Origin of the sequence: Stenotrophomonas sp. CCNWLW162, from assembly GCF_037203745.1 — a bacterium.
GTDB classification, from domain to species: Bacteria; Pseudomonadota; Gammaproteobacteria; order Xanthomonadales; family Xanthomonadaceae; genus Stenotrophomonas; species Stenotrophomonas maltophilia_AQ.
Window position 1 is genome coordinate 1 of the sequence record NZ_JBBCBL010000010.1, and the last position, 57,671, is coordinate 57,671.

Annotated in this window: 47 protein-coding genes (1 of these 47 running past the window's edge); 13 read left to right on the forward strand and 34 right to left on the reverse strand. The window is 63.7% G+C overall.

The window, feature by feature from the left end; translation table 11 throughout:
- The first annotated feature begins 304 nt into the window (after window positions 1–304).
- On the forward strand, window positions 305–538 hold the full coding sequence (locus V9K93_RS19200) for a hypothetical protein (RefSeq protein ID WP_136639446.1): 234 nt from the start codon (window positions 305–307) through the stop codon (window positions 536–538).
- 49 nt (window positions 539–587) lie between these two features.
- On the opposite strand, the gene V9K93_RS19205 is transcribed toward V9K93_RS19200, so the two are convergent.
- Window positions 588–1,325: a hypothetical protein gene (locus tag V9K93_RS19205; RefSeq protein ID WP_337303045.1), complete on the reverse strand. Its 738-nt coding sequence runs from the start codon at window positions 1,323–1,325 to the stop codon at window positions 588–590.
- 98 nt (window positions 1,326–1,423) lie between these two features.
- On the reverse strand, window positions 1,424–2,263 hold the full coding sequence (locus tag V9K93_RS19210) for a type 1 glutamine amidotransferase domain-containing protein (RefSeq protein WP_337303046.1): 840 nt from the start codon (window positions 2,261–2,263) through the stop codon (window positions 1,424–1,426).
- Between the two features lie 96 nt (window positions 2,264–2,359).
- Between V9K93_RS19210 and V9K93_RS19215 the strand changes: the two genes are divergently transcribed.
- Both V9K93_RS19215 and V9K93_RS19220 read left to right on the forward strand, forming a co-directional pair.
- The gene (locus V9K93_RS19215) at window positions 2,360–3,277 is read left to right on the forward strand and encodes a LysR family transcriptional regulator (RefSeq protein WP_337303047.1); all 918 of its coding nucleotides are present in this window, start codon (window positions 2,360–2,362) and stop codon (window positions 3,275–3,277) included.
- Between the two features lie 546 nt (window positions 3,278–3,823).
- Complete coding sequence (locus tag V9K93_RS19220) at window positions 3,824–4,180, forward strand: hypothetical protein (protein ID WP_337303048.1); 357 nt, start codon at window positions 3,824–3,826, stop codon at window positions 4,178–4,180.
- A gap of 171 nt (window positions 4,181–4,351) precedes the next feature.
- On the opposite strand, the gene dsr1 is transcribed toward V9K93_RS19220, so the two are convergent.
- From dsr1 to ndk, 21 genes are all read right to left on the reverse strand, one after another.
- A complete protein-coding gene (dsr1, locus tag V9K93_RS19225) occupies window positions 4,352–8,182 on the reverse strand; it encodes an anti-phage defense-associated sirtuin Dsr1 (RefSeq protein WP_337303049.1) in 3,831 nt (1,276 codons plus the stop codon).
- 425 nt (window positions 8,183–8,607) lie between these two features.
- Window positions 8,608–8,898 (reverse strand): hypothetical protein, encoded by a 291-nt coding sequence (locus V9K93_RS19230; RefSeq protein WP_337303050.1) that lies wholly within the window; start codon window positions 8,896–8,898, stop codon window positions 8,608–8,610.
- A 352-nt stretch (window positions 8,899–9,250) separates the two neighbouring features.
- Window positions 9,251–9,919, reverse strand: coding sequence for a hypothetical protein (locus tag V9K93_RS19235; protein ID WP_337303051.1), 669 nt, complete (start codon window positions 9,917–9,919; stop codon window positions 9,251–9,253).
- A 251-nt stretch (window positions 9,920–10,170) separates the two neighbouring features.
- Window positions 10,171–10,494 carry a hypothetical protein gene (locus V9K93_RS19240; RefSeq protein ID WP_337303052.1) on the reverse strand — a complete coding sequence of 108 codons (324 nt, stop codon included), beginning with the start codon at window positions 10,492–10,494 and terminating at the stop codon, window positions 10,171–10,173.
- A 74-nt stretch (window positions 10,495–10,568) separates the two neighbouring features.
- A complete protein-coding gene (locus tag V9K93_RS19245; RefSeq protein WP_337303053.1) occupies window positions 10,569–10,949 on the reverse strand; it encodes a hypothetical protein in 381 nt (126 codons plus the stop codon).
- Between the two features lie 700 nt (window positions 10,950–11,649).
- Complete coding sequence (guaA, locus tag V9K93_RS19250; protein WP_337303054.1) at window positions 11,650–13,215, reverse strand: glutamine-hydrolyzing GMP synthase; 1,566 nt, start codon at window positions 13,213–13,215, stop codon at window positions 11,650–11,652.
- Between the two features lie 108 nt (window positions 13,216–13,323).
- On the reverse strand, window positions 13,324–14,781 hold the full coding sequence (gene guaB / locus V9K93_RS19255) for an IMP dehydrogenase (RefSeq protein ID WP_337303055.1): 1,458 nt from the start codon (window positions 14,779–14,781) through the stop codon (window positions 13,324–13,326).
- 425 nt (window positions 14,782–15,206) lie between these two features.
- Window positions 15,207–16,085: a bifunctional methylenetetrahydrofolate dehydrogenase/methenyltetrahydrofolate cyclohydrolase FolD gene (gene folD / locus V9K93_RS19260; RefSeq protein ID WP_014036908.1), complete on the reverse strand. Its 879-nt coding sequence runs from the start codon at window positions 16,083–16,085 to the stop codon at window positions 15,207–15,209.
- 177 nt (window positions 16,086–16,262) lie between these two features.
- Window positions 16,263–18,095, reverse strand: a complete 1,833-nt coding sequence (locus V9K93_RS19265) for a monovalent cation:proton antiporter-2 (CPA2) family protein (RefSeq protein WP_337303056.1) — start codon at window positions 18,093–18,095, stop codon at window positions 16,263–16,265.
- A gap of 218 nt (window positions 18,096–18,313) precedes the next feature.
- Window positions 18,314–19,450, reverse strand: coding sequence for a molybdopterin-synthase adenylyltransferase MoeB (moeB, locus tag V9K93_RS19270; protein ID WP_337303057.1), 1,137 nt, complete (start codon window positions 19,448–19,450; stop codon window positions 18,314–18,316).
- A gap of 394 nt (window positions 19,451–19,844) precedes the next feature.
- Window positions 19,845–20,381, reverse strand: coding sequence for a hypothetical protein (locus tag V9K93_RS19275; protein ID WP_337303058.1), 537 nt, complete (start codon window positions 20,379–20,381; stop codon window positions 19,845–19,847).
- Between the two features lie 93 nt (window positions 20,382–20,474).
- Window positions 20,475–20,798 (reverse strand): hypothetical protein, encoded by a 324-nt coding sequence (locus V9K93_RS19280; RefSeq protein WP_337303059.1) that lies wholly within the window; start codon window positions 20,796–20,798, stop codon window positions 20,475–20,477.
- A 3-nt stretch (window positions 20,799–20,801) separates the two neighbouring features.
- The gene (locus tag V9K93_RS19285; protein WP_337303060.1) at window positions 20,802–21,791 is read right to left on the reverse strand and encodes an RHS repeat-associated core domain-containing protein; all 990 of its coding nucleotides are present in this window, start codon (window positions 21,789–21,791) and stop codon (window positions 20,802–20,804) included.
- Window positions 21,792–21,798: 7 nt separating this feature from the next.
- Window positions 21,799–27,186, reverse strand: a complete 5,388-nt coding sequence (locus V9K93_RS19290) for a hypothetical protein (protein ID WP_337303061.1) — start codon at window positions 27,184–27,186, stop codon at window positions 21,799–21,801.
- Between the two features lie 584 nt (window positions 27,187–27,770).
- Window positions 27,771–29,168, reverse strand: coding sequence for a ribosome biogenesis GTPase Der (gene der, locus V9K93_RS19295; protein WP_046986537.1), 1,398 nt, complete (start codon window positions 29,166–29,168; stop codon window positions 27,771–27,773).
- A 16-nt stretch (window positions 29,169–29,184) separates the two neighbouring features.
- Window positions 29,185–30,393, reverse strand: coding sequence for an outer membrane protein assembly factor BamB (gene bamB / locus V9K93_RS19300; protein WP_012510800.1), 1,209 nt, complete (start codon window positions 30,391–30,393; stop codon window positions 29,185–29,187).
- Window positions 30,393–31,031 carry a YfgM family protein gene (locus V9K93_RS19305; protein ID WP_046986536.1) on the reverse strand — a complete coding sequence of 213 codons (639 nt, stop codon included), beginning with the start codon at window positions 31,029–31,031 and terminating at the stop codon, window positions 30,393–30,395. Before V9K93_RS19305 ends, bamB begins: the two co-directional genes overlap by 1 nt.
- A gap of 65 nt (window positions 31,032–31,096) precedes the next feature.
- Window positions 31,097–31,966, reverse strand: coding sequence for a RodZ domain-containing protein (locus V9K93_RS19310; RefSeq protein WP_046986535.1), 870 nt, complete (start codon window positions 31,964–31,966; stop codon window positions 31,097–31,099).
- A gap of 18 nt (window positions 31,967–31,984) precedes the next feature.
- On the reverse strand, window positions 31,985–32,770 hold the full coding sequence (locus tag V9K93_RS19315; protein ID WP_337303062.1) for a tetratricopeptide repeat protein: 786 nt from the start codon (window positions 32,768–32,770) through the stop codon (window positions 31,985–31,987).
- Window positions 32,757–33,962 carry a dual-specificity RNA methyltransferase RlmN gene (gene rlmN / locus V9K93_RS19320; RefSeq protein WP_065723019.1) on the reverse strand — a complete coding sequence of 402 codons (1,206 nt, stop codon included), beginning with the start codon at window positions 33,960–33,962 and terminating at the stop codon, window positions 32,757–32,759. The genes V9K93_RS19315 and rlmN overlap by 14 nt, the downstream gene beginning before the upstream one ends.
- A 10-nt stretch (window positions 33,963–33,972) precedes the next feature.
- A complete protein-coding gene (gene ndk / locus V9K93_RS19325) occupies window positions 33,973–34,398 on the reverse strand; it encodes a nucleoside-diphosphate kinase (RefSeq protein WP_008265389.1) in 426 nt (141 codons plus the stop codon).
- Between the two features lie 345 nt (window positions 34,399–34,743).
- Here ndk and V9K93_RS19330 point away from each other — a divergent pair, with 345 nt between their 5' ends.
- From V9K93_RS19330 to V9K93_RS19340, 3 genes are all read left to right on the forward strand, one after another.
- Window positions 34,744–35,412: a TetR/AcrR family transcriptional regulator gene (locus V9K93_RS19330; RefSeq protein ID WP_046986532.1), complete on the forward strand. Its 669-nt coding sequence runs from the start codon at window positions 34,744–34,746 to the stop codon at window positions 35,410–35,412.
- A gap of 26 nt (window positions 35,413–35,438) precedes the next feature.
- Complete coding sequence (locus tag V9K93_RS19335; RefSeq protein ID WP_046986531.1) at window positions 35,439–37,811, forward strand: 3-hydroxyacyl-CoA dehydrogenase/enoyl-CoA hydratase family protein; 2,373 nt, start codon at window positions 35,439–35,441, stop codon at window positions 37,809–37,811.
- Between the two features lie 98 nt (window positions 37,812–37,909).
- On the forward strand, window positions 37,910–39,118 hold the full coding sequence (locus tag V9K93_RS19340) for an acetyl-CoA C-acyltransferase (RefSeq protein ID WP_089240530.1): 1,209 nt from the start codon (window positions 37,910–37,912) through the stop codon (window positions 39,116–39,118).
- A gap of 545 nt (window positions 39,119–39,663) precedes the next feature.
- Here V9K93_RS19340 and galU read toward each other — a convergent pair.
- The 8 genes from galU to cmk form a co-directional block, all read right to left on the reverse strand.
- Window positions 39,664–40,542, reverse strand: coding sequence for a UTP--glucose-1-phosphate uridylyltransferase GalU (gene galU, locus V9K93_RS19345; RefSeq protein ID WP_046983803.1), 879 nt, complete (start codon window positions 40,540–40,542; stop codon window positions 39,664–39,666).
- The gene (locus tag V9K93_RS19350) at window positions 40,539–42,452 is read right to left on the reverse strand and encodes a polysaccharide biosynthesis protein (RefSeq protein ID WP_046983804.1); all 1,914 of its coding nucleotides are present in this window, start codon (window positions 42,450–42,452) and stop codon (window positions 40,539–40,541) included. The genes galU and V9K93_RS19350 overlap by 4 nt, the downstream gene beginning before the upstream one ends.
- A gap of 3 nt (window positions 42,453–42,455) precedes the next feature.
- Window positions 42,456–43,445: an MraY family glycosyltransferase gene (locus V9K93_RS19355; RefSeq protein ID WP_046983805.1), complete on the reverse strand. Its 990-nt coding sequence runs from the start codon at window positions 43,443–43,445 to the stop codon at window positions 42,456–42,458.
- A gap of 3 nt (window positions 43,446–43,448) precedes the next feature.
- Entirely contained in the window at window positions 43,449–44,627 is a 1,179-nt protein-coding gene (gene lapB, locus V9K93_RS19360) for a lipopolysaccharide assembly protein LapB (RefSeq protein WP_337303063.1), read from the reverse strand.
- 6 nt (window positions 44,628–44,633) lie between these two features.
- The gene (locus V9K93_RS19365) at window positions 44,634–44,918 is read right to left on the reverse strand and encodes a LapA family protein (RefSeq protein WP_046983806.1); all 285 of its coding nucleotides are present in this window, start codon (window positions 44,916–44,918) and stop codon (window positions 44,634–44,636) included.
- Between the two features lie 82 nt (window positions 44,919–45,000).
- Window positions 45,001–45,306 carry an integration host factor subunit beta gene (locus tag V9K93_RS19370; RefSeq protein WP_005409286.1) on the reverse strand — a complete coding sequence of 102 codons (306 nt, stop codon included), beginning with the start codon at window positions 45,304–45,306 and terminating at the stop codon, window positions 45,001–45,003.
- An 87-nt stretch (window positions 45,307–45,393) separates the two neighbouring features.
- Window positions 45,394–47,079, reverse strand: coding sequence for a 30S ribosomal protein S1 (gene rpsA, locus V9K93_RS19375; RefSeq protein WP_012510790.1), 1,686 nt, complete (start codon window positions 47,077–47,079; stop codon window positions 45,394–45,396).
- Window positions 47,080–47,277: 198 nt separating this feature from the next.
- Entirely contained in the window at window positions 47,278–47,955 is a 678-nt protein-coding gene (gene cmk, locus V9K93_RS19380; protein WP_337303064.1) for a (d)CMP kinase, read from the reverse strand.
- A 197-nt stretch (window positions 47,956–48,152) separates the two neighbouring features.
- Between cmk and ykgO the strand changes: the two genes are divergently transcribed.
- Window positions 48,153–48,278, forward strand: a complete 126-nt coding sequence (ykgO, locus tag V9K93_RS19385) for a type B 50S ribosomal protein L36 (protein ID WP_005409283.1) — start codon at window positions 48,153–48,155, stop codon at window positions 48,276–48,278.
- Window positions 48,279–48,308: 30 nt separating this feature from the next.
- Here the strand turns inward: ykgO and V9K93_RS20820 are convergent, their stop codons facing one another.
- Window positions 48,309–48,587: a hypothetical protein gene (locus tag V9K93_RS20820; RefSeq protein ID WP_480982511.1), complete on the reverse strand. Its 279-nt coding sequence runs from the start codon at window positions 48,585–48,587 to the stop codon at window positions 48,309–48,311.
- Between V9K93_RS20820 and V9K93_RS19390 the strand changes: the two genes are divergently transcribed.
- The 6 genes from V9K93_RS19390 (at window position 48,482) to V9K93_RS19415 (ending at window position 53,542) form a co-directional block, all read left to right on the forward strand.
- The gene (locus tag V9K93_RS19390) at window positions 48,482–48,754 is read left to right on the forward strand and encodes a hypothetical protein (protein ID WP_428709117.1); all 273 of its coding nucleotides are present in this window, start codon (window positions 48,482–48,484) and stop codon (window positions 48,752–48,754) included. The two genes, V9K93_RS20820 and V9K93_RS19390, sit on opposite strands and share 106 nt — an antisense overlap.
- A gap of 39 nt (window positions 48,755–48,793) precedes the next feature.
- Window positions 48,794–49,831 carry an agmatine deiminase family protein gene (locus V9K93_RS19395; RefSeq protein ID WP_136639465.1) on the forward strand — a complete coding sequence of 346 codons (1,038 nt, stop codon included), beginning with the start codon at window positions 48,794–48,796 and terminating at the stop codon, window positions 49,829–49,831.
- Between the two features lie 158 nt (window positions 49,832–49,989).
- Complete coding sequence (locus V9K93_RS19400; RefSeq protein ID WP_337303065.1) at window positions 49,990–50,877, forward strand: carbon-nitrogen hydrolase; 888 nt, start codon at window positions 49,990–49,992, stop codon at window positions 50,875–50,877.
- Window positions 50,878–50,891: 14 nt separating this feature from the next.
- Window positions 50,892–51,422: a GNAT family N-acetyltransferase gene (locus V9K93_RS19405; protein WP_046983811.1), complete on the forward strand. Its 531-nt coding sequence runs from the start codon at window positions 50,892–50,894 to the stop codon at window positions 51,420–51,422.
- Window positions 51,423–51,426: 4 nt separating this feature from the next.
- Entirely contained in the window at window positions 51,427–52,647 is a 1,221-nt protein-coding gene (locus tag V9K93_RS19410; protein WP_136639466.1) for a TraB/GumN family protein, read from the forward strand.
- Between the two features lie 49 nt (window positions 52,648–52,696).
- The gene (locus V9K93_RS19415) at window positions 52,697–53,542 is read left to right on the forward strand and encodes a phytanoyl-CoA dioxygenase family protein (RefSeq protein ID WP_046983813.1); all 846 of its coding nucleotides are present in this window, start codon (window positions 52,697–52,699) and stop codon (window positions 53,540–53,542) included.
- A gap of 67 nt (window positions 53,543–53,609) precedes the next feature.
- Here V9K93_RS19415 and V9K93_RS19420 read toward each other — a convergent pair whose 3' ends face one another.
- Both V9K93_RS19420 and V9K93_RS19425 read right to left on the reverse strand, forming a co-directional pair.
- Window positions 53,610–56,696 carry an efflux RND transporter permease subunit gene (locus V9K93_RS19420; protein ID WP_337303066.1) on the reverse strand — a complete coding sequence of 1,029 codons (3,087 nt, stop codon included), beginning with the start codon at window positions 56,694–56,696 and terminating at the stop codon, window positions 53,610–53,612.
- Window positions 56,693–57,671 carry the 3' portion of an efflux RND transporter permease subunit gene (locus tag V9K93_RS19425; RefSeq protein ID WP_489686275.1) on the reverse strand. 2,543 nt of this gene lie beyond the right edge of the window, so only the last 979 of its 3,522 coding nucleotides appear in the window; its start codon lies beyond the right edge, outside the window; it ends in the stop codon at window positions 56,693–56,695. The genes V9K93_RS19420 and V9K93_RS19425 overlap by 4 nt, the downstream gene beginning before the upstream one ends.

The window sequence follows — 57,671 nt, forward strand, 5'->3', positions numbered from 1 at the left end:
CTACGGCATCCGCAACAGCAAGCTGGCCAAGTCCTCCTGATCCGCCTACGGGCCGGCCCTGCGCCGGCCCGTCCGTTCATATCGGCTTATCGGAAACGGAAACCCCTTTGGACACAGCGCCTGCGCCGGGCTCGTGCGCCGCGACTGGCCTGACTTCTCAAGCTTGGAGCCGGAACCGCTGCCACTCCCCATGGGATGAGTTTGGCGACGAAGTAGTCGGACGTCACCACCGGTCCTGAGGTAGGTGGTGGCACCGATGCCGACACGCTGTGCCTTGACCGCACCTTCCACAGTAACGATGGTGATGCCGCGCCTGCCCGCCGTCATCAATGGCAAGGAGGCATTGATCCTGCTCGATACCGGTGCATCCACCCTGCTCGAGGCTTCGGGCATCAGCCTTCAGGGCTTTCCGCCAGAGGGAATGAGCCAACGACGTGCTGATGCATTCGTTGTCGTCGCTCGAACCGACACCGTTGCATACCTTCCAGCGCTGGCGAGTACGCTGCGTGCGGGTGGGAGGCCGAGAAGCAAGGCCTGAAGATCAGTAGATCCACGCCACGCGTGGATGCTTCGGCTTCAACGCCCCATCACTTCCAATGATCCGGCCCCAGGAACGGAAGGCTCAACACAAACACCGGAACCGCCACCGGCACCAACGCCGCGCCCAGCACCTTCCCGGCCGCCGTCCCAACCCCCGGCTTGTCCGTATCCTCCGGCTGGATCCGCTCTGCCCGCGCAGTGATTGACTGCGTCAGCTTCGCCTTCGCCGCCAGCGCAGCAGCATCCGGCAACTTCACTCGCTCGCCGTCACTCTCAAACAGCGCGCTGTAATAGCTGCCGCCCTTCCTGGAAAGATTGCAGTCAGGGTCGGCCGCCAGTTCGTAGCGGCTCCGGGCTTCAAGGATGTACGGTCGGCGCGTCAACTCGTCGATGGCCTTGGCCACCCGCGGGCTGATCTCCAACCGCTCCAGCTTGAACTGCGCCGCCTGTTCCGGCGTCACCTGCTCCGGCTGCAGCAGCAGCGCGTAGCTGCCATGCACCTTGGTCCTGTCGGCTGGCACGCGCCAGTCCTCACGGATGTACATCTGCGCGCAGACCACGGCCTCGCGCAGCGGGCTGTCCATCAGCGCGCGGTAATCACGGAACGGCGCCGCATCGAAGCGCATTGGCTCTTCATAGACAGGCAACAGGTACAGCTTGCCGTCGTCCGCGACGAAGGCACTGGTGATCTCGCGACTGTAATGGTGATACTCCGGCCCGCTGGCACAACCAGACAGCAGGGTCAGGCAAAGGGCGGAGAGAATGAAGAGGACGGACGTTCGCATGTCGTAGTGAATGGCTTCCCTGGGTAACCAGCCTCGCCCACAAAGACGAGACCAGTCCGCCATGGTGCCACGGCGCCGCATGCGATGCAGATCCCGCCTTACCTCAACCGCTCAACCAACCGCTGGCCCACCTCCAGCGCCGAAGCCGGGTTCTGCCCGGTAATCAGCTCGCGGTCCACCACCACATGCCCGGTCCACGGCGTGGCATTGCTGCTGAACTTCGCACCCGCCCGCTGCAACGCAGTCTGCGGGTAGAACTTCATCTCGCCACCGCCCAGCAGCGGCTTGGCCTGCTCTTCTTCCTGGTTGCTGATCACCGTCATCTGGTAGCCGCTGTAGATCCACTTCGGCGTGCCCGGCATCGCACCCGCCTCCAGCGTCGCCACGAAACCCGCAGCATCCGGCAGCGTGGACAGCAGCGCGATCGGCCCATGGCAGACCAGCGCGGTGGTCTTGTTGCGCTGGTGGAAGTCGGCCAGCAGCCGGCCCAGCGCGGGGCTCTTCAGCAGGTCCTGCATCGGCGCGTGGCCACCGGGAACGTAGACCGCATCGAAACGCGCGTAGCCCTGTTGCTCGATGCGCGCCAGGCTGACCACCGGCGAGGCGGTCGGCGAGGTCAGCGCCAGTTTCTCCAGCAGCTTCTTGTGCAGCTTCAGCTGCGCGGCGTCGTTGCCGAAGTACGCCGGCGTCACCGAGGACGCATCCACCGTCGGCGCCCGCCCCTCCGGCGTGGCGAAGGTCACCTCGTGGCCCGCGTCCAGCAGCAGCTTGACCGGCTGCATCAGCTCGTTGAGATAGAAGCCGGTGGACAGCACCTTGCCGTCCTTCAGGTCCAGGTGGTTTTCGTCGGACAGCACCACCAGCACGTTGGCGGCATGCGCGCCGCTGGCGGCCAGGGTCAGGGCCAGCGCGGCGGCCAGCCGGGTCATCAGGTTCATGGAGAGCTCCTATCGGGGAATGGCCGCCACTTTATTCATCGCCCCAGCGGCGATAAATTGGCCCCATCGCAAAACATCTGTTCCCCGGAGAGCCAAATGAGCCGCAAGTTCGACTACCTGGGCGACGTGGAGGTGTTCCTGGCGGTGGTCGAGCACGGCTCGTTCACCGCCGGCGCGGTGGCGCTGTCCACCACGCCCTCGGTGCTGAGCCGCTCGGTCACCCGTCTGGAAGCGCGGCTGGGCCGACAGCTGCTGCAGCGGACCACCCGCCGCGTGGGCCTGACCGACGCCGGGCGGCTCTACCGGGAACAGGTGCGCACCGCCTTTGGCCTGCTCGACGACGCCGAGCGCGACGTACAGGGCCAGGACGGCGCGCTGGCCGGCCGCGTGCGCCTGAGCGTGCCCACCACCTATGGCCACTACCGGCTGCCGCCCGTGCTGGCGCGCTTTGCGCAGCAGTACCCGCAGGTGCAGGTGGAACTGAACATCACCAACCGCAACGTGGACCTGGTGGCCGAAGGCTTCGACCTGGCCATCCGCCTGGGCCAGCTGCCGGATAGCGGGCTGGTGGCACGCAAGCTGGAAGACGCGCCGCTGCTGCTGGTTGCCGCGCCGGACTACCTGCAGCGCCGCGGCACGCCGCAGACGCTGGACGATCTGCAGCAGCACCTGTGCCTGCCCTTCGTGATGCCACGCACCGGGCGGCTGGCGCCTTGGATCTTCCGCGACGGCGCGCGCGACGTGGACTGGCTGCCGCGTTCTTCCATCGAGACCTCCGACGATGTGCTGGGCGTGGTGTCGCTGGCCGAACAAGGCATCGGCATCTGCCAGAGCTATGAGTTCATCGTGCGCGAGCGGTTGCAGCGTGGGCAGTTGGTGGAAGTGCTACCGCAGCTGCGTGGGAGATCGCGCCCGTTCTCGGTGATCTATGCGCCGCATCGGCGGCAGTCGGCGGCGGCGCGGGCGATGATTGAGTTGCTGGTGGGGAATGCGGCTGAGGCTGGCGTTGGTTGAGGCTGCGAGGCTTGCTAGCGGTGTCGGGTTTGAACCGATTTTCGGTCTCTGACGCTGATCCGGCGCCGCTGCTTGCCGAGGCGGACTAAGAACTGTTGCAAAGAACGACGTCGCGCAATCCGCTTGCGGCATGGGCGATTGCGCCACTTTGAGTCGCACTCAACAGTGCGGCTGCGCGAATGCGTCTGATGGCGTCGCGTGCTGCACGAATGGCGCGTGCAACAATCGGTCTTCGCTCTCGAATTCCGCGAATTCTTCGCGAATTTCAATTTGCATTCGAAGCGACGGCGTAAACACCATGACGCGCCACCGACAGCGGGTGGCCGGGCGTCCAAACCCGAGACAGAAAGTTGTTTACGCTTGCCCGTCGGCACCGCCCTTAACCGGTGCCGGCGGGCAATCCGTCGGCCTTTATGGCGGGCGGTGCGTGGGGGTCTTCGGACCCGCCGGTCTTCTGACAACTGTCTGTCCCGGTTTGGAACCCGCACCGTCCGCCACCCCGCCTACGCGGTGGCGCTGTTAAGCACAGCCAAGGAAACCGACGCCATGAGCGAATCCGAGACCTTCTCTTCGTACACCGTTGTTGAGCCCATCAACGACGACACCCCACTGCCCGACCTGAACTCCCTGCTCGGCATCCTCAAGCGCATGCGCGACTGCGAAGGCGCTGATGGGCTGCCCTGGCCGGAGAACGATGTGTCACCCGGCCGGCGCGTGAGCCTCGCCAGGACCGAACGCGCGATGGTCGGGGCACTCACGGTCCTGGAACTGCTGCACGCTGCAGACCGCTGCCGCGTGGCAGCGGATCCGGAGCGGCATTTGGATGAGGGGGTAGTGGATGGGTTGTTTCTGGCTTGCCGGGGGTTGGTTGAGTGGGCTTGCCACGAAGTCAGACCGGAGTGACGTGCTTTCCGGACCATACCTACGGCAGACTTCGTCGAGCATCACATCGAACAATGTCCGCTTCCGACTAGTAGCGGACGCCCAGAACGTTCTGTTAGGCGACGGGAAAACTCCATTCACTGCCATTGATTACCAAAACCAGCAAACTGGAGCACAGATCGCGCTCGGGGATTAACCGCGTCTGCGCGTGATTTCGCGAAGCCGCAGGTAACGTGCATCCTGCTCAAGCTCTGTCACAGCCTCTGCAATCTCATCTAAGCACTGACTTAGCTCGACCGGCACCCCTTGTGGATCGCAAATCACGGCATTCAGCAGGGTCAATGCAACGTCCGCGAAGGCTCTGCACAGGCCCGACTCGTGCAAAAGGTACAGGATATAGTCCGGGTGCTCGACCGGCTGTAGCCAATCCTGCACTGCACCTACGGCTGCCGGAAATTCGCCGCGGGCAGCAATCACCAGACGGGTCAATGAATCGGCAATGCGCGGCGTAGCAATGTCGCGAGATTTTGGCCAGACTTCATGCCAGAAAGGTTGCACACGGTTCTTCCAGTAGTCTTCACGCTGATCGGCTGCGCCTTCAAGTGCTTGCAATAGCGCTTGGGCGCATTCTTCCAAGCCTTCTTGTGGGAGCGCGCCAAACGCAGATCGGAACTCTTCAGCGGTGTATCCATCGACTGGCACCAACGCGGCGTATGTCAAGAAGGTCGCAAACTGCCGCCGATGCTCTCCCAAATCGAGGTAGTGATTTGCGCTATCCAGGAACTGCGACTTGAAGGCCATCAACAACGGTTGATACAAGCGTGGCGACCAAAGAAAACCTTCCCACAGAGCCTGCGCTTCAGCGGGATTCTCCCAGCTGAACAGCGGCAGGAGGTACTGTTCGGTCCAGGGTCGATCAACTCGAAAGATTGCAATGAGCCGTGACCCAAGCAGAACTCGACCGTGGCGGAATCGATCTACCTCCACGTCGCACAGAAGGGTAAAGATCGGCTTGATGTTCACTGCAAGCAGATCATTGTCACTTGGAGCATCTTTGAACCACAGGTTGATCAAGGCCTGCGTAGCCTGTCCGACGGGATGATTGATCGCAGCGCCGACGGGGTTATACACCTCCACTCCATCACGTATGAGGCGAGAGCCTAAATCTTCATCCAGCGGAAGCGCCAAGACGCGCCGGCAGATGCTAAGTAGGATGTCTTCATGGCAACTGATGGACTTAGAGGCAGCCTCCAACCACCACGTGATGGCGCGGCTAGTTTCCTGAAACACGGCATCAGGCATTGTCACTACTATCGGCGCGGCGTAATGCCAAGATCGCGCGACCGTCTCATCCTCGGCCCAAGTCTGAAGCGCGTCGCGCCATCGCTCAGCTGGCCACACATCTTCTCTTGCTAGATCGCCAAGGGCGAACAAGCTGTGGAAGAAGCGCGTACGGCAGACGTCACGCCACGTATCTTCGTAGAAAGGCCGCCGCTCGGGTATTGGCTTTGCTAGCCACTGCACTAGTTCCTGCCGCTTCCGGGGCGCAATGTCGACGTCCCGGGTCTCTTGGTAGTCAGGGTCACCGGTGCCGCTCATCCAATGTGAGAACTCGTCACGCTCGTTGGTGGCCAACCGCCATTGCGGATAAGAAACGGATATTTCAGCCAAACGCTCCGCCGCTGGCACACCCAGAACAAGTCCCGATGAACTCAGTTTAGCCAAGTGTAGCCAGATGGACCGAGCCGCCAACTCTTGCCAGCGCCCCGCTTCCAAGTCGTCGCGGTACATTTCACGCGGTGGACCAGCCAAGATCGCGCTTTCCAGACGCCCCTGCAACTCCCCCTCCAAGTGCCTGCCCCGCAGAACGAGTAGCCTAAATACTTCGCGCCTCGTGTTAGGCGACCACAGCCACCAAGTGTCGTTTGCCAGCAACCAGTCCACCCATTGCTCGGGCTGGACGCAGTCTTCTTCGCTTGCGGCGAAAAGAGCCAACCTCTTGAACGTTGGGTATGGCAACTCGAACCAGCCCTCGGCGTAGCGGCGCGCGCGCGCGCTATCGCTTGAGCGGACCATCAGCCACGCATCGCGCAGTAGTTCGATCAGGCTTACCCAGTCGTGGAAACCACGGTTCTGCCAGTGCGGCGTGATGGACGGCAAATCCCAGTATGAGCGGTCGCTGCGGTCGTCCGCCTCGCCCAACTCTCTCGACAAGTCCAATGCGTCACGTAGAAGTTGCTGGATATCCTCGAGCAAAACCGGCAACACAGACTTCCATGACTCGTCGGAAAGGTCGCGCAAGGTCGAGTGCACGTGATCTGCGCTCAGCACTAGCTCCCAGTCAACCAGTTGTTTGATGCGCGTGAGTTCCTGGCTGTCACTCGAATCGTCCTCGCCCCAACGAAACGGCTTCTTCAATACCACCTTCGGCGCAAGCAAATCTCGCAATTCTAGGCGCATGGTAGTGGTCAACCCCTCACGCTTTAGACGACCTTTCCATCGGTACAGATCGCCATTGCGCCAATGTGACTTCAACCGTCCACTAAGCAGGAGTCGCCACAAGGTGCGGGTCAACAAACCGGGAACAGCTTTGGGTGATTGCAAGCGAATTTCGTCGAGTTCAGAGGTATTGCCATCGCGCTCCAGCCTTGCAACGAGATCGAGCTGGTGCTCGATCAACCACTTCCAGCGGTCATGCAATTGCCCCCCGCGCTCGGCAATCCAAATGATCAGCCTCGGATCATCGAGATGTCGCACCAACCAGCGTGCGAGCTGGAACATCACATCGTCCCAATCACTATTACTCACACCGCCACTCACCAGCAACATGGAAGGGGCGCGGTCATACGCCGCGGGCCGGCGAATCAGACTGAATCGCAGCTTGCTATTTACTTCTGCCTGAGGCGGAACACGGAAGCGCGGTAGATCGATGAACGTAAAGCGCTCGTCCGACAGTGGCTCCAGAAGCCAGTCTAGTGGCGGGGCCGGATTGAGCTCCGCAAAACGCTTTGCCGGTAGACCGGACTTATCCGACAGTGCCCACAAAGTGCGCCCGATGAAGTCGTCCTGCCGAGTGCTGTCCTGAGGACGTGCAAAAGCATGTTTGACGATGATGGCTTCTTTCCCTTGAACACCATCGCGATAGGTATCAGCCCAGGCGCGCAAGGTATGGTGCAGTGCCGAATGGGGGTAGCTTCCGGCAGAGGTGGAGTAAAGGATGGGCGTTACGCCCTTGGCCTCCCACTCTATGGTTGCCCGGCGCTCCTCACCCGGTTTGCAATCGCCCAGCGCCCAAGCTTGCGGCGTAACTTCGCCCAGCATCCGATCGGCTGCCAGTGCATCCATCATGTAACGCAGCACCGGATCGTTGATGCTGTAGCCCACGAAGCACACCACGTAGTTGCGGAACAGCTCGCTTACGAACCGCGCGGCCCAGCGCTCCGTGAGGTAAGCCAGACCGAAATCGCCGCTGGTGACCACCAGCCGGTTCAATGCAGTGGCGTCCGTCCTTTCAGGCAGCAAGCCATGTAGGTAGACGAGCCCGTCCCAACGGCTGTTCTTCGGAATTGGCAGCATCGGCGCGGCGTAGGTTTGGAACGTCTGACCTGTGCGCTTGGCAGCTGCGTGAAATATGCGGTCAAAGTTTGTAGTGACCAAACGGACTGCGCCATCGCGACCGCGCGCAAGACGTAGCAGCGCCGCTTGTGTATCGATTGCTCCTTTGCGGCGAAGCTCTGGCTTGAGTGCCTCTGCCAATGCTCGACGAACGGCCAGACGCTGGCCAGGCAAGCGTCTCTCGAGCAAATCGAGGGTTGCGTCGAACTGACCTCGATCAAAGGCCTCGCGCTCAATGTCCGAGAGAGCCGTACCGTTCAGGCGGTAGATCTTTTCTACCAGCCCCTTGAAACCTGGCAGGCCAGCAGGGTAGGAAATTCCCGCGCCACAGAAGAACACCACACGACCTTCTTCGTGCGCCTGCAGGAGCGCGTCCGGGATATCAGGTCCGTCGACGATGAACTGCATTCAGAGTTATTCCTTTTGGAAACATTCTTCAACCAGAGACACCGCTCGACTCTGCGGGTCCGATGCAATTGCAAACGGTACCGCGAAGTCGCGGTAATCGGTGGCACAGGCGTAGGTCACTTCTCCGCCGGATCATGTCCACACTGCCTAACAAGCGGATGGTTGCATTTCTATCGAAACCAGCTGGACCGCGGGGCAGCTTCCGGCCAGCAGCGGTCGTTCACAGCGTCGACTCAAGTCATCCGCATCGCTGCTAGGCTTGAATGAATTGTTGAGCGCTGCCGCCGCTAGTAGACCCCTGCCGTAGGATCTATGACCAACTCCTCCTTCCAATTGGCTCTGAAGTCGAAGAGGGACATTGACACCTAACGCCTTGGTTAAGCCAAGCCGCGAAGGCGGCGTCGGCTTGAGTGTATTATTTATGGTTACACCGAATAATTGAAATATGCGCCATTGCCGTAGTCGTACAGCGCTGTTGAGTAACCATTGACTTTGCCGCTGAAATGGCTGCCAGCTCCATAGTCATAACCTTTGTACTGATTCCCACTGACCTCAAGGCTCAGGTGGTGCGAGTGTCCGTAGTCGTAGAGCTTGAAGCGGCCATCGTGGCCATTGCCCCCAAAATGCGCAGAACGACTGTAGTCATAAACCTTGACGTTTGACTCGGATATGGCACCTCCGATACTGATGTACCTACCTTGAGAGTAGTCGTACACCGAACTTGACTGTTTTCCTGAAATTAGCCGCAGTGCTACGTAAGCGACACACGCCCTAGTATCAGCTTCCATAATTTTCCCCTGTAGGCCAAACTACATAATAGACAAAAGGATCCGCAGGTCCGGCTATACGAATTACCCACGAAGCGCCGTATGGCGGGCCCTCCCCCCTTGATGCAGTGCGATCTTAGGATGGCGGGGTCCGGCTAACAAGCCGGCGAACAACCGCGGTTTGACCCCGAAATCACGAACAACTGGAAAATATCTGCAAACTTCTGATCTAGCCCCATCCTCCGCCCCCCTGGATGGCCGTACAAGCCAGGCTGCGAAGCGGCTTCGGATTGGAATAACGTTAGGTATCTCTTCGTAGTGATTTAAGCTGATCCGGTGACAATCGCTTGGTTGCACCCCAACCACGCAAATAGGTCTCAAGGATCCCCGTTGCTTCTCGGAAGCATTCCGTCACCTCAAGCCAACTGAAGTCTGGAAATTTTCGGTCTTGATCGGAGATCAAGAACTCAATTGCCCGGTCCCCGCCACTCAAATCATTGATTGAATCTGTGATATGGGAGCCGGAGAAGTGCACGTACCCGCAAAGATGCTCGTAGACATTGGGAAGCCAAGGATGCTTGTCCGTGTGGAGCTTCACCAGATGCGCATCCGTAAGACGATCCCCGGACCTAGTCTTCAACTTGTCTATCCGCCCGCCCCTTAGAACCTCCATGGAGAACTCATGGGGGTTTTCAACGTGCCACGCTGCGGAAAATCTCAGCGAAGTGTCGATATGAATTCTCAGAAGTGATCTTGCGACGACCATGTTCCAAGAATTGATGGCAGACACAAATGCACTGGTAGTACTGGCATGGCGCTTCGTAGCCGCGAAGGCTAGGAAATCCAAGGGGAACATAGGGCTCGCGGGAGGAGAAACCAGTTCGATCATGATGCGCTTTAACTGCTGCGAATCACTTGCCAGCTCCTCAAGGGACACGGTTACCTTCTTGCTGTGCGTGAGATCCGTCATGAGCTTGTTTGCGGTGCCAACGTGTGAGTTAAGCCGATCCGCGAAGCGAGTCCGGCTTGAATTTAGTTTCTAGTCGCATTGCCGTGAAGATGAAAACTGCAACCTCATTTTCTGCGAGAATCAAGATTCCAACAGACATGTCCCGGCCAGCCCACAATTCCCAGTGTCCTTTAGGGGAAAGGAACGGACATTTACAATGCAAGAATTAGGCCGTGCCACGAAATTTCTTCGACTTGAATGAATTGCCAGGCTCATACCTGATACTCCAGCGTTGCGTGACTCCGGCCGGCAGCTTTCTCTAGCAGGACAATCAGTTGGTCATTGAGCTTGATGTAGCCGGGAAGGCTGCGGCTGCCACCATTGAAGCGAATTTGATAATACTCACCATATCCCGCATTGCCATGATAGATCTCGGCCTCAAATCGCTCACCATGAGGGAGCGTAACTAAGACATGCTTGTGATCAAGCCTGAGAGAGAGCAACTCATCATGGGCGAGCTGACTCTTTGGGATGGTGATGGGATGGCCAGAAGCATGCAGAAACGACTGGTTTGCCGTGAACTCGAAGCTCGCCATATGCCCCCCCCCCCTGCGAGGCTCCAAGCCAAAAGAAAGCCGGGCCGCGACGCGGATTTGGATTGAATGAATCTTTATGCTCGGTCGTGCCTATTGGCCCAGTAGTCATGCACTTTGTTGAACTCAGATATCCAGCAAACCAACGGATCCGTAGTGTTCCTACCTAGAGATCTGGCCAACTCGAAGAACCCCGGCCCGGGCTGCATATCGCCAGACTTGTGTACGACGATAGCAGTAAGCATACCTCGACCGGCCTTGTCCTCGTCGCTGCTGATCTCCCCGAGAAGATGAAACAACCTCGCGTCATGTGGCTCTAGGCGGAGCGCACTAATCTGGCCGACGAGCTCAGAGTAGGCAATCCTGCCTTTGCGCGTCGCAACATCAACGAGAATAGCTTTTGCTTGCTGCCTAGCCGCATCCCATTGCGCACTTTCAAATCCGTAGTCGTTGAGCATCAGTCCCTCGTTAGCGCGCTACTATCCAATAACCGGCCCCTTGGTTCGGTCAAATGACCTATCCGCAAAGCAACCTGTGGTTGACCTTCCCCCTTTGTACAACTGGATCTTAGGGCAGCCATGCCCTCCTAGAATGCACTGTCGCGTGGTTCCCCCGATATGCCGTATTCAGAGCGCACCATGATTTGGGATCGTTCCTTGACGCGGATTGATCTTAGAGTCTCAATCTCCGGCCGACAACTCGGCATTTAGCATTATCCGGAGAGGCTTGACCACCGACCAAAGCTCCAGTCGACACCCGTTCGGGTCAAAAAGGGCCGCGGCCTTGCAACCAGCAACCTGGCAATTCTTTGCCGAGGAGCCGCTTACCCAGTAGCTGCTTCTCCCAAGAACCTCATCGAGAAATCGAATAAACATCAGGTCAACTATTCCGTCCAGGTGGGTCTTGGCTTGTATCTCGTCGGGAAGGTGTCGAGCTAGGAACTGGTAGAGCGCCGGGCTGAAATTGTGCGTCTTCAGATGGGTCAATTCGTCGAGCAGCGCATAGTCGATGCCCTCTCAATGCACGCGTACCAAGTCCCCCTTGCGGGCGATGGGGCCTTTGGAAGACGACCTGCCCACTATCTCCCATTCGCCTGATGAATAGATAGCGGGCACGACAAACAACAAGGGCGCCTCTCGGCGCCCTCGTTCTTTCAACTCATTCCCACTCAATGGTCGCCGGCGGCTTCCCAGAGATGTCATAGACAACCCTTGAAACCCCCCGCAACTCATTGATGATCCGGTTGCTCACCGTCCCCAGGAACTCATACGGCAGATGCGCCCAATGCGCCGTCATGAAGTCAATCGTCTCCACCGCCCGCAGCGCAATCACCCACTCATACGCGCGCGCATCACCCACCACGCCCACCGACTTCACCGGCAGGAACACGGCAAACGCCTGGCTGGTCTTGTCGTACAGATCGGCCTTGCGCAGCTCATCAATGAAGATGGCGTCGGCCTTGGCCAGCAGTTCGGCGTACTCCGGCTTCACTTCACCCAGGATACGCACACCCAGGCCCGGGCCCGGGAACGGATGGCGGTAGACCATGGTGCGCGGCAGGCCCAGCTCGACGCCCAGGCGGCGCACTTCGTCCTTGAACAGCTCGCGCAGCGGCTCCACCAGGCCCAGCTTCATGTGCTCCGGCAGGCCGCCCACGTTGTGGTGGCTCTTGATCACATGCGCCTTGCCGGTCTTGCTGCCGGCCGACTCGATCACGTCCGGGTAGATGGTGCCCTGCGCCAGCCACTTGGCGTTCTTCAGCTTGTTCGACTCTTCGTCGAAGATTTCAACGAACAGGTTGCCGATGATCTTGCGCTTGGCTTCCGGGTCGCTCACGCCTTCCAGCGCGCTGAAGTAACGGTCGGCGGCATTCACGCGCACGACCTTTACGCCCATGTGCTCGGCGAACATCGCCATCACCTGGTCGCCTTCCTGCCAGCGCAGCAGGCCGGTATCCACGAACACGCAGGTCAGCTTCTCGCCGATGGCCTTGTGCAGCAGCGCAGCCACGACGGACGAATCGACGCCGCCGGACAGGCCCAGGATCACTTCGTCATCGCCCACCTGTTCGCGCACGCGGGCGATCTGGTCGTCGATGATGTTGGCGGCGGTCCACAGGGTCTGGCAGCCGCACACATCCACCACGAAGCGGCGCAGCAGCGCCTGGCCCTGCAGGGTGTGAGTCACTTCCGGGTGGAACTGCACGCCGTACCAGCGCTTTTCTTCGTTGGCCATGGCGGCCACCGGAATGCGGTCGGTGGTGGCGGTGATGGTGAAGCCCGGCGGTGCAACGGAGACGTGGTCGCCGTGGCTCATCCAGACATTCAGCTTCGGCTCGCCGCCGTGGTCGCTCAGGCCCTTGAACAGTGCATCCGGGTTGATCACGTTCACTTCGGCGTGGCCGAACTCGCGCTGGTCAGCGGCTTCGGTGGCACCGCCCAGCTGCGCGGCCAGGGTCTGCATGCCGTAGCAGATGCCGAAGATCGGCAGGCCGCTGTCGAACACTTCCTGCGGTGCGGCCGGGGCACCCGGCAGCGTGGTCGATTCCGGGCCACCGGACAGGATGATGCCCTTGGCGCCGAAGCCGGCGATCTCGGCTGGGTTGTGGTCCCACGCCCAGATTTCGCAGTAGACGCCCAGCTCGCGGATGCGGCGGGCAATCAGCTGCGTGTACTGCGCGCCGAAATCGAGGATGAGGATCTTGTCGTTATGGATGTTGGTCATGGCGCCCCGGCAATGCAGTAGGGAAAACGAAAACGTCAGATTTTTCAGCGGCAGATGGAGAAAGAGGAACGGGAATCAGCTTCCTCGTTCCTCTTTGCTCGTCCCGCATCAGGAGCGGTAGTTCGGCGGCTCTTTGGTGATCGTCACGTCGTGGACGTGGCTCTCACGCTGGCCGGCGCCGCTGATCTTCACGAACTTGGGCTTGCTGCGCATGTCTTCGATGGTGGCGCAGCCCACGTAGCCCATGGTGGCGCGCAGGCCGCCCATCAGCTGGTGGATGATGCCGCCCACCGGGCCGCGGTACGGCACGCGGCCTTCGATGCCTTCCGGCACCAGCTTGTCGGCGGTGGCGGCGTCCTGGAAGTAGCGGTCCTTGGACCCCTTCTCCATCGCAGCCAGCGAGCCCATGCCGCGGTAGCTCTTGTACGAACGGCCCTGGAACAGCTCGGTTTCGCCCGGCGATTCCTCGGTACCGGCCAGCAGGCCACCAATCATGATGGTGGAAGCACCGGCGGCCAGTGCCTTGCCGATGTCGCCGGAGTAGCGGATGCCACCGTCGGCGATCAGCGGGATGCGGTCCTGCAGCGCTTCGGCCACCAGGTCGATCGCGGTGATCTGCGGCACGCCCACGCCGGCCACCACGCGGGTGGTGCAGATCGAGCCCGGGCCGATGCCCACCTTCACTGCGTCCGCGCCGCTGTCCAGCAGCGCCAGCGCGGCTTCACCGGTGCAGATGTTGCCGCCGATGACCTGCACGTTCGGGAAGTTCTTCTTGACCCAGCTGACGCGGTCCAGCACGCCCTGCGAATGGCCGTGCGCGGTATCGACCACGATCACGTCCACGCCGGCAGCCACCAGCGCTTCCACGCGGCGATCAGTATCGCCGCCGACGCCGACGGCCGCGCCGACCAGCAGGCGGGTGGCGACGTCCTTGGCAGCGTTCGGGAAGTCGGTGTTCTTCTGGATGTCCTTGACGGTGATCAGGCCACGCAGGGCGAAATCATCGTTGACCACCAGCACCTTTTCGATGCGGTTGCGGTGCAGCAGCTGCAGCACTTCATCCGACGCGGCGCCTTCCTTGACCGTGATCAGGCGATCCTTCTTGGTCATGATGTGGCGGACCGGATCGTCCAGCTCGGTCTCGAAGCGCATGTCGCGATGGGTCACGATGCCGGCCAGCAGGCCGTCGCTGCCCACCACCGGCACGCCGGAGATGTTGTGCGCCTGGGTCAGGGCCAGCACGTCGCGGATGGTGGTTTCCGGGCCGACGGTGATCGGGTCGCGGATGACACCGGCCTCGAACTTCTTGACCTTGGCCACTTCCGCGGCCTGCTGCTCCAGGCTGAGATTCTTGTGGATGATGCCCATGCCGCCGAGCTGTGCCATGGCGATGGCCAGGCGGGCTTCGGTGACGGTATCCATGGCTGCGGACAGGATCGGAAGCTTCAGCTTCAGGTCGCGAGTCAACCGCGTTTCGAGGTTGACGTCCTTGGGCAGGATGGTCGAATGAGCGGGGACGAGCGAGACGTCGTCGTAAGTGAGTGCTTCAGCCTGGATGCGCAGCATCGGCATACCCGAGATGTGGGGAAGCGCGACATTTTACCCTGTTTTCGCGCCGTGTGGCAGGGGGTAGATGCGACGCAGTGTCGCGCGGGCGGTGATTGGTTCAGGGGGCCGGCTACTGCTTTGGTGGGTGCCAACCTTGGTTGGCACGATCCGTCCGGCACCTGGCCCCCAGATGGGGCAAAGGCCTCTCCCTGTTTGTGCCAACCAAGGTTGGCACCCACCTTAAGAGGATCACTCGGGCCAGTCCTGGAGCGCCTTTGGTAGGTGCCAACCTTGGTTGGCACGATCCGTCCGGCAAAGATGTCCCAGATGGGGCCATGGCCCCGATGGATGTGTGCCAACCAAGGTTGGCACCTACCAGGAGCGGGTCATCGGCCTGCCGGCATTGTGCCGACCAACGGTCGGCACCCACCAGGAGCTGGTCGTCAGCTCAGCGCTTCCGCCGCTTCCAGGGTGTTCTGCATCAACGTGGCCACGGTCATCGGGCCCACGCCACCCGGCACCGGGGTGATCCAGCTGGCCCGCTGGGCAGCCGCTTCAAACCCGACATCACCCACCAACCGGCCGTCATCCAGGCGGTTGATGCCCACGTCGATCACCACCGCGCCCGGCTTCACCCACTCGCCCGGCACGATGCCGGGGCGGCCTACCGCCACCACCAGGATGTCGGCGTTGCGCACGGCCTGTTCCAGCACGTCCTTGGGGGTGAACTTGTGGCAGCTGGTCACGGTGCAGCCGGCAATCAGCAGCTCCAGGCCCATCGGGCGGCCGACGTGGTTGCTCACGCCCACGATGGTGGCGTTGCGGCCGCGCACCGGCTGGTCGGTGTGGCCCAGCAGCGTGGTGATGCCGCGCGGGGTGCACGGGCGCAGGCCGAATTCGCGCAGGGCCAGGTGGCCGACGTTTTCCGGATGGAAGCCGTCCACGTCCTTGCGCGGGTCGATGCGCTGGATCAACCGGCGCGCGTCGGGGATGCCCGGCAGCGGCAGCTGGATCAGGATGCCGTTGATCTTCGGGTCGGCGTTGAGCTGGTCGATCAGGTCGAGCAGTTCGGCTTCGGTGGTACCGGCCGGAAGATCGTAGTCATGCGCTTCGATGCCGACCTTCTCGGCGGCACGGCGCTTGTTGCGCACGTACACGGTCGAGGCCGGGTCGCCACCGACCAACACCACGGCCAGGCCCGGGCGGCTGCCACCCGCGGCCACGCGCGCGTCGACGCGCACCTTCAGGCTGTCGAGCAGGTCCTCGGCGATACGGCGGCCATCAAGGATGCGGGCAGGAAGCTGGGGGGCGGAATCGGTCATCGGGAGCAGGCGTGGGGCGGCGGGGACGCTATTGTCCCCGATTCAGGCCCCCTCGCCCACCGCGGAATGGGGTCCTGATGGGGTCGGATCCCTTTGCCACAGGCAAAGGGCTCTGACCCCAACATGGCAAAACGGGTCAGAGCCCTTTCCTTTGGAAAGGGATCCGACCCGCAGACCTTATTCTTCCTCTTCCGGCACATCCTGCGGGTTCAGCGTCTTGCTCTCCCGCTTCGGCGCGGTGAACGGGGTCGGTGTCGGCACGCCCTGTGGCGTGTTGCCGTACATCATCCGCGCTCCGTCAGTCAGCCCGGCACCGGCAATCTCCAGCTCGAATCGTTCGGCATCGCGGCGGCGAATCTCGGTCGCGATCTCGATCGCATCGTCTTCGTCAGCGCCCAGCTCGACCAGTGCAGACTGGCCGAACAGCACTGCCGATTCAAAGGTCTCGCGGATCTGGAAATCGACACCGGCATGGATCAGCCGCAGCGAATGTTCGCGGTCGAACGAACGCACCATGAGCTTGGCCTGCGGGAACTCGTGCGCCACCAGTTCAACGATACGGTCGGCGGCCTCAGCCTTGTCCACGCACACCGCAATCGCGCGTGCGGTAGCAGCGCCGGAGGCATGCAGCACATCCAACCGCGTGCCATCGCCGTAGTAGATCTTGAAGCCGAAGCGCGCCGCGCTCTGGATCATCTCCACATCGTTGTCGATGATGGTCACATCCACATCGCGCGCCAGCAGCGACTGGCTGGCGACCTGGCCGAAGCGGCCGAAGCCGATCAGCAGCACGCTGCCGGACAGGCCGTCGGCCTCGTCCACGCCATCCATGTTCACCGTCGGCTTCGGTGCGATGCGCTTGTACACCAGCACCACCAGCGGGGTCAGCGCCATCGACAGCACCACCACGGCGGTGAAGTTGGCATTGATCTCCAGATCGATCACGCCGGCCGATGCGGCGGCGGAGAACAGCACGAACGCGAACTCGCCGCCCTGCGCCATCAGCACGCCGCGATCCAGCGCCTGCGCGTGATCGCTGCCCATGATGCGCGCCACCACGTAGATGCACAGCGCCTTGGCTGCCATCAACGCCAGCACCAGGCCGAGGATCAGCTGCCAGTGCGCGACCACTACGCTCAGGTCCAGCGCCATGCCCACGCTGAGGAAGAACAGGCCGAGCAGGATGCCGCGGAACGGCTCGATGTCCGCTTCAATCTGGTGACGGAAGGTCGACTCGCTCAGCAGCACGCCGGCGAGGAACGCGCCCATCGCCATCGACAGGCCGGACAGCTGCATCAGCAGCGCCGCGCCCAGCACCACCAGCAACGCGGCGGCGGTCATCACCTCGCGCGCCTTCGATTCGGCCAGCACGCGGAACAGCGGGTTGAGCAGGAAGCGGCCAACCAGCACCAGGCCGACGATGGCACCGACGCCGATCGCCACCGACAGCCAACGCGAACCCTCGCCGTCGGCACTGCCAGCACTCGGTCCCATCCAGGCCACCAGCGCCAGCAGCGGCACGATCAGCAGGTCCTCAAACAGCAGGATGGAGACGATCTTCTGCCCCGACGGCAGCGCGATGTCGCCGCGTTCGGCCAGCAGCTGCATCACCACCGCGGTGGAGGTGAGCACGAAACCGGTGGCGCCGATGAAGGCGATCTGCCACGGCAGCCCGAACAGCTTGGCGATGCTGGTCAGCACCAGCGCGCAGGTGACGATCTGCAGCGTGCCCAGCCCGAAGATTTCCTTGCGCAGGCTCCACAGGTGCGAGGGCCGCATCTCCAGGCCGATCACGAACAGGAACATCACCACGCCTAGCTCGGCGGTATGCAGGATCGACTGCGGGTCGGAGAACCAGCCCAGCCCGAACGGTCCGATCGCCAGGCCAGCGGCGAAGTAGCCCAGCACCGAGCCCAGGCCGGCCCGGCGGAACAAAGGCACCATCACCACCGCCGCGCCCAACAGGGCGACGACCTTGACCAGCTCGCTGGTCGCTGCTTCTACCGCCATGCGGTGTGTTCCCCAGAATCGAAATCGGACTCAACGATAGAGCAATGCCGATGACGGCAATAGCATGCATGTTGCGTTTGATTGTATTGATGGTGGAACGACACAGGGGGCAACTCCATAGGTCATCCCGAAACCGCGCGTGCCTCGGTAGGTGCCAACCTTGGTTGGCACGAGAGCGCCGACCAAGGTCGGCATCTGCCAGAGCGCCCCGCCCGCTCTCACCCACCCCGACAGAACGCGGCGTAATCGATATACCCCGGGAACGGCACGCCCGGTGCGCACACCGGGCAGTGCGGGTCCGGCCGGATGCCGGTCTCGCGGAAGCGCATGCCCAGCGCATCGAAGCGCAGCAGCCGGCCGACCAGCGGTTCGCCGATGCCGAGCAGCAGCTTCAGCACCTCGGTGGCCTGCAGCACACCGGCCAGGCCGGGCAGCACCCCCAGCACACCGGCCTCGGAACAGTTCGGCGCGAACTCCGGCGGCGGTGGCTCGGGGAACAGGCAGCGGTAGCACGGTGCCGCACCGCGCTGGCGGCCAGCATCGAACACGCTTACCTGGCCGTCGAAGCGCTCGATGGCCGCATAGACCATCGGCTTGGCGTGCTTGATGCAGGCGTCGTTGAGCAGGTAGCGCAGCGGGAAGTTGTCCGAGCCGTCCAGCACCACATCCACGCCGTCCAGCAGCGCATCCACATTCTCGGAAGTGACCCGCTCGGGCACTGCCTCGACCTCGATGGACGGGTTCAACGCCAGCAGCCGCTCACGCGCCGAATCAACCTTCAGCTGGCCGACGCTGGCCTCGGTATGCACGATCTGCCGGTGCAGGTTGCTGCGCTCCACGCGGTCGTGGTCAGCGAAGCGCAGATGCCCTACCCCGGCCGCAGCCAGGTAGAACCCAGCCGGGGCGCCCAGGCCGCCGGCACCCAGCACCAGCACGCGCGACTTCTGCAACCGGCGCTGGCCGGCCTCGCCCACCTGAGGCAGCAGCAGGTGGCGCGAGTAGCGGTCGTAAAAATCGCGGTCGGCGGCACTGGTCAGCGGCTGCACCAAGGGCAGCGATTGCTCGCGCCAGGCCACGGTGCCGCCCGTCACGGAAGCCACCTGGGTATAGCCGGCGTCCAGCAGGAACTGCGCAGCATCGGCCGAGCGCTTGCCGCTCTGGCAGATCAGCAGGATCTCCTGGTCGTGCCGCGGCAGATGCGCGACCGGGTCGGCCTGCAGCTCGCCCTTGGCCACGCCGCGCGCGCCCTCTGCCATGCCCCCGGCCCGTTCGTGCGCCTCGCGCACATCGATCAGCACGGCACCGTGGGCCAGGCGCTCACGTGCCTGCGCGGGGGAAAGCTCTTGGATGCTCATGGCTGCATTATCGCGCAGACCCTGCGCCCAGAGTTGCGCCCGGGGTCAGATCCCGACGGCAAAGCGTTGCCGGAAATCGGCTCGCACTCCCCACAGCGCCACAAACGGAATTGCCGACTTGAGTCAGCCTCCCTCTCCATCACTACCCATGGCGAGGTACTTGCTCAAGGGAATCACTACCCTCGAAAGGGCCGACTCTGGTCGTTGACATATAGCCTCTCTGGACCGCTGTCTTCGGGTGGCGCGAAGGGGTCTCAAAGCACTGGATCGCATTCCTGGCTTGCAGGAAATCTGCGTGCTTCCTTAGGCTATCCGGCAAGCTTGCTCGCTGAACTGCGCTAAATCCACCAGCGGGTTGTCAATTGTGGCAGGGATCAGCGCATTGCCCCAACCGCTATGCGGCATCCAGTACCTTTAATAAGGCCAAGATCGTCTTCCTTCTCTGCTCATTGATCGGAGATATCAACCTAGCATGCACATCATCTGCCCTTAGCGATTCAAGAACGGCCGAGATATTGGAGTACCGTTCAATAAATGGAATCAACCACTTGTCGCAGGCAGCAACTATTTCAGATGGGACCCAACCAGCGTCGTCCCGGGACGAAATGATCCATCGCCGTTGTCCATCTCCCGTCAAGTTGCCAAGTTCACACCCAATGGTTGCAGAGTTCTTCCGATCCTTATCAGTTATCAATCTATCGCTCTTGTCCTGAATCATGCCCTGCACCGCATCTATTCGGATTGCCGCGCTGACCACGACATCAAAGTCGATTTGCGCATGACGCACAAAAGCAAGATGAATAGATGCCCATCCGAAGGGCTTGGCAAGACGGAATGATTGGCCTACCGGCTTTGAGCCGAAACCACGCTGTTTGAGCAAGAGTCCGACTTCAGCAAGAAGTTCCTTCTCAAGAGTGATGAGATTTTTCATTCATTGGGATACCTTCGTTCAACGGTTTCCCCGACTTCTATTGGGCGACATGTTCTGCGCCAGCCACCCATGCGATCCCTAGACGGTGATCGGCTACGAGGGGGGGAGTATTCGCATGACGCCTCTGGTAGCAACTCCGTCGCCGAAGAGGATAGATGTATTGGGATGGAAGGCTTTCTCGGCATCTGGAGCATTTACAAAAGACACACTGCAGGTGACCTGTTCCCCTGGTGAAATCTTATCGACGGTTTCGTCATTTATGACGAAGGTGTACCAGGTGTGCTCGCGATCCATTGACAGCGCCAAAGGACGAGCCGAATCGGCCTGCATTGCAATGACCTCTTGGCCGCGCGAATCAATAGAGTCGAGTCGCAGCTCGACGCGGAGTGGTGGAAGATTTGGGTAAGGAATATTCATTTCTCAGCAGCTCGTCTGCTTTATGTGAGATCCAGTGCACATCACTTTGTGTACTTGCGCGCTTGGAATTGCGATGCTCTGCATCGATTTTCCAGTGTCGTTGAACTGAGTGCGCTCGGCCGATCTGACTAAGTTGGCCGGCGCACTACCTTCAACGACCGAGTGCTGCGCGCCGAATCCTCGCGTATATGCTTTCGCGAGTGCTTCGGCATCTGCCCTATTGTCGACAAATCGCTTGACACCGTCACCTGTTGGTGAGGGAGAGAAGTGTCCAAGCGCTTTCAAGCTCGACAACTCCGCTGCCTCAACCGCTCTGTACAGTGTAACTGTTCCCAACGAGAGTGATGCGCCGCCTAGTGCGTCACCCATTGCAACATCTGCTATGGCCGAGCCTAGCGAGGTTGCTGTGCTGGGGTTTGCCAGTGCCCATGACCCAGCGTAACCAGCAGCAGGAAGTGCAAGGGCACCTGCTAGAGAGTACCCAATCGCGGGACCCATCCAGTCACTCGGGCTTTGCGGCGGTGGCATGACGGTGCCGCCATTGGTGATGTTGTTGATTACTCGAAATGCAGCACCGCTTTCACGACCATCAGGGTCTGTAAAGCGGTAGGGGTTGCTGTTGGCGTACCTGTACCGATTGAACTGGCCCACGGGATTGCTAAAGGCGGTTACCGGATCACTAGACAGGAACATCCCTAGCTGGGGGTCCATGTAGCGTTGCTGCATGTAGCTGAGGCCGGTGGATGCGTCGCTCACATGTCCTGTGTAGCCTGGCCCGTCGGAAACTTGCTCGCCGATTGCCGCACCGTAGGGCTCGTAGGAGTACCGCTTCGTTACCTTGCCGCTCTCATCAGTCTCAGCGACAACCGAACCCAAGGCATCGGTGTGCATATAGGTGACCGTTTGTGCTGTCGCAGCCCCTACAAACGTCACCACAGCCAAGGCGATGGCAGCCAGCCATTTGGAGTTCCGCTTTGTCTTCCGTATGTTCATATCCACCTCAGTTCGACCAGGCCGAGCACGCCTGCGCATTGCAGGCACGCACCTTGTAGCCACCCTGGCAGCGCGTATCGAGGTCATACCCGATGCCCTCCGCCCTATAGGTCGCGCCCCCACTGCTTGAACGCATGTTGTAGTAGGTGGCACCTGGCGACGCGTTCCAGATGACCGAACAGATGTTGGGGCCGCTCTTCAGGATCTTCACACCCGTCGGCACCGGCGGTGCACTGGAAATCGCAACCAAGCCAGCAGCAGTACTGGCGCTGCAACCCGCCGGATTGCAGGCACGCCCGCGGTAATAGAAGTTGCCGCCAGCGCCCTTGGCCAGGGAAACCGTCCGGTCCCCTGCAATCAGCGACCAGTTGGCGCCGTCAGTGCTTTCATCGATTTCATAGCGCGTCGCGTCTGCCACTTCCAACAGGGAGATCGAGTACGCCGCGCCGATTCCCACCCCATCGGACACGCGCAGAACGGGGGTGGCCGGAGGCCCAATCACGCGCACGCCCGCGACTGCTGACCACGGGCCGCAGCCGGCAACGTTGCAACCGCGCACCTGGTAGTCCCACTGGCCGGGCCAGCGACCACCACGGGCCACCGAGGTCGCGCCGTCCTCCTGCGCGAGGCCGAAGCCGCCGCCATTGAGTTGTTCCATCAGCTGATAGCGTGTTGCAGCAGGAATCGCCGCCCACCCCATGCTCACGGTGGAGCTGTAGCTTGTACCGCCGAGGTTGATCCCTGTCGCCTGGACAGGCGGCAATGTCACCAGGATGGCACCTGTGGAACTCGCCGCACTGCATCCCGCGTCATTGCATGCGAAGGCGCGGTAGACATAACTGCCGGCAATTCGCCCGCTGATGGCCAGCTGACTGCCGCTGATCCGGTTGATCTCAGTCCATGCCCCTCCATTGAACTGCTCTTCGATGCGGTAGCTGCTGGCCTGGGCCACGCTCGACAGCGAGAGGATATAGCTGCCGTTGTAGCTTGCAGCAGGTACTGACAACGTCGGCATGGAAGGCGCGTACAGCGCCGTAATCGTCGCTTCGACCGAGTAGGCGCCGCACCCCTGTGGATTGCACGCTTTGACCCGATAGCGATAGGCGCCCGCAGCCTTGCCGGTTGCTTGATAGGTGCGGCCAGAACCATCAAAGGCCACGTTCCAGCCCGCGCCTACGGCTTCTTCAAGCACATAGCGAGCCGCACCCTGCACCACCGACCAGCTCAGCGAGTAGGTTCCGTTGACACCTTGTCCTGGTGCCGTGATCACGGGTGCAGCCGTGGGTGCAAGCTCCACCTGGATGGAGGCTTCCACGCCCCACGCGCCACAGACAGTGCCATTGCAGGCACGCCCTCGGTAGCGATACGCACCGGAGCTGCGCCCGGTCAACGCTACCGTCAACGCCGCTCCCTGATAGACGGTCTGCCACGCTCCCGTCACTGACTCCTGTACTTCGTAGCGCTGTGCACCTGCGACGGCAGTCCATTGCACGGCAAACGCACCGTTGCCGCTGTATCCCGGAACAGTCACCACCAGCGCCGCAGGAGCAATATCCACCGCACGCTTGGCAACTAGGCTGCCGTTGAGCTGGACATAGTCAAATCCCTTGGCCTGGCGCTGATCGTGCTGGTAGCGCAGCACGCCATCCTGTCCATAGAACGAGCGGATGTTGCCATTGGACGCACTGGCCAGGGTGCGACGTCCATGCGCGTCGTACTGATAGGCCTCCTTGCCATCGACCTCGCGCAGGCGATTGCCATAGTCGAAACGGAACGCCACGCCATTGCGCACCTTCAGGTTGCCCTGTGCGTCATACCCGAGCCCGGTCACGGTCGCACCACTGGCGACATCCCGCACGTTCGTCAACCGATTGTTGAAGTCGTACTCGAAGGCCTGCCGCCTTGCGCCCACATTGGCGGCGACGATGTTGTCCAGAACATTGTAGGCATAGCTTGCGTTCCCGAAGCTGGCAGCTGTCACGGCGGTCAGACGATCCAGACCGTCGTAGCGCATGTCGCGGTTTCCCGGAGCTGCTGGCAAGCCGTCGCTGATGGCCGCCACATTGCCATTGGCATCGTAATCGTAGCCATCATCGATGACCTTGCCGCCCGCGCTGCTATCCGTGCTCCTGTCGGGGAGGCCGCGCGCATTCTGCGTCATCTGATGGGCGACGCCGTTGCCATAGGTGAAGCCGCTCATGCCACCGTTCGCGTAGTAGCGCACGTTGGTGGCGTAGGTTCCGGCCCGTGTTGGTTGCCCCAGCGCATTCGGGCTGTAGCTGATCGTCAGGCCAGACGGCTGCACATGGGTGGCCAGGGCACCGTTCGCATCGTAGCCGTAGCCCAGTGCCCATACTTCGCCGCCGTCATACAGCACGCTCTCGGAGGTGGGCAGCCCGCGCAGGTTGTAGCTGTACTCATTGATGGTGCTGGCACCGTTGTTGCGGGTCTGCACGCGCTTCACTTTCCCACCCGGCCAATAACTCCAGTCCTGATCACCCTGGCCATCGGAGAAGCGCAACGTCACCAGGCGGTTCATGCTGTCGTAGCCACGGTCAGCCCGCGAAGGTGACGCATAGGCGCCTTCGCTCTCGCATTGGGGGCCCAGCAGCGCGAGGCCCGAGGCAGACCACAGCAGATTGCCTGCCGCGTCGTAGCCCATGCCGGTTGCACCGGTCTCGGGCTCCATGCTCTTGCACAGCCGCTGGGCGCCGTCATAGACATACTGTCGACGCACGCTGATGCTGCCATCGCCATTGCGCCGCAGGATCGACAGCGGCTTGCCCAGCGTGTCGCGCTGGATTTCCGTCACCACGCCCTCGGCGTGGAGAATCCGGATGGGCGTGTCCTGGGCAGGCTTGCCATACATCAGATAGTCGGTGGTGGTGGCAATGCCGCGCGGATTGGTCACCCTTACGCTGCCACCGCCGAGCTGCTCCGTCGTAGTGACCAGGCGGCCGAGCTCGCTGTCCTGCTCACTGCGGACAGGGCGACCAAGTGCGTCATAACCGGTGTAGGTGCCGGGCAGCGCCGAACGGAAGTCGGATGCCGCGCGCGTGGGATAGGAAGTGAAGATCGGCCGCCCATTGCTGTCATAGCGGGTCACCGTCTGGCGCAGGGTACCGCCGCGGTCCGCGGCGTCGAACGACTCTTCCAGCACCGGTCGCCACAGCCCGTCGTAGTACGTTACCGCGCGTGCATTGCCGGTACTGGACTCGCGTTTCCAGTGTCCCGCTTCCAGCCCGATCTCCGCGCCAGGCACCTGGAAGAACCGGGTAGTTGAAGGATTCCAGGCAACGCTGTCATTGGCAGCCTGGGTCGCCTGTACGATCCGCCCCATCCCGTCGTAATCGAAGCTGCGGCTGGCCCCGTTGGGCTCCACCGCCGTGCGCACCCAGCCGTTGTCATCGACCTGCAGCGAGGCACTGCTGCCGTCGGGGAAGGCAACACTCTGCGGCAGGCCCCGCTTCCAACTGCCAAGCGCAATGGCATTGCCCTTGCCGTCCGCCACGGAGGCGAGCGTTCCATCCGGGTGATACCCCAGTGTCTGCTGCAGCACGCCGAAGGCATAGGTCCGCTGCGGGCGTGCCAACGAGTCGAAGTCTGTACGTTCGGTCTCGATCTCAGCGCCACCGACGGTCTGCGTGCTGCGCGCGATCTGACCGAGGATCCAGCGACCGGTATCGTCGAAGTACGTGGTCCTCAGCGTCCTCGCGCGTCCCAGCGAATTGCTTTCGGTCTGCACGACCGGCCGAACATGCGCATCGAACTGATCGGTCGTGTTGATGAAGTTGACGCCATCCTGGCTGAGGACGGACTGCTTCACAGGGCGGATCTTGTTGGCGAAGGGGTCATCGGCCGCCGTCAGCGAACCATAGCTGTCAGGGAACGGCCCTCCTTGGACCTCAGCCGAACTCATGTAGGTGTTGGTGGTGACCTGGACGATCTGGCCATTGGGCGCGCGAATCGCCTCCTGCAACAACTGCCCCTCGTTCTCGTCGAACTTTCGTCCAAACACACTGTGGCGACGCGTCCCGTCCGGCTCCACGATCGTCGACACTGCGGAGTTGGCCAGACCCGAGTCGTATCCCCCAGACTCGTATGTCCAGGTCAGATTGCCCAACCCGGGCCCCGTCAGCGTCTTGCTGGTGATCGCGAAGAGGTCGAACGCATTGGAGGCACGCTGTGCGTAGCGCCCACCGCCCATGTCTGCGCAGGCCGTACTTTTTACACCCAGCCGGGTACGGCGCACATACTTGAACTCGAATTGTCCACGCGTTCCCGCTGGGTGGTTCGCGATCAAGGTAAACGCAGACTGCTCGAACATGGGCTTGGTACAGAGCTTGGGCTCTCCGTCCCAGCTCTGATACTCCGGATTCAGCCCCCCGAATCCGCCGTCCTGCCAGCTGTATTCGTAGCCGAATCGCGCGCCATCCGGCTGCTGTACAGCGCGCAGTGCAGGCCAACGCGCAAACCCCATTGCATTGTTGCCGTCGTTGTACTCGTAGCTCCAGGTCCGGCCATTGGCCGTCGCGCTGGCAATGCGGTCCCCGGCATAGGCGATGGAGATGGCGCGACCATCACTGCCGCGAATGCCAACCAGCTTGTCGCCCGAATAGTCATAGGCGACCCAGTTGCCATGGCGATCCTCAACCCGGCTGGCCATGAGCAGCACGCGCACCAGCTGCGAACCGACGCCTTGACCCAGCTCCATGAAGCCGGCCTTTCGCTCAATGCCCACATTGAAGAAGTACCGGTTTCCCGAGGCGTCCACACCCAGGAAGCCCTCCCCTGGATAACCGTTGGCCGTCGACGCCAGGCAGCTTAGGCGCATGTTGCCCCGAGTACCCCAGCGATAGGTTTCGCCATTGGTGGGCTTGGGGTTGGACGCGTTGGCGATCAGCAGCATCTCCTGCTCGCCCTGGTCGGGGACACGTACCTGCACGCCGGTCCAGATCTCGAAGGTGCCTACGCCGGTACGTGTCTTAGGGTAGAACGACTGCGAGCAACGCTGGGTAGCGCCGTTGCCCGACTCGTTCCATTTCCAGATGGAATCGAAGGTCGCATGCATGAAAGGGACTTCGATATCCCAGCTGCCGAATCCCCCCAATGGCTGCCGGTCCTTGAAGGACTGCACAGCGAGGCGACGCTGCAATCGCACCGGCAGCGCGTTGTTTCCTGGCAGGTCAATGTCGGTAACGACAAATTCTGTCGATCCGGAGCTCGGGCTGATGCTGTCCCCGAACAGGCTCGAGGTCAGCGGCGCCAGCCCTTCACCCGTCTTGATCCTCTTGTAGTACTCGGTATGTGGCGTGACCGGGCTGCTCGCCCAGCTCCACCCCGATGACATGACCAATGCCGCGCCCAACAACGCCTGCCACTGCCAGATACGCATGGAACGTCCCTTTGTCCAAATGCGTCGGCAATCACCAGACATCCGGCAAGCCACCGACGTGTGCTGGCGTCATGTTCCGGCCGGAAAGCAGCTGCGCCGTCCCCTTGCGCCTCCAGATACCTGAAGAAGCTGTCTACCATTACAGTCATACAGCGCCCCCAGTGGATGGATATTCACCTCATCATGACGAATTGTCTTATAGGAGCATTACGGATAGCGATGTAGGTTTTTTCCTATATCACGGTGAAGTCGTTCCTCGCTTGCGCCAACCAATGCCTCAACTTCGTCGCAGCATGCCGCCTCGTGAGTGGCGAAGGCCTGACTACGGGCCAAGTCCATGTCTCCCCCTGTCCGGCGCAGAGCTAGTCCTCATGCGGCAAGCCGCCATAGGGCAGATATCGCGCGCAGCGCGCCTCGTCAATCCGCGAAAAGCAGCCGAGCATGGGCTCGGCTCTAAAGGACCGCCGCAAACGGACGGCAGCAGCGGCCCTGCATCCGGGGTCAGATCTCTTTTCCGAAGGAAAAGGGATCTGACCCCATTCCCCACAACGAAAAAGGCGGCCCTGCGGCCGCCTTTCTCTGCATCACTTGCCCTTGACGTGCTTCATCAAGCGCCGCTTGGCCTTGACCTGCCGCTCGGTGAGGACGTTCTTCTTGCCCTCGTACGGGTTGGTACCCTCGCGGAAGATGAAGCTCACCGGCGTGCCGATCAGCTTGAAGCGCTTGCGGAAGAAGTTCTCCAGGTAGCGCTTGTACGACTCCTGCAGTTCCTTCAGGCGGGTGCCGTGCACGATGAAGGTCGGCGGATTGGAACCGGCCGGGTGCACGTAACGCAGCTTGGAGACATGGCCGCGGATGGTCGGCGGCGGGTTGGTCTCGTAGGCCACTTCCAGCGCCTTGTTCACTTCGCTGGTGGTGAAGGTCTTGTTCGCCGATTCGTGCGCGCGGTGTACCGCACGGAACAGCTCACGCAGGCCCGAACCATGCTTGGCCGAGATGCGCACCGACTCAGCCCACGGCACGAAGCCCAGGCGAAGCGACAGCATGGTTTCCGCCTGCTCGCGCTGGTACTCGGTCAGGCCATCCCACTTGTTGATGGCGATCACCAGCGCGCGGCCGGCATCGAGCACGGCACCGAGCACGGTGGCGTCCTGGTCGGTCACGCCTTCGGTGGCATCCAGCATCAGCACCGCCACCTGGCACTGCTCGATCGACTGCATGGTCTTGACCACCGAGAACTTCTCGACGACCTCGTCCACGCGCGAGCGGCGGCGCAGGCCGGCGGTGTCGATCAGGCGGTACTCGCGGCCATCACGCTCCAGGTCCACGGCGATCGAGTCGCGCGTGGTACCCGGCACGTCGGAGGCAATCATCCGTTCCTCGCCGAGGATGCGATTGACCAGGGTCGACTTGCCCACGTTCGGGCGGCCGACAAAGGCGATGCGGATGCGGTTCGGATCGTTGTCCAGCTCTTCGCCGCTGCCTTCTTCCGGCAGGCGCTGCACCACTTCTTCGAGCAGGTCATCCAGGCCCTGGCGATGCGCGGCCGAGACGGTCAGCATTTCGCTGAAGCCGTAGCGGGCGAACTCCGAACGCACGCTGTCCTCGTCGGTGCCGTCGATCTTGTTGATCAGCAGCAGCGTCGGGCGCGACAGCTTGCGCAGCCAGGCCAGGATCTCATCGTCCATGGCCGAGCTGCCGTCACGGGCATCGACCACGAACAGGATCAGATCAGCTTCCGCAGCGGCGGCACGGGCCTGGCGCGTGGTAGCGCCGGCCAGGCCTTCTTCCTCTTCCGCGATGCCGCCGGTGTCGACGACGAGGAAATGATTGTCCTCGTCGAGACGGCAGACGCCGTAGTTGCGGTCGCGGGTGACGCCGGGCTGGTCGTGGACCAGGGCGTCACGGGTGCGCGTAAGCGCATTGAAAATAGTCGACTTGCCGACATTCGGCCGTCCAACCAGGGCGACCAAAGGCAGCATCGCGATTACTCCATTTTTAATTTGCCAACCGGAAGGCGGTCAGCTTGCCATCGACGTTCTGCACCAGCAGCACCCCGTCTACGACGATTGGCTGGGCAAGCAGGGCGTCACCGCCGCTCTTTGCCCGTGCAGCCATCGCCCCATCGGCGGTCTTCAACCAGTGCACGTATCCCTTGTAGTCACCGACCACCACGTAGTCGCCGTGCAGCGCCGGGCCGGTCAGCGAACGACGCGCCAGCTCGGTCTGCGACCACATTGCTGCGCCGGTCGCCTTGTCCAGGCCGAACACGCCGCCCTTGTTGTCGGTGACGAAAACATTGCCCGACGAAACCGCCACGCCACCTGCGCCGCCATGGTCGCGCGCCCACAGCGGGCGACCGGTCGGGCCTTCGATGGCCATGGTCTGGTTCTTGAAGCTGCTCACATAGAGGGTGTTGCCCTCCAGCACCGGGGCGCCATCGACGTCGGCCATGCGCTCCAGCTCGGTACGGCCTTCGCCGTTGCCGAGGTTCTGTTCCCACAGGGTGCGGCCATCCTGCATGGCAAGCGCGGCAACCGCGCCTTCATCCTTGCCGATGAACAGCACGCCCGGACCGGTCACCACCGGCGCGTTGCCACGCACGGTCAGCGCCGGCAATTCGCTCGGGTTGAACCACTTCTGGGTGCCGTTGCCGACATCGAAAGCGGTCACACGGCCATCATTGCTGCGCACGAAGACCATGCCCTGGGCAACGGCCGGCGCGGCAATGACTTCACCCGGAACACGGGCGCGCCACTTCTCGCTGCCGTCGTTGATGTCCAGGGCGATGACCTGGCCATCGAGCGTGCCGATCACGACCAGGTTCTCACCGACACCCGGGCCACCGGACAGGCGCAGCTTGGCCTTCTTCTTTTCCTTCTTCGGCTCCCAGGTCCAGACCTTCTTGCCGGTCTGCAGGTCGATGGCGTGGACGCCACCGGTGATCGCCGCGGCGAACACGTGGCCGTTGGCCACTGCCGGGCCCTGGCGCACGCCGATGCGGCGCTCGCCCTTGCCGAGGTTGACCGACCAGGCCTTGTTGACCTTCACGGAGGGCTCGAACTTGACCAGTTCAGCCGGCTCCTGGGCCTTCTTCGCTGCCGCGTCCTTGCCGGCGAACCAGCCCTTCACGGTGCTGCAGCCAGTCAACGCCATGCCCATCAGGAGCACGGTGGCGACGCGGGTGATCATGACCTTCTGACTCATCAAACCGACTCCGCAGGGGCGGCGACCGTGCCGCCAGCATCCATAACCTTGGTTTCCAGCAGGCGCCGCTGCGGCGCTGCCACGTCCAGCGTCTTCAGCGCCTTCTCGTACTGTGCACGGGCGTCATCGCGCTTGCCCTGCGCCATCAGCGCGTCGCCATGGATCTCCAGGCTGCTGCTGTCAGTGGCGCTGCCGAGCAGCTTGATGGCCTCGTCGCTCTTGCCGGTAGCCACCAGCAGGCGGGCCACGCGCTGGTCGACCACGCGCTGCAGGTCGCCTTCGACCTTCACGGCGCGCAGGGTGGCCAGCGCTTCTTCGTTCTTGCCGGCGTCGACCTGGGCCTTGGCCAGCTGCAGCGCCGCGAGGTCGCCGTAGATGCTGGACGGGCCGGCTTCGAGCGCCTTGACCGCCTTGGAGGCGTCGTCAAGCTTGTTCTGCTGAAGGCCGACCAGGGCCTTCTGGTACTCGACATTGGCCGAGGCCAGCTTGCCGCCCTGATCCTTCTGGTACCACTGCCAACCGGCAATGGCACCGATGGCGATGACTACGCCACCGAGGATGCTGGCGCCATTCTTCCGCAGCCAGCTGCGGACGCGTTCACTTTGTTCGTGCTCGTCGAGCAGATCGTCGATCGCCATGCGTACTCTCGCCCCGCCCGTCGGGAGGGACCATTGGGATTAATCGAAGGTGGTGAAACCGCGCCTCAGTGCGAAACCGGGACTACGGAGCCTTCAGAGGATACCTGAAAGCGTGCCACGTTGGCTCGCTGGTAGGGGGTCAGATCGACGATAGCGCCATTCTGCTGAACCTGGACCGCCGAGGCATTGCCCAAGGTAACGCGGGCAACCTGGCCCGGGGTGAAGCTGCGGCTCTCACCGGACTTGATCAGCGCCTTCTCGACACTGGTACCGTCCGGGCCGCCGATATCGACCCAGCTGTCGCCATTGAACTGCATGTCCAGCGTATTGGCCGCGGCAGCAGCCGGGGCCGAACGCGGCACAGGAGCCAGCGAGGCCACGTACGGGGTTGCCGCCGGCTTGCTGGCCGGCGCAGCCGCCACTTCGACCGGCGTGGACGGCTCGATGCCTGCTGCGGACGGGGTCACCGGCACGGCGGCCGGCAGCGCATCCAGCGACGCGGTATTCGGCGCCGGGGTGGCACTGCCATCGAAGTGGCCACGGGTGGCGAACCACACCGGCACGGCCAGCACCGCGGTGATACCGACATAAAGCACGCGTCGCCCGAGGTTCTCGGCGATACGGCGCGCACGCGGGGTATGGGTATGGCTGACCAGGGTGGGCGGGACCACCGGCCCGACCTGGGCCTGCTCCAGCAGTTGGCCCACGTCCACATCCAGCAGGCGCGCATAGCTGCGCAACTGGCCGCGCACGAACACGGGCGCGCCGAGCTTCTGCCATTGTTCTTCTTCCAGCGACCTGACCACCTGGATCGGCATGCGCAGGCGCGAGCCGACATCTTCGAGGGTCAGTCCGGCCGCCTCACGGGCCTGGCGCAGGCGGGTGCCGCAGCCGGCCGCAGTCTCGAGAGCGCTCACAGTCTGGTCATCAATCACAATGCATCAACCCTGGAGTTAGGAGCCCGCTTCCTGCGGAAATTCCTGTCGAATCCGCTGAATATAGCGATCAGATGCCGCCCGATCACCCAGCCGCGCTTCGATTTGAGACGCAAGTTGTAACACGGAACGCGTTGCGGGTGCAGCTGCAATCCTACGTTCGGCGAAGGCCCGGGCCTCCATGTAGCGGCCCTGGCGGAAGCTCAGCTGGGCCATCGCCTCCAGCGCAACCGGGTTGCCGGGCAGCACTGCGAGTGCCGCGCGCAGGTCGCGCTCGGCACGATCGAGCTGGCCGGCATCCAGTGCGCAGCTTCCGGCATTGGCCTGTGCTTCGGCGGCCGCAGAGTTGCCCGGCGCCTGCCGCGCACGATCGAACCAGATCAGCGATTCGGCGGCACTGCCCTGCTGGCACAGCCAGGCACCGTAATTGTTGAGCACGTCACCACGCTGCGGCGCCAGCTCGGCAGCCTTGCGGAAGTTCTCGCCAGCCTGCTGGCTGCGACCGCGGCGTTCGTCGATGCCCGCAAGCAGGACCAGACCGTCGGGGGCCGTGGGCACCAGCCTCTGCGCCTCGCGTGCCTTGCGCTCGGCGGCGTCCAGATTGCCGGACTGGATATCGCGGCCGGCCAGGGTCAGCAGCTCTTGCCAGCGCACCTGCTGGCGCACGCCATCCGGATCACGAACCGAGTAGACCGGCGCCTCACTGGGGCCCAGCTTGGCCTTCGGACGGGACTTGCAGCCGGTGACCGTGACGGCCAGCACGCCTGCGATCAGGACCAGCCAGAGGCGGTCAGGCCGCGGCATCGCTCCCCTTCCCCGCCTGCAGCGTCTTGTTGAACTCGGCCTGGCGACGGGTACGGTCCATCACCTGGCCCTTGAGCTGGCCACAGGCCGCGTCGATGTCGTCGCCACGGGTGCGGCGGACCATCGTCAGCACGTTGCTGTCGAGCAGGATCTTCTGGAAGGCGCGGATATGCGCTTCCTCCGAACGCTCGTAGCGGGTGCCCGGGAACGGGTTGAACGGGATCAGGTTGACCTTGCCCGAATCCTTGGCCTGCACCGCGTTGTCGAACTGGCGCATCAGGCGGGCCAGCTCGCGGGCATGCTCGGGCTTGTCGTTGATGCCCTTCATCAGGGTGTATTCGAAGGTGACCGATTCGCGGCGCTTGTTGGCGCGCAGGTAACGTGCGCACGAAGCCATCAGCTCGGCGATCGGATACTTCTTGTTGAGCGGCACCAGGGTCTCGCGCAGCGCATCGTTGGGCGCATGCAGCGACACCGCCAGCGACACGTCGCTTTCGGTGGACAGGCGGTCGATCTGCGGCACCAGGCCGGAGGTCGACAGGGTCACGCGCTTGTTGGCCAGGCCGTAGCCCAGGTCGTCGCGCATCACGCTCATGGCGCGCACGACGTTGTCGAAATTCATCAACGGCTCGCCCATGCCCATCATCACCACGTTGGTGAGGCGGCGCATCTGGTGCGGCACGTTGCCCAGGTGGCGCGCGGCAACCCACACCTGGCCGATGATCTCGGCGGTGGTCAGGTTGCGGTTGAAGCCCTGGGTGGCGGTGGAGCAGAACGTGCAGTTCAGGCCGCAACCGACCTGCGAGGACACGCACAGCGTGCCACGGGTCTTGTCGGGGATGTACACGGTCTCGATGGCGTTCTTGCCATCCACGCCCATCGCCAGCAGCCACTTGTGGGTGCCGTCGGCGGAGGGCTTGTCGAACACGATGTTCGGGACGAGGACCTCGGCATGCTCCTGCAGCTTGGCGCGCAGGACCTTGCCGAGGTCGGTCATCTCATCGAACTCGGTGACGTAGCGATGGTGGATCCACTTCATCACCTGATGGGCGCGGAACTTCTTCTCGCCAAGAACCTCGACGAAAAACTTCTCCAGGCCCGCGCGATCGAGGTCGAGCAGGTTCTGCTTGCCAGCCGTGGGTGCCGACTTCGGCAGCGGCTGGATGGCGGGTGTCTGTACGACCTCGTTCACGGCATTACTCTCAGCGCGAAACGACTTCGGTGGCGGCGAAGAAGTAGGCGATTTCAATCGCTGCATTCTCGACCGAGTCCGAGCCGTGGGCGGCGTTGGCATCGATGGATTCGGCGAAGTCGGCGCGGATGGTGCCTGCGGCGGCTTCCTTCGGGTTGGTGGCGCCCAGCAGGTCGCGGTGGGCCAGGACGGCGTTCTCGCCTTCCAGGGCCTGGATCATCACCGGGCCGGAGATCATGAACTCAACCAGCGCGTTGAAGAACGGACGCTCGCGGTGCACGGCGTAGAAGCCTTCGGCTTCACGGCGCGACAGCTGCTTGTACTTGGCGGCCACGACCTTCAGGCCAGCCTTTTCGAAGCGGGCGTAGATTTCGCCGATGACGTTCTTGGCAACGGCGTCCGGCTTGATGATCGAAAGGGTGCGCTCCAGCGCCATGGGATGTCTCCAATGGAATCGGGCCGCTGATGGCCCGAAGGGTAACAAAAAAAAAGCCGCGTCGAAACGCGGGCTTAGCCTGATAAACGTACGCGGATTGTAAGAGATATCGCGACAGGGTGGTAGTGCCGGCCGCAGGGGTCGGATCCCCGCAGGGGCTCTGACCCCATTCCGGGGCCAGCACCTGGGTCGGAGCCCCGGGGGGATCCGGCCCCAGCCACCACCCCATTCACCCACCTGAGCGGATTCTGACCAGCCGAGGCATTTTTGCTGCACTGCAAAATGCCATACGCTACCGTCTGGTTCTAGTATCAAACAATCGTTTGATTAAGGTCCACCCGCCCGATGGCCAAGCCCGCCCACTTCTCGACCAAGGACCGGATCCTCGGCGCCGCCGAGGAGCTGTTCGCCCAGCACGGCTTTGCCGGCACCTCGCTGCGCCAGGTCACCAGCCAGGCCGACGTCAACATCGCAGCGGTGAACTACCACTTCGGCTCCAAGGAAAACCTGGTCAACGAGGTCTTCCGCCGCCGCATGGACGAAATGACCGGCGCCCGCCTGTCGCAGCTCGAGCGCGCCCGCGCCGAGCACCCCGGCCAGCTGCGCCCGGTGCTGGCCGCCTTCGTCGAGCCGGCCCTGGCCATGGCCCAGGACCGGCAGAGCGGTGGCGCCTTCGTGCGTGTGATCGCGCGCGCCTATGCCGAGAAGAACGACAACCTGCGCAAGTTCCTGTCCGACCATTACGGCCATGTGCTGCGCGCGTTCGGCAAGGCCATCGCCGAATGCGTGCCCGGCCTGAGCAAGGAAGAGCTGTACTGGCGGCTGGATTTCCTGGCCGGTTCGCTCACCTATGCCATGGCCGACTTCGGGCTGATCAAACGTCCCGCCGGTGTCACCGAAGCGGCGCATCGTGCCCATGCCGCCCATGAACTGATCCATTTCGCCGAGGCCGGGTTCCGTGCCGCCGCACGCAGCGGCAGCGCCCTGCCCGCCTCCATTGATTCCACCCAGTAACTGCTGACCAACAAAGGCCCTACACCATGTCCAATTCCCTGCTAGTCCGCCGCGCCGCCGTGCTGGGTGCCGGCGTCATGGGTGCCCAGATCGCCGCCCACCTCACCAACGCTGGCGTCGACACCGTGCTGTTCGACCTGCCTGCCAAGGAAGGTCCGGCCGACGGCATCGTGCTGAAGGCGATCGCCAACCTGGGCAAGCTGAGCCCGGCGCCGCTGGCCAGCAAGTCGCTGGCTGAAGCCATCACCCCGGCCAACTACGAAGGCGGCCTGGAACAGCTGAAGGACTGCGACCTGATCATCGAGGCCATCGCCGAGCGCATGGACTGGAAGCAGGACCTGTACAAGAAGATCGCCCCGTTCGTGGCTGATCACGCGGTGCTGGCCTCCAACACCTCGGGCCTGGGCATCAACAAGCTGGCCGACGTGCTGCCCGAACAGCTGCGCCACCGCTTCTGCGGCGTGCACTTCTTCAACCCGCCGCGCTACATGCACCTGGCCGAGCTGATCCCGGCCACCACCACCGACGCCGCCGTGCTGGAAGGCCTGGAAGAATTCCTGGTCACCACCCTGGGCAAGGGCGTGGTGTACGCCAAGGACACCCCGAACTTCATCGGCAACCGCATCGGTGTGTTCTCGATCCTGTCGACCATCCACCACACCCAGCAGTTCGGCCTGGGCTTCGATGAAGTGGACGGCCTGACCGGCCCGCTGGTCGGTCGCCCGAAGTCGGCCACCTACCGCACCTCCGACGTGGTCGGCCTGGACACCATGGCCCACGTCATCAAGACCATGGGCGACACCCTGCCCAACGACCCGTGGCATGAATTCTTCAAGTCGCCGAAGTGGCTGGACGCGCTGATTGCCAAGGGCGCACTGGGCCAGAAGACCGGCGCCGGCATCTTCCGCAAGGTCGGCAAGGACATCGTGGTGCTGGACCTGGAAAAGCAGGACTACCGTCCGGCTGACCGCGCCGCCGCACCGGAAGTGGTCGAGATCCTGAAGATCAAGAACCCGGCCGAGAAGTTCGCCAAGCTGCGCGAGAGCCAGCACCCGCAGGCGCAGTTCCTGTGGGCGACCTTCCGCGACCTGTTCCACTACAGCGCCTACCACCTGGCCGACATCGCCGAGACCGCGCGCGACGTGGACCTGGCCATCCGCTGGGGCTACGGCTGGTCGCTGGGCCCGTTCGAAACCTGGCAGGCTGCCGGCTGGAAGCAGGTCGCACAGTGGATTGCCGATGACATCGTGGCCGGCAAGAGCATGAGCAACGCCCCGCTGCCGGATTGGGTGTTCGATGGCCGCGATGGCGTGCACGCCGCCGAGGGCAGCTACAGCCCGTCGCGCAACGCCAAGCTGCCGCGCTCGTCGCTGCCGGTGTACCAGCGCCAGCGCTTCCCGGATCCGCTGCTGGGCGAGAAGTTCGCGCCGGGCGAGACCGTGTTCGAGAACGACGGCCTGCGCATGTGGCACGACGGTGATGGCATTGCCGTGGTCAGCTTCAAGACCAAGATGAACACCGTCTCCGACCACGTGCTCGACGGCTTGCAGGAATGCGTGTCGCGTGCCGAGAAGGACTTCCAGGGCCTGGTGATCTGGCAGCAGAAGGAACCCTTCTCCGCCGGTGCCGACCTGGCCGGTGCGCTCGGCCTGCTGCAGGCCGGCAAGGTCGACCAGTTCGAAGAAATGGTGCACAACTTCCAGCGCACCAGCCAGCGCATCAAGTACTCGCTGGTGCCGGTGGTGGCTGCGGTGCGTGGCCTGGCCCTGGGTGGCGGCTGTGAGTTCCAGATGCACAGCGCCAAGACCGTGGCCTTCCTGGAAAGCTACATCGGTCTGGTCGAGGCCGGCGTCGGCCTGCTGCCGGCAGGCGGCGGCCTGAAGGAACTGGCGGTGCGTGCCTCGCAGGCCGCTGGCCCGGGCGGTGACGTGTTCGCCGAACTGAAGAAGACCTTCGAGACCGTGGCGATGGCCAAGGTGTCCAACTCGGCGGTCAACGCCCAGGAACTGGGCCTGCTGCGCAGCACCGACAAGGTGGTGTTCAACAGCTACGAGGCCCTGTACATCGCCAAGGCCGAAGCACGCGCCCTGGCCGAAGCGGGCTACCGTCCGCCGCTGCCGGCACGCCGCATCCAGGTGGCCGGCGACGTCGGCATCGCCACCTTCAAGATGATGCTGGTCAACATGCTGGAAGGCCGCTTCATCAGCCCGTACGACTACGAGATCGCCGAGCGCATCGCCACCGTGCTGTGCGGCGGCAAGGTCGACCGCGGCACCCTGGTCGACGAAGAGTGGCTGCTGACCCTGGAGCGCAAGCACTTCGTCGAACTGGCCCAGCAGGAAAAGACCCAGGCCCGCATCGCGCACATGCTGAAGACCGGCAAGCCGCTGCGTAATTGATTGATGGCGGGTGCCGGCCACGGGTCGGCATCCCTCTGCCTCTGGTAGGTGCCCACCTTGGCGGGCACACCGGCAAAAAACTTCGAGAGATCACTGCAATGACCAAGCAAATCCAGGACGCCTACATCGTCGCCGCCACCCGCACCCCGGTTGGCAAGGCGCCCAAGGGCATGTTCCGCAACACCCGCCCCGACGACATGCTCGCCCACGTGCTGCGCAGCGTCGTGGCGCAGGCGCCGGGCGTGGACGTCAACCGCATCGATGACGCGATCATCGGCTGCGCGATGCCCGAAGCCGAGCAGGGCATGAACGTGGCCCGCATCGGCGTGCTGCTGGCCGGTCTGCCGAACACGATTGCCGCGCAGACCGTGAACCGCTTCTGCTCCTCCGGCCTGCAGGCCGTGGCGCAGGCCGCCGACGCGATCCGCCTTGGCAACGCCGACCTGATGCTGGCCGGCGGCACCGAATCGATGTCGATGGTGCCGATGATGGGCAACAAGATTGCGATGGCCCCCAGCGTGTTCGACAACGACCACGTCGCCATCGCCTACGGCATGGGCATCACCGCCGAGAAGGTCGCTGAAGAGTGGAAGGTCTCGCGCGAAGACCAGGACGCGTTCGCCCTGGCCTCGCACCAGAAGGCCATGGCCGCCATCCAGAACGGCGACTTCAAGGACGAGATCAGCCCGTACGAGATCGTCTCGCACCAGCCCGACCTCGCCGACGGCAAGCGCATCATCACCCGCAACAAGGTGGCCGACACCGACGAAGGCCCGCGCCCGGATTCCTCCGCTGAAGGCCTGGCCAAGCTGCGCCCGGTGTTCCGCAACGGCCAGTTCGGCGGCACCGTCACTGCCGGCAACTCCTCGCAGATGAGCGATGGCGCCGGTGCGGTACTGCTGGCGTCGGAACAGGCGATCAAGGATTACGGCCTGACCCCGCTGGCCCGCTTCGTCAGCTTCTCGGTGGCCGGCGTGCGCCCGGAAGTGATGGGCATCGGCCCGATCGCCGCGATCCCGAAGGCACTGAAGCAGGCCGGCCTGACCCAGGACCAGCTGGACTGGATTGAGCTCAACGAAGCCTTCGCCGCGCAGTCGCTGGCGGTGATCCGCGATTGCGGCCTGGACCCGAGCAAGGTCAACCCGTTGGGCGGCGCGATCGCCCTGGGCCATCCGCTGGGCGCAACCGGCGCGATCCGTACCGCGACCCTGCTGCACGGCCTGCGTCGTCGCCAGCAGAAGTACGGCATGGTGACGATGTGCATCGGCACCGGCATGGGTGCGGCGGGTATTTTCGAGGCGCTGTAAGGTTCAAGGCGTTGCCGGCTGCAGTGTCGGTTTGCTGTGGGGCCCGGGTGGGTGAGACTGCCCGGGACACTCCGTGAACCCCCCTCCGGGGTCCGGCCCAGCCGCTAGCGGCTGTGCGTTCGGGCGCTTGCGAAGCAGTGCTTCGCAACCAAAGCGCCCTCACCCTTGGGGGCTCGATGGCGCCATCCATGGCGCCAACGGTCCCGGGCAGCCCTGCCGACCCGTCCCTTCCAGCCTCCCCGCGGCGGAAGGATGAGCAAAGGCAAGAGCAGTAGATCCACGCCATGCGTGGATGCTCTGGAAACGAAAAAAGGCAGCCATCGGCTGCCTTTTTTGTTTCTGCCCTGCTCTTGATTCCGCCCTTCCCGTCCGCGCCCGCAGGAAACCTGACAGGCGGGGCGGGTGGGCCTTTGCAGGACCGTTCGCCGCATGGATGCGGCGACAGAGCCCCCATGGACGGGTTTACGGCGTGTCCTGCAAAGGCCCACCCGTCCCGCCCATCACGTATCAATCAAGGCGCCGCGAACGGAGCGCTTGAAAACACCTTATTCCGCCAGCATCGCCGCCAGCTTCTCGCGTGCCGGGCCGGCCAGCTTCGGGTTGTCCAGCGCGAAGCGAATCGTCGCCTCCACCAGCCCCAGGTGCGTGCCGCAATCGAAACGGGTGCCCTCGAAACGATAGGCATCCACCTCTTCGGTCTTCAGCAGCTGCGCGATCGCATCAGTCAGCTGGATCTCGCCACCGGCACCGCTGCCGGTCTGCTCCAGCAGTTCGAAGATCTTCGGGCTCAGCACGTAGCGGCCGACCACGGCCAGGTCGCTCGGTGCGTCCTCCGGCTTCGGCTTCTCTACGATCTGCGAGATACGACCCTTGCGGCCATCGAACGCATCGGTGGCGACAATGCCGTAGCTGGCGGTCTTGTCATGCGGCACGTCTTCCACCGCGATCACGCTGGCGCCACTGGCTTCGTTGAGGTCGGCCATCTGCTTCAGCGCGCCATCGCCACGGTTCCAGATCAGGTCGTCCGGCAGCAGCACCGCGAACGGCTCGTCGCCGATCACCGCCTTGGCACACAGCACCGCATGGCCCAGGCCCAGCGCTTCAGCCTGGGTCACGAAGATCGCACGCACGCCGTTGGGCAGCACATGGCGGATCATCTCCAGCTGTTCCAGCTTGCCGGCACGCTCGAGCTTCTGCTCCAGTTCGTAGGCCTTGTCGAAATAATCGGCCACCGCATGCTTGTAGCGGTTGGTGATGAACACCAGCGTGTCGCAGCCCGCTTCGATCGCTTCATCAACCGCGTACTGGATCAGCGGACGATCAATGATTGGCAACATTTCCTTCGGCACCGTCTTGGTTGCCGGCAAAAAGCGCGTCCCGAGCCCTGCCACTGGAAAAACTGCCTTGCGAATTCGCTTGCTCATTGGTGCCTGTTGGCCTCACGTGCCGGAAAGGGCACGACTTTAGCGGATGAAATGTAAGCATCCTGTTCGATGGGAGAGAACTCCGGCATCGTCGCGAACAGGATCTCCTGGATGCTGGTGGTGTCGTAGCTGCACACCGCCTCGCGCAGGCGCGGGACATTGCCCAGCACCACATCGCGCGCGAACGTGCGCACACCGGCCTCGAGAATCTTCGGGTGCGCGGTCGAACGATAGTCCTCGTCCGAATAGAACAGCGTCTCGTGCAGCTTCTCGCCCGGGCGCAGGCCGGTGTAGATGATCGGAATGTCCTTGTACGGCTGCTTGCCGGCCAGGCGGATCATCTGTTCGGCCAGGACGCGGATTGGCACCGGCTCACCCATGTCAAGCGTATAGATCGCACCATGCGAGGCTGACGCGGCGGCCTGCAGAATCAACTGGCAGGCCTCCGGGATGGTCATGAAGTAGCGGCTGACTTCCGGGTCGGTGACAGTAACCGGTCCGCCGCGCAGGATCTGCTCGCGGAACAGCGGCACCACGCTGCCGGCCGAGGCCAGCACGTTGCCGAAGCGCACGGTGACGAACCGGGTATGCGTGGACCTCTGGTCCAGGCTCTGGCAGATCATCTCGGCGTAGCGCTTGCTGGCACCCAGCGCATTGACCGGATCAACCGCCTTGTCGGTAGAGATGAACACGAAATGCTCGACGTGCGCCTCAAGGCAGGCACGAGCCACGTTCTCGGTGGCCAGGATATTGTTTCGCACCGCTTCGCGCAGCTGACGCTCCAGCACCGGCACATGCTTGTAGGCAGCGGCATGGAACGCGGTATCGACCGGATGCAGCGACAACGCGTGGCGGATCACCGCCGGGTCGCCACAGTCGCCCAGTACCGCTTCGACCTCGACATCGGGGAAGCTGCGGCGCAGCTCGCCTTCAATGGTCAGCAACAGCAGCTCGCTGATCTCCAGCAGGATGATGCGGCCGGCGCCATGGCGCGCGCACTGGCGGCACAGCTCCGAGCCGATCGAGCCACCGGCACCGGTGACCATCACCGTACGCCCGCCCAACCAGCCGCGAATCAGGTTCCAGTCCGGCATGATCGGCTTGCGGCCGAGCAGATCCTCGATCGCCACTTCCTTCAACTGCCCTGGCAGCGACTGGCCCTGCAGGATGTCGCTGAGCTTGGGTACGGTACGGAACGGCACGCCGGTGCTTTCGCAGATGGCGACGATCCGCTGCATGCCCGCGGCATCCAGCGACGGAATAGCAATGACCAGCAGCTTGGCCGCGGTTTCGCGAACCACCGCCGGCGCGTCGTCCAGGCCGCCCAGGATGGGCAGCCCCTGCAGCTTGGCCCCTCGCAGGTGGGGTGCATCGTCCAGCAGGCCCACCGGCTCGAAGTTGCCCGACCGGCGCAGGTCGCGGACCAGGGTCTCGGCCGCCTGGCCGGCACCGAGGATCAACACGCGCCGCGCGGACGAATCCGACTGCAGCGACTGGTAATCCTTCCAGGCCCGGTACAGCAGCCGGGGCGCACCCAGCAGCGCCGACAGTGCGAACGGATAGATCACCAGCACCGACATCGGTACGCCATCGAAGCGCTTCCACATCAGCACCAGCACGATGGCGACCATGCCGATGAAGCTGGCCTTGAAGATGTTCAGCAGGTCGCTGACGCTGGCGAAACGCCACAGCCCGCGATACAGGCCAACGCGCCAGAACACCAGGCCCTGCAGCAGCAGTACCAGGGTGGTGTCGACATTCCACAGGGGAAGCGCGGGCGCGTTGGGAAGGATCGAGTAGCGCCCCGCATGGAGCAGCTGCCAGCATGCCCAGACCATGAAAAGGTCGTGGCAGACGATGGCCGAACGCGGCATCAGGCCGAGGATTCTGTCCCGCCAGGGTGAAGCCATGAGTCAGATAGTTCCTTGTCGGTGACGCAATCCATTGCGCAGGAGGAGCCAAAGGACGCTCAGCGCAATGAACCACGCGATCGCCACGACAGCCTCCCACCTCGGCTGCAAATTCGAGCAGACATTAAGCACTGTAATACTGAACAGGCCCAAAGCAAAGTACATCCCTGTCACCTGAGCGTGGCTGGCTCCTGCCTGGACCGCCCTCTGGTAGACGTGCTGGGTATGGGGTTCCGTCCAGCGTTGCCCGGAAATGATGCGCGCCAGCAGTGTGAAGCCTGCGTCCACAAGGAACGCCGAGGCCGGGACCAGCAGCAGGATCCAATTGATGTCGGTACGCACGCTGGCGATCGCCAGAACCACCGCCACGGCATACCCCAGCGCGCCACTTCCGACATCACCCATGAAGATCCGTGCCCGCGGAAAGTTGAACGGCAGGAATCCCAGGCAGGCCAGGCCCAGCGCCACGGCGGCAAGCGAATAGGGCCAGGGCAGCACCGGCGCCAGGCCCAGCGCGACCACGATGGCCTGGCTGGCGGCAATGCCGTTGATCCCATCCATGAAGTTCCAGATGTTGATCAGCGAGGCAGTGAACAGCAGCACCAGCACGGCCAGCAGCCAGCTGCCACCATGCATCTTGACCAACGCAGCCAGCAGCGCGGCGGCGATGAAGTGCACCAGCAGCCGGCGCATGGCCGGAAGCGGCTTGTGATCGTCCCACCAGCCGATGCCCGCGACCAGGACCAGGCCGAGACTGGCAACCAGCAGGCTGGGCGTTGCTTCGGGCCAGGCCCACATCGCCACGCCCGCCGTAACGAGCAGGCTGATGACGATGGCGATGCCGCCACCGCGGGGGGTTGCCACGCTATGGCTGCGGCGTTCGCCGGGCTGGTCCATCAGCTGCCTGCGCAGCGCGTAACCGCGTGCCGCCCAGGTCAGCGCCGCACTCAGCAGGGCCAATCCCAGCAGCGCCCCCATCACAAACCACGGCATGGATCAGAGCACCGCGTAGTTCAGCAGTGGCTTGACCGTGCCCCACTCCTTGCAGCTCGGGCACTGCCAGTGGTGGGTACGCGCGCCGAAGCCGCAGCGGGTGCAGCGGTAAGCGGGGTTGCGGACCAGCAACTGGTCGGTGATGTGCTTGAGGTCGTGCAGGGTCGCCGTGGAATCGGCGCCTTCGGCCAGGGTCAGGTCGATCAGCGCGGACTCGCCACGTACCGAAGGACGATCCTTGAGCTGGCGGCCGAGGTAGGCACGGGCCGGGGCCACGCCCTCCTGCTCTTCCATCAGGCGGGTCAGCGCCAGCACCGGGGCGATACCACGATAGTGCTCGGTCATTTCCGAGAGGAACGCACGCGCACCGCCGAGGTCGCCGACCTTCCGGTAGTTGGCCATCAGCGCAGGCAGCAGCTCGGGCAGGTACTCGGGATCGTTGCGGGCCGCGCGCTCGAACGCGCGCACGGCGGCTTCGGCGTTGCCGGCATCCGTTTCCAGGCGGCCCTCGATGATGCCGGCACGCACCGACATCGCGTCGGCCTGGTAGGCGCGGGCAATCGCTGCCCTCGCCTCTTCCAGCTTGCCGGCGCCGCGGAAGCGCTCGGCCAGCTCGCACTCGAACTGGCTGATCAGCTTGCCCATCGGCTCGCCGGTCACGTCCTCGAAGCGGGTGGCATTGTCGATCGCCTTTTCCCAGTCACGCTCAGCCTGGTAAATGCCGATCAGGTGCTTGAGCGCCTGCGGAGCACGCTGGTCCAGCTGCGCCAGTTCGGTGAACACGGTCTCTGCGCGGTCCAGCAGGCCGGACTTCATGTAGTCCTCGCCCAGTGCCAGCAGCGCCTGCACGCGCTGCGCGTCGCTCAGGTCGTGGCGGTTGACCAGGCCCTGGTGCAGGCGGATGGCGCGATCGACTTCACCACGGCGGCGGAAAAGATGGCCCAGCGCGACCTGGGTCTCGAAGGTTTCCTTGTCCAGCTCGGCGATGTGCAGGAACAGCTCGATGGCCTTGTCCGGCTGTTCGTTGAGCAGGTAGTTCAGGCCGCGGAAATAGGTGCTGGACAGGCGGCTGACCTGGTTGTCACCGTGGCGTTGCCCGCCACGCCGGCCGATCACCCATCCGGCCAATGCGGCCAGCGGAACGAACAGGAAAAACCACAGCCACTCGGTGACGAAATCCATCTTCGGTCAGCGTCCATCAAAAGATTGCGGGGGAACCACCGGCGCCGACGTGGCGGCAACGGACTTGTTGGCGCGGCGCAGCTGGCTGTAGAGCGGAATGACCACGCTCACCAGCACCAGGCCGGCGCCGACGATCACGCCGATCAGCAGCGCGGCAATCAGCGCCACGCCGACGGACGTATTCAATTGGGTGAACAACAGGTTGATCGACATCGCGGTCATGTTGACCGCACCAATGATCAGCCCAAGGATCAGCACCGCCAGCAGGACCAGCAGACGAAAAACCTTCATGCGACAGCTCCAGTGGCAGGAGACCGTAGCTTATCCGACTCGCGGCTCGATTCGCACGCGGTGGCGCGACGGCGGGGCGGGCTCAGGCCGGATCGGCGTCCAGCGGCAGCACACTGCTGACCCGCTCGCGCAGTTCCTTGCCCGGCTTGAAATGGGGGACGTGCTTGCCCGGAAGGGCCACCGATTCACCGGTCTTCGGGTTGCGGCCCAGGCGCGGCGGACGGTAGTGCAGCGAGAAGCTGCCAAAGCCACGGATTTCGATGCGATCCCCGGCAGAGAGGGAACCGCCCATCATTTCCAGCAATGACTTGACCGCCAGATCGACATCATCGGCCTTCAGGTGCGCCTGCCGGCGCGCAAGGATTTCGATCAGTTCGGATTTGGTCATTACCGGCTCACATCAGGGGCATCTCAGCCTGAAACGGCCCGGGCAGTGCCCGGGCCGTCCAGGAAACAACGAACAGCGTAAGGCCGATTACTCGGACTTGTTGCCGCTCAGCTGCGCACGCAGCAGCGCGCCCAGCTGGGTGGTGCCGCTGGCAGCCGAAGAGGACTGGTATTCCTCCAGCACTTCGCGCATTTCCGCGTCGTCCTTGGCCTTGATCGACAGCTGCAGGGTGCGGCCCTTGCGGTCCATGCCCACGAACTTGGCTTCGACCTTGTCGCCGACCTTCAGGTGCTGGGTGGCGTCGTCAACGCGCTCGTTGGCGATGTCGCGGGCCGAGACGTAACCTTCGATGCCGTCAGCCAGCTCGATGATCGCGCCCTTGGCGTCGACTTCCTTCACCACGCCCTCAACCTTGGAGCCCTTCGGATTGGCAGCCATGTACTGGCCGAACGGATCCTGCTCCAGCTGCTTGACGCCCAGCGAGATGCGCTCACGCTCCGGATCGACAGCCAGGACAACCGCGTCCAGGGTGTCGCCCTTCTTGAAGTTGCGAACGATGTCTTCGCCAGTGGTCGCCCAGCTGATGTCGGACAGGTGAACCAGGCCGTCGATGCCGCCGTCCAGGCCGATGAAGATGCCGAAGTCGGTGATCGACTTGATCTGGCCCGACACCTTGTCACCCTTCTTGTGGGTGGCAGCGAAGGTTTCCCACGGATTGGCGGCAACCTGCTTCATGCCCAGCGAGATGCGGCGACGCTCCTCGTCCACGTCCAGGACCATGACTTCAACTTCGTCACCGACCTGCACGACCTTGGACGGGTTGACGTTCTTGTTGGTCCAATCCATTTCGGAAACGTGCACCAGGCCTTCGACGCCCGGCTCGATCTCGACGAACGCGCCGTAATCGGTGACGTTGGAGACCTTGCCGAACACGCGGCTGTTGGCCGGGTAACGACGGGCGATGTTATCCCACGGATCTTCGCCCAGCTGCTTCAGACCCAGCGAAACGCGGTTGCGCTCGCGGTCGAACTTCAGCACGCGCACGTCCAGCTCGTCGCCGACGTTGACGACTTCGGACGGATGGCGCACGCGCTTCCATGCCATGTCGGTGATGTGCAGCAGGCCGTCGATACCGCCCAGGTCCACGAACGCGCCGTAGTCGGTCAGGTTCTTGACGACACCCTTCAGGATCGCGCCTTCCTGCAGCTTGTCCATCAGCTGCTCGCGCTCTTCCGAGTGCTCGCTTTCGACGACAGCGCGGCGCGAAACCACGACGTTGTTACGCTTGCGGTCCAGCTTGATGAGCTTGAACTCGAGCTCCTTGCCTTCCAGGTAGGCCGGATCGCGCACCGGGCGCACATCGACCAGGGAACCCGGCAGGAAGGCGCGGACATCCTTGATGTCCACGGTGAAACCACCCTTGACCTTGCCGCTGATGCGGCCGGTGATGGTTTCGTTCTTTTCCAACGCTTCTTCCAGCTCGTCCCACACCATCGCGCGCTTGGCCTTCTCGCGCGACAGGACGGTTTCGCCGAAGCCGTTCTCGATCGAGTCGAGGGCGACCTTGACGATGTCGCCTTCGGCGACGTCGATTTCGCCAGCGTCGTTACGGAACTGTTCGATCGGCACGATGCCTTCGGACTTCAGGCCAGCGTTGATCACCACGACGTCGCCGCGGACTTCAACAACGGTACCGCTGACGATGGCGCCCGGCTTCAGCTTGGCCAGGTTGGCCTGGCTGGCTTCAAACAGTTCGGCAAATGATTCGGTCATTAGATTTACTCTGTTGGACACATGGGTCGGTGGCGTCCCCTTCAGGGGAATGGCGACCGCCCGCCTGTTGGTCGACCCCGGAAACGCAGGTCGTGTGTAGTAGGAAAACCGCCACGCATCATTGCGCGACGGAGCTGGTACAGCACTGCTTTGCGCGACCACCACCGGTGTTGCTGGCAGTACTCCCGCGCGAACGGATCAGGCAGCCGGAACCGGAAGCAGATCCATCACTCGGGCAACGACATCATCGATGCCGATGCCTGTGGTGTCGATGAGGACAGCATCGTCTGCCGGCTTCAGGGGCGCCACGGTACGCTGAGCATCACGGGCGTCGCGGGCCATGATCTCGCGCAGGAGGTCATCAAAGCTAACAGAAACCCCCTTGTCTTTCAACTGCTTATGCCGGCGCTCGGCGCGCTCCTCGGCACTGGCGGTCAGAAAGACCTTGTAGGACGCGTCCGGGAAGATCACCGTGCCCATGTCACGGCCATCGGCGACCAGGCCCGGCAGTTCCCTGAATGCGCGCTGGCGCTCCTTCAGGGCGGCACGGACCTCAGGAATGGCGGCAATGGCCGAGGCCAGCGCCCCCGTGGTCTCCAGGCGCAGCTCGTCGGTGGCATCGGTGCCGTTGACCAGGACCCGCATGGCCTCGCCCTGCTCGGCAAACTGGACGTGGGTGTCGAAGGTGCAGCGGACCAGCGCCGAGGCATCCGAGGTATCGATGTCGGCCCAGCTGGCAGCCACGCCCACCGCCCGGTACAGCGCGCCCGAATCCAGGTAATGCCAGCCCATCCGGCGCGCCACGATGCGGCTGATGGTACCCTTGCCGGCCCCGGATGGGCCGTCGATGGTCAGGACGGGAGCGAGTGGATTCATGGGGGTCCCAGAGCGTGTGAAGAGGCCATTCTAGCCCCTGCCAGACGCCCCCAGCAGGATCTTTTGTGCAACCACTTGAAACCACGAGGAAAAGCCCGGTAGAATGGCGGGCTTGAACGAGCGTCAACTGCCGATTGTCTTTCGCATATCGCGGCCACGCTCCACCCGAACAACTACTGTTTACGCCGAGGTATGCCATGAAAGTCCTGTCCTCCCTGAAGTCGGCGAAGGCCCGTCACCGTGACTGCAAGGTCGTGCGTCGCCGTGGCAAGATCTTCGTCATCTGCAAGTCGAACCCGCGTTTCAAGGCGCGTCAGCGCTAAGCCTCACAGCCCTCGCGGCTGCGGCTGGCCCTACGCGGGGCCGACCCGATGCAAAAAGCCGCCTTCGGGCGGTTTTTTGTTTATGCGGCTTTTTCCTGCCGTTTTTGCTGTAATCGCCGTTCTTGACCACTGGGGAGTAGTTCGAGATGAAGCGTTACCTGTCCGCCCTGGCCATGCTGGCCACCCTGGCCGCCGCCACACCGGTGCTGGCCGATACCCTGCTTGTCGACCGCGCCCGCGAAAAACCAGCTGGTGCCCTGCCCGCGCGCGGCCAGAGCATGCAGCAGGTGCAGGCGCAGTTCGGTGCACCAAGCGAGCAGCTGCAGCCGCGTGGCGGGCAGAAACGGCAGTGGCCGACCATCAACCGCTGGGTGTACCCGCAGTTCACCGTCTACTTCGAGAAGCAGAAGGTGATCAACGTGGTGGCCAACCAGGCGGACCCGAACGAAATCGGCCCGAAACCGCCGATCCGATGATCCCTCTACCCGCCGTGCGCGGGCCTGTGTAGCGAGACCATGAACCAGACCCTTCGTTTTCCTGCCGAATGGGAAGCCCAGAGCGGCATCCTGATTGCCTGGCCCACCGCCGACACCGACTGGGCCGACCGCCTGGGCCAGGTGGAAGAGACCTACATCGCGCTGGTCGCGGCCATCACCCGCTTCCAGCCGGTGCTGATCTGCGTGGCCGATGACGATGTGGAGACCTATGCCGAGATGCGGCTGCGCTCCAACCGCATCGACATGGACAAGGTCCACTTCACCACGGCGGCCTACGACGATACCTGGCTGCGCGACTCCGGCCCGATCACCCTGCGCCGCGCCGATGGCGGCTTCCAGCTGCTGGACTTCCGCTTCACCGGCTGGGGCGGCAAGTTCGACGCGACCCTGGATGACCAGCTGGTGGGCGTGCTCGACCAGGCCGGCGTGTTCAACGACGCACCGGTGCGCAGCATCCCGTTCGCGCTGGAAGGCGGCGGCATCGAGACCGACGGTGAAGGCACCCTGCTGACCACCTGGAAGTGCCTGCACGAGCGCCACCCGGACCGCGACCGGGCAAGCCTGACTGCCGACCTGGCCGACTGGCTGCAGCAGGATCGCGTGCTGTGGCTGGACCACGGCTACCTGGAAGGCGACGACACCGACGCCCACATCGACACCCTCGCCCGCTTCGCCTCGGCCGACAGCATCGTCTACCAGGCCTGCGACGACCAAAGCGACTCGCATTACGCCGAGCTGCAGGCGATGGGCGACGAGCTGGCCGCACTGCGCACCAAGGATGGGCAGCCGTACCGCCTGTTCCCGCTGCCGTGGGCACAGCCGGTGATCGACGAAGGCCGCCGCCTGGCTGCGTCGTACGCCAATTACCTGATCGTCAACGGTGCCGTGCTGATGCCGGCCTACGGCGATCCGGCTGACGATCTCGCCCGCGACGTGCTGGCGCAGGCGCACCCGGGCCGCGAGATCGTGCAGGTGCCGTGCCGCTCGCTGATCTGGCAGAACGGCAGCCTGCACTGCATCACCATGCAGCTGCCGGAAGGCCTGTTGAAGGCATGACGGTAGTGCCGGCCGCTGGCCGGCAACCATGCAATGCCTGATGGATCCACGGGATTGCCGGCCAGCGGCCGGCACTACCAGCACCCATTCAGCGCGCGACACGCCGTCGCCGTCCATCCGCGCTAACATGCAGGTTTTCCCCCGCAGGAACGCCCCGCATGAACTCGCGCAGCCCCCTTACCGTCGCCCTGATCCAGGAGCGCAACCACGGTGATGCCGCCGCCAACCTGGCGGTGATCGAAGCACGCGTGGCCGAGGCGGCTGCGCAGGGTGCCAAGCTGGTGCTGCTGCAGGAACTGCATAACGGTCCGTACTTCTGCCAGCACGAGTCGGTGGACGAGTTCGACCTGGCCGAGCCGATTCCGGGCCCGAGCACTGAGCGCCTGGGCGCGCTGGCGAAGAAGCATGGCGTGGTACTGGTCGGCTCGCTGTTCGAGCGCCGAGCTGCCGGCCTGTACCACAACACCGCGGTAGTGTTCGAAAAGGACGGCACGCTGCTGGGCAAGTACCGCAAGATGCATATCCCGGACGACCCGGGCTTCTACGAGAAGTTCTACTTCACCCCGGGCGACATCGGCTTCAAGCCGATCGATACCTCGGTGGGCCGCCTCGGCGTGCTGGTGTGCTGGGACCAGTGGTACCCGGAAGCGGCGCGCCTGATGGCGCTGGCCGGTGCCGAGCTGCTGCTGTACCCGACCGCGATCGGCTGGGACCCGGACGATGTGCAGGACGAGAAGACCCGCCAGCGCGACGCCTGGGTGCTGAGCCACCGCGGCCACGCCGTGGCCAACGGCCTGCCGGTGCTGAGCTGCAACCGCGTCGGCCACGAGGCTTCGCCGCTGGGCGCGTCGGGCATCCAGTTCTGGGGCAACAGCCACATGCTCGGCCCGCAGGGCGAGTTCCTGGCCGAGGCCGGCACCGATGCCACCGTGCTGGTGTGCGACGTCGACCTGCAGCGCAGCGAGCACGTGCGCCGCATCTGGCCGTTCCTGCGTGATCGCCGCATCGATGCGTACGGCGACCTGCTCAAGCGCTACATCGACTGAGCCGGAGCCCGCGCATGGCCGTCCTCATCCGTGATGCCGGCCCGGCCGACATCGACGCGATCACCGCGATCTATGCGGTGGAAGTGACCGACTTCGTCAACACCTACGAGTACGACATCCCCGACGCGCCGGAGATGCTGCGCCGCATGCGCGACATCATCGACCGTGGCTTCCCCTACCTGGTCGCCGAGATCGACGGCCAGGTGGCCGGCTATGCCTACGCCAACACCTACCGCACCCGCATCGCCTACCAATGGACCGTGGAAAACTCGGTCTACGTCGATGCCCGCTTCCAGGGCCAGGGCGTGGGCGCCGGCCTGCTCCAGGCCCTCATCGACGCCTGCGTGGCGCGCGGCTACCGGCAGATGGTGGCGGTGATCGGTGAACCGACCAATGCCGCCTCCATCAAGCTGCACGAACGCTTCGGCTTCGAGCTGGTGGGCGTGTTCCGTGGCCTTGGCCGCAAGCATGGCCGCTGGCTGGATACCGTGCAGATGCAGCGCGCGCTCGGCGATGGCGCCGACACCGCACCTTCCAATGAATGAATCCATGACTGAAACCCTTCCTGACACCGGCGATGACCTGTTCGCCGGCCAGCCGGTACGCGTCGTTGAACGCGACGGCGTGCGCTACACCCTGCTCGGCACCGCGCACGTCTCTCGCGCCAGCGTCGAAGCAGTGGAAAAAGCGATCGACAGTGGTCGCTTCGACGCGGTGGCCGTCGAGCTCGATCCGCAGCGCCTGCAGGCCCTGAGCGACCCGGACACCCTGGCCAAGCTCGACCTGGTCGAGGTGATCCGCAAGGGCCGCGTCGCCCTGTTCGCCGCCAACCTGGCGTTGTCCGCCTACCAGCGGCGCCTGGCCGAGCAGCTCGACATCGAGCCGGGTGCCGAACTCAAGCGCGCGGTGGAACTGGCCCGCGAGCGCGATCTGCCTGTGCACCTGATCGACCGTGAAGTCGGCCTGACCTTCCGCCGTGCATCGCAGCGGCTGGGCTTCTTCGGCAAGCTGAAGCTGGTCGCCGGGCTTGGCGCCGGCCTGTTCTCGTCGGAGGAAGTGGGCGAGAACGAGATCGAAAAACTTAAGCAGGGCGACATGCTGGAGTCGAGCTTCGGCGAGTTCGCCAGCGAGAGCCCGGCGCTGTACGAGACCATCATCGGCGAGCGCGACCGCTACATGGCCACGCGCCTGCGCGAAGCGCACGACCCGCAGCAGCGCGAAGTGCTGGCGGTGGTCGGTGCCGGCCACCTGGCCGGGCTGGCACGCTATCTGGAAACCGACACCGAGGCGCCGGCACCGCTGCGCGCCGAGCTGGAATCGGTGCCGAAGAAGCGCAACATCCCGTGGTTCACGCTGGGCATCCTGGCCATCGTAGCGACCGGCATCGGCGTGGGCTTCTACCGCGGCGGGCTGGGCGTGGGCACCGAGCTGCTGGCGACCTGGGCGATGTACACCGGCGGTCTGGCCGGCCTGGGCTGCCTGCTGGCCGGTGGCCATCCGCTGAGCATCCTGACCGCGATCGCGGTGGCACCGTTCAAGCCGTTCCGCTTGAGCATTCCAACCGGCGCGTTCTCGGCGCTGGTGGAAGCACGCCTGCGCAAGCCGGCGTACGAGGACTTCCTGAAGCTGCGCGACGATGCGCAGAGCCTGAAGGGCTGGTACCGCAACCGCGTCACCCGCGTGGTGCTGACCTTCATGCTGACCAACCTGGGCAGCATGCTGGGCCTGTGGCTGACCACGTTCAAGGTCTGGGGCAAGGTGGCGGGCTGATGGTCCCGCCCCACGTGGCTATACTCGGCGTTTAAGGAGGAACACAGCGATGGATGCATATGACGCGCTGATGCGCGATGGTTACGTAGTCGTTCGCCAGGCCATCGCGCCGGCGCTGGTCCAGGACATCAATGAGCGCATCGCGCGCTTCAAGCAGCGCAACCCAAAAGCGGTAACGCGCAACCTGGACGATCACAATCGCATGTACCGGGTCGTCAACCTGCACCTGGCAGTGGATGCGATGACACGCCTGCTCACCGACAACCCGGCCATCGACGTCTGCGACCGCTTCCTCGGTGAACCCACTACGCTCTACACCAGCCTCTACTACGAGCGCGGATCCGAACAGTCATTGCACCGCGATACGCCGCTGTTCTGCACCTCCCCGGGCGAGCGCTACATGGGCGTGTGGACGGCACTGGAGGCAGTTGATGACAGTAACGGCCCACTACGGGTGGTCCCGGGCAGCCACCTGCTGCCGCCCATTGATGTGCAGGCGCTGCGACGCACGGTCTTCGGCGACAGCCCGGTCGGCGCCATGTCGCCGGAGGGCTGGACTGCCTACCAGGATGCGGTGGCCCGCCAATGCGAAGATGCTGGCCTGCAACCGCAAGCGGTGCACGTGCAGGCGGGTGACGTCATCGTCTGGCACCCACAGTTGTTCCATGGCGGCGCCCCGCATCCTTCGTCCGGCACGCGCCGCAGCGTGGTGATGCATGTGACCCCGAAGTCGATGCCGGTCGGTCACATGGATGTCTTCTACGGACAGACCCACCCGCCGGAGAAGGCGCCATGGCGCTACTACCGACGCGGTCGGCGTGAGATCGCGCGGTTCGGCCATGTCGATTTCGGGCATGAATACACCCGGCGCACGCTGTTCCTGCGCAAGGCCTGAAAAAAAATGGGGGGAGACCGCCCCACTACGACCGGTCTCCCCCCACACCACAACACGTTGTCGTGCATTACAGCCGGGCAGCGCCCGGCTCTACCATCTCCAGACCGCGGGCGCGCCGGATCAGTCGCGTGACCGCACTGCGCAGGTCATCCAGCACCGCATAGATGGTCGGCAGGAACAGCAGGCTGACCACCGTCGAGAACGCCAGGCCACCGGCGATCGCGCGCGCCATCGGCGCGTACTCCGGGCCGTTGCCGAACATCTGCGTATTGGTCAGCGAGATCGGCACCATCGCCAGGATCGCCGTGCCCATGGTCATCATGATCGGGCGCAGCCGCTCGCGCGAGCCTTCAACCAGTGCCTGCGTTCGGCCCATTCCGCCGCGCCGCAGGTTGTTGATGTGCTCGATCATCACGATGCCGTTGTTCACCACCACGCCCATCAGCACCAGGATGCCGATGAAGGACATGATCCCGAACGAAGTGCCAGTGATCCAGAACAGCCAGAACACGCCGAAGATCGAGAACAGCACGCCACTCATGATCGCCGCAGGGAACAACAGCGACTCGAATACCGCGGCCATCACCACGTAGATCATCACCAGTGCGATCAGCAGGTTGAACACCATCTGCTGCATCGCTTCGTCGTCGTTGCCGTAGTCACCGCCATCGAAGGTGAAGCCATAGCCGGCCGGGAAGTTCATCGGCTTGAGCACCGATTCCATGGCCTTGCGGCCGTCCGGCGCGGTGACCTTCTCGGCCAGGTTGGCCTTGATGGTCAACGTGGTCTGGCGGTTGGTACGGCCGATCTGGGTGGCCGACGAACCGACGTCGACACTGACCAGGCTCAGCAGCGGCACGCTGCGGCCATCACCGGTACGTACGCTGAAGCCGGCCAGATCCTCGGGGCTGCTCTGTTCGGCACCGGCGAAGCGGACCCATACCGGTACTTCGTTGTCACCACGACGGAACTCGCGCATCGGCGCACCGCGCAGTGCAAGGCCGACGAAGCTGGCCACCTGCTCGGCATTGAAGCCGAACGCCGCAGCGCGCTCGCGATCAACGCGCACCTTCAGTTCACCGCCCTTCTCGCCGTTGTCGATGCGCACGTCGCGCAGCTCGGCACGCTGGGCCAGCAGCGGCACCACTTCCTGACCAATTTCCTGCAGCATCGAACTGGAGTCGCCGACCAGCTGCACCTGTACGCCCTGATTGCCACCACCGCCGCCGTCGCCCCCTTGGTTGCCGACGAAATAATCGGTGCGGGCCGACTTCGGCAGCCCCTTGCGCAGCTCTTCCTGCAGCGCTTTGATGTCCTTGGCGTACTTCTCGTCGAGGGTGACCACGGTCGAGCTGCCTTCCTGCTCGCTGTACCAGGAGTACACCTGCTTCACGTGCAGGCGTTCGCGGTTCTGGTCGATCCAGCTCTCCACCCGTGCCACTTCCTCGGACATCTGCCGGTAGGTATAGGCGCCCTTCCACATGTAGCCGATGAAGATGTCCTTGCCGCCTTCGCCGCCGAACATATCGATCTTGGTCAGCTTCATCGGCACCAGGCTGACCAGCACCACCAGCAGGATGCCGAGCAGGCTCCAGCCGCGGTGGCGCAGTGACCAGTCCAGCAGCTGTGCGTAACGGCGCTGCAGGCGCGCGATCAGGCCGGTCTTCGAATGCACCAGCTTTGGCGTGGTCATGCGCGCGGACAGCATCGGGATCAGGCTGACTGCCACCAGCCACGAGGCCAGCAGCGAGACCGAGATGGTGATCGCGATCTGCGCCATGAAGATGCTGATGTTGTTGGTCTCGCCGAACAGGTTCGGTACGAATACGATGCAATGGCACAGGGTACCGGCGCTGAGCGCGATGGCCACGTTGCGGGTGCCGATGATCGAGGCCATCCGTGGCTGCCCGGGCATGCGCTCGCGTTCCTGGTAGATGCTCTCCACCACCACCACGGCGTTGTCGACCAGCATGCCGACCGCCAGCAGCAGGCCCATCATGGTCAGGATGTTCAACGTCACCCCGACGAAGTACATGAACCCCAGGGTGATGGTGAAGCAGATCGGAATGGCCAGGGTCACCATCAGCGTGGATGGCCAGTGGCGCAGGAAGAAGAACAGCACGGTCACCGACAGGATCAGGCCGACGCCGCCGGCCTCGGCCAGTTCCAGCAACGAGGAGGTCACCGCCTTGCCCTGGTTGTCGATCACCTTGATCTGCACGTCGCGCATCGACGCCTCCCCGCGGATTGCCTCGACCTCGGCCAGCGCCGCGCGCGAAACCTCCACCAGATTGGCGCTGCGCTCCTTGAAGATGTCCAGGCCGACCGCCGGGTTGCCGTCCAGGCGGCGTCCATAGCTCATGCGCGCCGGCTTCAGCCGTATCTCGGCGATATCACCCAGGCGCAGGCCCTTGGCGTTGATCACCAGGTCGCGCATTTCCTGCAGGTCGGTGATTTCGCCCACCGGCTGCACGCGCACGCGCTGGCCGTTGTCGTCGATCTGTCCGGCCGAGATCGAGAAATTCAGCGTGCGCAGGCGCTCGCTCAGCTCGTTGATGCTCAGCCCGTGCGCGTTGAGCCGGTTCGGATCGATGGCGATCTCCACCTCGTTCGGCGGCGCGCCGGTGATGTCGACGCGGGCCACGCCGGGAATGCGCTCGATGCGCCGCTTGAACTCGCGGTCGAGCATGTCATAGGCAGTGGTCAGATCGGTGGTACTGGCCAGGCGCACCTTCAGCACCGGCTGGTCACTGCTGGACCACTTGAACACGTTGTAGCGCTGCAGGTCGTCGGGCAGGTCGCTGCGGATCGCATCGATGCGCTCGTGCGCATCGGAAGCGGCAATCGCAATGTCGCGGTCCCAGTCGCTGAATTCGATGTAGATCAGCGCCGCCTCGGAGGTGGCCGACGAGCGCATGCGCTTGATGCCGGTCATCGTCGCCAGCGATTCCTCCACCGGGCGGATGATGGTCCGCTCCACTTCCTCCGGTGTCGAGCCGGTGTACGGGATCTGCACGAACAGGAACGGTGCCGAGATGTCCGGCAATGCTTCCAGCGGCAGCCGGAACGAGGCGATCAGGCCGATCACCACCAGCGACACGAAACACATGATGGTGGTGACCGGACGGCGGATGGAGAACTCGGCAACACTCATGCCGGTTCCTCCGCACCCGCCGCGCTGCCCGCTGCAGCCGGCTCGATCCCGCCGGCATGCTTGCGGCCACGTTCGCGGTAATACGCATCGCCGCGACGGTCCATCAGGTCATACACCACCGGAATGACCAGCAGGGTCAGCAGGGTCGACACCAGCAGGCCGCCGATCACGGTGATCGCCATCGGTGCACGCACTTCCGCACCCTCGCCCATCGCCACCGCCAGCGGCAGGAAGCCGAACAGCGTGCACAGCGTGGTCATGATGATCGGCCGCAGGCGTGAGCGGGCACCTTCCACCAGCGCCTCGTGCTTGGCCACGCCGGCCTCGCGCAGCTGGTTGACCTTGTCGATCAGGATGATCGCGTTCTTGGTGACCAGGCCGACCAGCAGGATCAGGCCGATGAACACCACCACCGAAATGGGCTTCCCGGTCAGCATCAGCGCCAGAATGGCGCCGACCAGCGCCAGCGGGATGGTGAACAGGATCACGAACGGGTGCAGCAGCGATTCGAACTGCGAGGCCATCACCAGGTAGACCAGGAAGATCGCCAGGCCGAAGGCGAAGATCAGCGACTTCGCCGCCTGCGCCAGCTCCTCACCCTGGCCACCGATGTGCAGGCCGACGCCTGCGCCCAGCGGCTGTTCCGACACCATCTGCTGCACTTCGCGCATGGCCGCGCCAAGATCGATGTCGCGCAGGTTGGCCGACACCACCGCCACCCGCGTCTGGTCGGCGCGATGGATCTCGCTGGGGCCAGTGGTGGCGACCACATCGGCCACCGCGCCCAGGGTGACCGGACGGGTGCTGCCCGGGTTGACGATCAGCCGACGGATGCTGTCCACGCTGGCACGATCACCTTCCTGTGCACGCACCAGCACGTCGATCTTGCGGTCACGGAAGCTGTAGCGGGTGGCGACGTCGCCGCGCACCTTCTTCACCACCACATCGGCGATCTGGCGCGTGGTCAGGCCGAGC

Excerpts from the sequence above, each read along its gene's own strand:
- V9K93_RS19200 (WP_136639446.1), top strand. The coding sequence starts at position 305 with ATGCCGCGCCTGCCCGCCGTCATCAATGGCAAGGAGGCATTGATCCTG.
- V9K93_RS19205 (WP_337303045.1), bottom strand. The coding sequence starts at position 1,325 with ATGCGAACGTCCGTCCTCTTCATTCTCTCCGCCCTTTGCCTGACCCTG.
- V9K93_RS19210 (WP_337303046.1), bottom strand. The coding sequence starts at position 2,263 with ATGAACCTGATGACCCGGCTGGCCGCCGCGCTGGCCCTGACCCTGGCC.
- V9K93_RS19215 (WP_337303047.1), top strand. The coding sequence starts at position 2,360 with ATGAGCCGCAAGTTCGACTACCTGGGCGACGTGGAGGTGTTCCTGGCG.
- V9K93_RS19220 (WP_337303048.1), top strand. The coding sequence starts at position 3,824 with ATGAGCGAATCCGAGACCTTCTCTTCGTACACCGTTGTTGAGCCCATC.
- dsr1 (WP_337303049.1), bottom strand. The coding sequence starts at position 8,182 with ATGCAGTTCATCGTCGACGGACCTGATATCCCGGACGCGCTCCTGCAG.
- V9K93_RS19235 (WP_337303051.1), bottom strand. The coding sequence starts at position 9,919 with ATGACGGATCTCACGCACAGCAAGAAGGTAACCGTGTCCCTTGAGGAG.
- V9K93_RS19240 (WP_337303052.1), bottom strand. The coding sequence starts at position 10,494 with ATGGCGAGCTTCGAGTTCACGGCAAACCAGTCGTTTCTGCATGCTTCT.
- V9K93_RS19245 (WP_337303053.1), bottom strand. The coding sequence starts at position 10,949 with ATGCTCAACGACTACGGATTTGAAAGTGCGCAATGGGATGCGGCTAGG.
- guaA (WP_337303054.1), bottom strand. The coding sequence starts at position 13,215 with ATGACCAACATCCATAACGACAAGATCCTCATCCTCGATTTCGGCGCG.
- guaB (WP_337303055.1), bottom strand. The coding sequence starts at position 14,781 with ATGCTGCGCATCCAGGCTGAAGCACTCACTTACGACGACGTCTCGCTC.
- folD (WP_014036908.1), bottom strand. The coding sequence starts at position 16,085 with ATGACCGATTCCGCCCCCCAGCTTCCTGCCCGCATCCTTGATGGCCGC.
- V9K93_RS19265 (WP_337303056.1), bottom strand. The coding sequence starts at position 18,095 with ATGGCGGTAGAAGCAGCGACCAGCGAGCTGGTCAAGGTCGTCGCCCTG.
- moeB (WP_337303057.1), bottom strand. The coding sequence starts at position 19,450 with ATGAGCATCCAAGAGCTTTCCCCCGCGCAGGCACGTGAGCGCCTGGCC.
- V9K93_RS19275 (WP_337303058.1), bottom strand. The coding sequence starts at position 20,381 with ATGAAAAATCTCATCACTCTTGAGAAGGAACTTCTTGCTGAAGTCGGA.
- V9K93_RS19280 (WP_337303059.1), bottom strand. The coding sequence starts at position 20,798 with ATGAATATTCCTTACCCAAATCTTCCACCACTCCGCGTCGAGCTGCGA.
- V9K93_RS19285 (WP_337303060.1), bottom strand. The coding sequence starts at position 21,791 with ATGAACATACGGAAGACAAAGCGGAACTCCAAATGGCTGGCTGCCATC.
- V9K93_RS19290 (WP_337303061.1), bottom strand. The coding sequence starts at position 27,186 with ATGCGTATCTGGCAGTGGCAGGCGTTGTTGGGCGCGGCATTGGTCATG.
- der (WP_046986537.1), bottom strand. The coding sequence starts at position 29,168 with ATGCTGCCTTTGGTCGCCCTGGTTGGACGGCCGAATGTCGGCAAGTCG.
- bamB (WP_012510800.1), bottom strand. The coding sequence starts at position 30,393 with ATGAGTCAGAAGGTCATGATCACCCGCGTCGCCACCGTGCTCCTGATG.
- V9K93_RS19305 (WP_046986536.1), bottom strand. The coding sequence starts at position 31,031 with ATGGCGATCGACGATCTGCTCGACGAGCACGAACAAAGTGAACGCGTC.
- V9K93_RS19315 (WP_337303062.1), bottom strand. The coding sequence starts at position 32,770 with ATGCCGCGGCCTGACCGCCTCTGGCTGGTCCTGATCGCAGGCGTGCTG.
- ndk (WP_008265389.1), bottom strand. The coding sequence starts at position 34,398 with ATGGCGCTGGAGCGCACCCTTTCGATCATCAAGCCGGACGCCGTTGCC.
- V9K93_RS19330 (WP_046986532.1), top strand. The coding sequence starts at position 34,744 with ATGGCCAAGCCCGCCCACTTCTCGACCAAGGACCGGATCCTCGGCGCC.
- V9K93_RS19335 (WP_046986531.1), top strand. The coding sequence starts at position 35,439 with ATGTCCAATTCCCTGCTAGTCCGCCGCGCCGCCGTGCTGGGTGCCGGC.
- V9K93_RS19340 (WP_089240530.1), top strand. The coding sequence starts at position 37,910 with ATGACCAAGCAAATCCAGGACGCCTACATCGTCGCCGCCACCCGCACC.
- galU (WP_046983803.1), bottom strand. The coding sequence starts at position 40,542 with ATGAGCAAGCGAATTCGCAAGGCAGTTTTTCCAGTGGCAGGGCTCGGG.
- V9K93_RS19350 (WP_046983804.1), bottom strand. The coding sequence starts at position 42,452 with ATGGCTTCACCCTGGCGGGACAGAATCCTCGGCCTGATGCCGCGTTCG.
- V9K93_RS19355 (WP_046983805.1), bottom strand. The coding sequence starts at position 43,445 with ATGCCGTGGTTTGTGATGGGGGCGCTGCTGGGATTGGCCCTGCTGAGT.
- lapB (WP_337303063.1), bottom strand. The coding sequence starts at position 44,627 with ATGGATTTCGTCACCGAGTGGCTGTGGTTTTTCCTGTTCGTTCCGCTG.
- V9K93_RS19365 (WP_046983806.1), bottom strand. The coding sequence starts at position 44,918 with ATGAAGGTTTTTCGTCTGCTGGTCCTGCTGGCGGTGCTGATCCTTGGG.
- V9K93_RS19370 (WP_005409286.1), bottom strand. The coding sequence starts at position 45,306 with ATGACCAAATCCGAACTGATCGAAATCCTTGCGCGCCGGCAGGCGCAC.
- rpsA (WP_012510790.1), bottom strand. The coding sequence starts at position 47,079 with ATGACCGAATCATTTGCCGAACTGTTTGAAGCCAGCCAGGCCAACCTG.
- cmk (WP_337303064.1), bottom strand. The coding sequence starts at position 47,955 with ATGAATCCACTCGCTCCCGTCCTGACCATCGACGGCCCATCCGGGGCC.
- ykgO (WP_005409283.1), top strand. The coding sequence starts at position 48,153 with ATGAAAGTCCTGTCCTCCCTGAAGTCGGCGAAGGCCCGTCACCGTGAC.
- V9K93_RS19395 (WP_136639465.1), top strand. The coding sequence starts at position 48,794 with ATGAACCAGACCCTTCGTTTTCCTGCCGAATGGGAAGCCCAGAGCGGC.
- V9K93_RS19400 (WP_337303065.1), top strand. The coding sequence starts at position 49,990 with ATGAACTCGCGCAGCCCCCTTACCGTCGCCCTGATCCAGGAGCGCAAC.
- V9K93_RS19405 (WP_046983811.1), top strand. The coding sequence starts at position 50,892 with ATGGCCGTCCTCATCCGTGATGCCGGCCCGGCCGACATCGACGCGATC.
- V9K93_RS19410 (WP_136639466.1), top strand. The coding sequence starts at position 51,427 with ATGACTGAAACCCTTCCTGACACCGGCGATGACCTGTTCGCCGGCCAG.
- V9K93_RS19415 (WP_046983813.1), top strand. The coding sequence starts at position 52,697 with ATGGATGCATATGACGCGCTGATGCGCGATGGTTACGTAGTCGTTCGC.
- V9K93_RS19420 (WP_337303066.1), bottom strand. The coding sequence starts at position 56,696 with ATGAGTGTTGCCGAGTTCTCCATCCGCCGTCCGGTCACCACCATCATG.